Here is a 55,600-nt window from a genome sequence, read left to right on the forward strand (position 1 = left end):
TGCCTTTCCCGGAATCGAAGCCGAGGAACGTGGGCAGGCGGAAGCCATCGCCAGATCCACCGAGCAATGCCTGGCGCTGGGCGTGCCGATTGTTGCTGCTGTTGTCGGCGAAGGTGGATCAGGAGGGGCCATTGCGCTTGCTGCCGCCAATCATGTGCTGATGTATGAGCATGCCGTTTATGCGGTCATCTCTCCTGAAGGTTGCGCTTCCATTTTGTGGCGCACCTCTGACAAGGCGGCCGATGCCGCTGCGGCAATGCGCGTGACGGCACAAGACCTCAAGGCATTGGGGGTGATCGACGAGATTGTGCCCGAGCCGGTAGGGGGTGCCCACCGTGATACCGTGGCCGCGATAGCCACTCTGCGACGATCGATCGAATCGGCGCTGAAGCAATGGGAAGGACGACAGGCTGATGCCATCCGTCAGGCAAGGGAAGAAAAATTCCTAGCCATGGGAAGACTCTAGCCCGTCTCGCCTGTCGTTCAGGGCAAGAGATGCACAGCGGATTGGACGATGTGACCCTGTCCCGGCATAATAGTCGCTCGTTCCAGTGGCAGACACCGGAAGATGGGGAGAGGGACAGTGCCGGTCAAAACGTCGCTTCGTTTATTGGGTGTGACCCTTGCAGGTTCGACGGCGTTGGGGCTCGCGTCCCAGCCTTTGCTGGCTCAATCCGGCACAGTCCGTCCTTTTACGCAGGCTGAGAAGAATCAGGGCGCGCAGGCCCATGCCCAGATCATGCAGGAGTTTGGCGGCGAATATGCCGGGCCTGCCACAGCCTATGTGCGGACGGTGGGGCAGGGGGTGGCCGTCCAGTCGGGCCTGTCCAACAATCCGAATGATTTCACCGTCACGCTGCTGAATTCGCCGGTCAACAACGCGTTCGCGCTTCCCGGTGGCTTTATCTATAGCACGCGCCAGTTGCTGGCTCTGATGAACAATGAAGCCGAACTAGCCGGGGTTCTGGCGCATGAACTCGGCCACACCGCCGCGCGCCATTCCCAGCAGCGCCAGCGGCGTGCCACACGCAACTCGATCCTTGGCGTCCTCGCCACCGTGCTGGGCGGTGCCATTGGCGATAATGGTGGCCTGCTGGGCAGCCTTGGTGGCTTGTTGCAAAATAATGCGATGCAAGCAGCGCAAATGGCGACACTGGGTTTTTCGCGCAGCCAGGAGACGCAGGCCGATGATCTGGGTATCCGCTATATCAGTGCGGCGGGTTATGATCCCGCTGCTCTGGCGACGGTGCTGGCCAGTCTCGATGCCCAAAACTCCCTCGACCTGCGCCTGTCGGGGCAGGATGCTGCCCGCAATATACCGGCATGGGCCAGCACCCACCCCGATCCGGCATCACGGGTCAGGCGGGCGACTGAGCGTGCCCGAGCCATGAATGTGGTGAACGGCCGCACCAATCGGGACCAGTTCCTCAATGCGGTCAACAATCTGCTTTATGCCGATGATCCCCGGCAAGGTGTGGTCGAAGGTCGACAGTTCCTGCACCCGGACCTGCGTTTGGGCTTCAGTGTTCCGGAGGGTTTTCGCATTTCCAACGGGACCACAGCGGTTTCAATCGGCAGTGCCAATGGCCAAGCCCAGTTTACGATGGGCAGCTTTAGCGGCGATCTGGATGCCTATGTCCGGCAGGCGTTCCAGACTGTTGTCGGGCAGAATCAGTCGAATGTTCAGCTGGGGGCGATCAATCGAACGACCGTCAACGGTATTCCAGCCGCTTATGCAACGGCCAGGGCGACCACGCAGCAAGGTCAGGTCGACCTGATCATCTTTGCCTATGCCTTTGATTCGTCGAAGGCCTATCATTTTGCCGCATTGGCGCCAGCAGGTCGATTGTCGGTTTTTGATGCCATGTTCGCTTCGGTCCGACGGCTGACGCCGGCTGAGGCAAGCGCCATTCGTCCGCGCAGAGTGTCTGTTGTAACCGTGCGTCGCGGTGATACCGTCCAAAGCCTGGCTAGTCGCATGGCCTATCAGGATTCGCAGCTCGAGCGGTTCCTTGTGCTGAACGCGCTGTCTTCGTCTGCTGTTTTGACTCCTGGCCAGCGAGTGAAGATTGTCACTTATGCGGGCAATTAGGGCCAGGGCTGCCAATTGGTGATTGCCCGATCGGCCTGCCCACGCCGAGCCTGCTCAGGCTGAACCTTGGAAGAGATCCTGGGCGCGGTGCCTGAAATCCCGAATCAAAAGGGGCGACGATTTGCATCGTCGCCCCTTCGAATTTCCGATCTTGCCGACAAGAAGTCGACAAGGGCGGAAGATTACAGCTTGTTCGAAGCGTTGGTGAACGTGCCCTGCACGCCCGTGCCAACAGCCGAGAAAGCCGCGATGCCGGCGACGGCGATCAGAGCGGCGATCAGGCCGTATTCAATGGCGGTCGCACCCTTCGAGTTGCGGATCATCTTCTTGATCATGTTCATAACTGGTCTCCTGGTTCAAGCTCACATTTACCCGGTTGGGCCGGTCGTTGGACCGTCTCAACAACCTTGGTGCTAAGGGCAAAAGGTTCCCGAAACCTTAATTCCGGCATTTATTTTTCCGGCCGACGGACAGCAGGCTTGCAGGTGAGGGCGGCTTCGGGCGCATTGCTGCCGGATCTGGCGGTCCTCAAATGCGCTTCGGGCGAGATTGCCTGTTGCAATCCCGCCCGAAGGAATGTCGTCACTGTCGCTGCCCGGCCCGCCAGGCCGGTCGCCCTGAAGACGATCAAAGCTTGGTCAGTGCCTCGTTGCGCACAAATTCCCACATCCCGACCGTGCCATCGGCAAACGCCTGGATGGCGACACTTGCCGCGAGTGCAATCATTGCCACAATCATGGCATATTCTATAGCCGTAGCTCCGCGACTTTCGCCGCAAAACCGGTGGATTATTCGCCGCATGTTCCCTCACCCTGGTCAGAGGTGCAGATAATGTTCCTGTAGAGTGGCTTATGGCGTGCGCAGGGTTAATGAATTGCTTAAGAAAAATGGCTGGAGGACAGATTTTGCCGTGTTAGTTGTTGCAGCCGCCCTGATCGACACAAACAATGCCATTTTGATACAGCAATGTCCGAAGCATAAGCCATTGGCAGGATTATGGGAATTTCCCGGCGGTAAGGTGGAGGCGGGTGAATGCTGCCGTGTCGCACTCTGTCGAGAACTGGCGGAAGAATTGGGAATAAGGGTGGAGCCCGGCAGTCTCGAGGAGTTTTCCTTTGTCACTGGCGTAACGAATGACGGGAAGCCGCTGGTCTTGCTACTATACTGCTGCCGGGTCTGGCGAGGAGAGGTTTCTGCCATGGACGCGGATGCCCTGGCGTGGGTGCCTGCCGATCAATTGACCAACTATCCGCTGGCTCCGCTGGACGTTCCTCTCGCGGAACGTCTGGCCTTGCTGTTCCGCTGACTGTCTTTCAGCGGGCCCGGAGCGCCTTGGCAAGTGACATGGTCGCGCTGCCGCGTCGCGCAGCCTTTGGCTGGTCAGGATGGGGGGACCAGCCGGAAAAATGAATCAGGCGAAGCTGTTCCAACGCCCTGCCATTGTCGCTGGCTGCGGCGAAGGCGCTATTGGCCCAATCCAGACCTTGGCGGGTTATGGGCCGTACAGCCCCGCTCAACATGTTGGTCCATGCAGCAGAGCGTAGATCGGCGACAAGATCGGCAAGGCTGGCATAGGAAAGGGTCAGACGGTCGCAATCGACGACCGTCATGGTCAGACCGACTTTGGCCAACACATCGCCCATTGCCCGTGCATCAAGTTGCGGGTGCATGCGCGCAACGGCGACATCTCCGTCGCTATGCCGCATGACCTGACGCAGCAGTGGAAAGCTGCCGTCGCCAGGAAAGCAGCCGAGCAACAGTCCGTCGCCATGCAAGGCCAACCGGCAGCGCAGAAGCGCGCCCGGGACATCATTGACGCTTTCCAGACCGCCAGGCCAAAGGATGCAGTCAAAACTGTCTGGTTCAACCGGGAGCTGATCTTCTTCTCCGATGATGACACCAAACCGCTCCGCGAGTGTTGCGCTTTGCTCGATGAAGCTGATTTGGGCATTGGATGTCGCCGGAATGGCGGCAAGCCCCGCGATCAGCGACGGGCAGCGCCGGCCGATGATCAGGACATTGGCAAAGGTGCGTGTCAGATCGCCAAGCCGGTCAAGCAGTTGCTGGCCCATCTGGTCACCAAACCAGTCACCGCGCGGGCCGGGGTTGCGAGCGCGCCGCTGTGCGCGCCGGTTCCGATCAAACAAGTCCCTGCGGGCGGGCGTTGCGGATTGTGGTATATCGGTTGCGCTAGTCATCGCGCCGGCTTGTGCCCCGAGTGGCTCAGGGTCACAAGTGAGCAATGCAGCAGAACCATCCCGATCAAAACGAATCGCCGGATGAGAGCACCGCCGGAACGGCGCTGCTGGCGCCTGTGTGGCGGGGACTGATGACAGCGGCCAAGGGAGTGGTGGACGCTGTTCTCCCCCCGCGCTGTGCCGCCTGTCGCGTGGTGACAGGCGGCGATGGCGGCTTTTGCGCTGATTGCTGGGCCAAGCTGGATTTTCTGGTGGGTCCGGCCTGCAGCCGGTGCGACGTGCCGTTCGACATCGCGCAAGGAGAGGGCGCCATGTGCGGGCAATGCATCGCGGATCCACCGCCCTATAGCCGAGTGCATGCGCCGCTGGTCTATGGCGAAGTCGCCCGTTCGATCGTCATGCGGTTGAAATATGGCCGACGCACCGGCTTTGCCCGTCTGATGGCACGGATGATTGCGGGTGCTGTTCAACGTGTGGAAAGGGCGGGTGATCCGCCGCTGATTGTGCCAGTGCCGCTGCATCGCTGGCGCCTGTGGAATCGCGGTTTCAACCAGTCTGCCGAAGTGGGCAGGCATTTGGCGCATCTGACCGGCTGGCCAATGGAGGTGGACGCGCTGATGAGACACCGGCGGACACCGCCGCTGCGGGGGCTTGGCCGGACCGCGCGCTTGCGGACTGTTGCAGGGGCCTTTTCTGCCAGACCTGAAAAGCGCAACCTGCTGGCTGGTCGCCGGGTGTTGCTGATCGACGATGTATTCACCACCGGCGCGACTGCCGCTTCATGTGCCAAGGCGCTCATCAGGGCTGGCGCGGCGGCGGTAGAGGTTGCTGCCTTTGCCAGAGTGGTCGATCGCGACCGGGCCGATCCGGATCTGTTGTATGGCCGCATTGACACGGGCTGATACTCACCCATATCGCGCATGAAACGGACAATGTTTCCCGCACCACAGGATGATCAGCGATGGCCAGGATCGAAATCTATACAAAGGCTTTCTGCCCCTATTGCCACCGCGCCAAGGATTTGCTGACCGCCAAGGGTCAGGCGTTCGAGGAATATGACATCAGCATGGGTGGTCCCCAGCGCGCCGAGATGATCGAGCGTGCCAATGGCGGCACCACGGTACCGCAGATATTCATCGACGGGCGGCATATTGGTGGCTGCGACGACATGATGGCGCTTGATCGCGCCGGCAAGCTGGACCCGCTGTTAAACCTGCAATGATATCCTTTGACCTGAAATGTCAGTGCGGCCACGTCTTTGAGGTCTGGTTTCGGTCCAGCACGGACTATGAAGACCAGCAAAGACGCCGGCTGATCGCCTGCCCCCTGTGCAGCGGATCACAGATTGGCAAGGCGGTGATGGCCCCCAATGTTGCTGCCAAGGGCAATAGCCGCAGCGGCTATAGTGCACCGGTTGCGCCGGCTGAATTGTCTGACGGCGGTTCAGGCGCAGTGCCCGCAATGATCAGTGCCCCACCAGTTTTGCCGGCATTGCCACCAGAAGCGGTCGCCATGCTGAACGCCATTGCCAAGTCGCAAGCGGAAATGTTGCCCCAATCGCGCTGGGTTGGGAATCGTTTCGCTGATGAAGCCCGGGCTTTGCATCGTGCAGCGGAAGAGGGAGAGATTGACGCGCCTTCGCCAATCCATGGCCAAGCAACACCCCAGGAAGCGGAAGCACTGGCCGAAGAAGGTATCGCTGTGATGCCCCTGCTCGTCCCGGTGGTCCCCCCCGAGCAGCGCAACTGAGCAAAGCCGTTTGACGCACGGGCGGTTACGGCGTTAGGGACGGCTAGCGGCCGGTCCGCCATGCACCCGTAGCTCAGCAGGATAGAGCATCAGATTCCTAATCTGGGGGCCACAGGTTCGAATCCTGTCGGGTGCACCACTCAAATTTGCGAGGCGTCGCTGTGCGCAAATGCACACCCCAATAGCCGAGATGTCCCTGTTCTCCCGAATAACAGGGCGCACAAGATATCAAAACAGACGAAATAGCGCGATGAACAAGGTTCGGTCCGCGCTGGCGGTGATAGTTGCCTCCTCCAACAAAGCCACCGTTCAGCAAGATCACCAGCGCCCTTGAGAGCTGACGCTTTCATCTGGTTCTATCACTGTCGAGCGTGGCATCGACGCTATCTGCGATCGGCTAGTGACCGATGAGTGTCGCGCATCAGAATGAGTTCTTCGATGCTGGTGCCGTCGGGGCGGCGCAGCAGGGAGAGCAGCTGGCCGGTCTTGGGGACGCGTTTGGCGCTCAGCAGCGTGACGACATTGGTGGCGGTATCTGCCTGGTCGGCGCTCTAGGGTTGCCGGTGCCAGCTTTTGCCATCCTGCTTACCAACAAAATCACCATTTCTTTGCGGTACAAACAATTTAGTCTCTGTAAAATTATGAAATATTTTGAATAAATACAATAAAAGTGACACATATCTTCAATTATATCTGCTACTCGCAGCAGATATATTCTATAATGTCTCATTAATATATTGACAAATGGGGAATTGTATTTAATTTATAATATGCCTTTTGGGGTTAGCATTCGCCCGCATAACTCTTTAGGCCTGGCGGGAGAGTACCCCCTCTTCCGCCAGTTTCGGGCGGTGGCCGTTATCCGATACATTGCGATCCTCTCATTGAACGAGCCCAACGACGAGATTGGGCAGTCTGGAATCATCCCAGTCTTGCTGGGGGCGGCCGATACGGACGATGGTTAGTCCCTCGCTCGGAATGACATAGACGCGCTGACCGCCCGAGCCGTCGATGAAAACTGTGTCGTCACGCTGGAAAGGTTCTGCAGATCGGACGACAGCCGGAACGCCAGGGCCGTAGGTGCGCGTCGGCGCATAGGGGGAACCCCGCCAGATATTGCGGCCAAAGTTGGGATTGGCGATTGATGGTGCCAGCATCGCTTCGACCCATTCAGCAGGTATCAAGCTCTCGCCCCGCCATTTGCCCTGATTGCGGATCAGTTCGCCAATGCGCAACCAATCCCTGGCACTAGCTTGCAAACAGCAGAATCCGCGGGGGCTGCCCCCTTCACGATCCAGCCAAAGCCGGGCATCCTGCGCGCCGATGGGTTGCCACAGGCGCCGCGACAAATAGTCAACATATTGCTGTCCCGTAGACCGTTGGAGTACCCACAAAAGATACTGGGTATTGGCGTTGGCATAATAGAAGGTATCTCTGGTTTCCGGATGCATCGGCCACCGTGCAATGGACCAGTCCAGATTGTTGCCGAAATAGGTCTGCCAGTAGGGACTGGCGGCGCTTTCGCTGACAGGGGGCGTCTGCAATCCGCTCCGCATCTCAAGCAGTTGGCGCAAGGTTATCGACCCGCGGCCATCATCTGGCAAATTCGGGAGATAGCGGGACAGCGGGTCATCAACACTGTTGATTGCCCCATCAGCAATGGCAGCTCCGATGAGCAGGGAGACAATGGCTTTATGCATGGACGCAGTGTCAAATCGGCTGGTCCTTGTGAAGCCTGGCGCGTAATATTCGTGTATGAGCCTGCCTTCTCGGGCGACCAAAAGTGCAAAGCTGTCTGTTTCGGAAGCAAACGCGCGGAGTTCTGGCTCAAGGTTGGCGACTAAAACGCGACGACGCGGAAAGCTGCTTGGGCGTCCCGGCACGTTGACCAATGGTTGATACCAATCAATCGACTCCACCAGTCTGGCGACAGGAAAACTGGCTCGACGCTCTTCGACACGGGCAATTTGTTCGGCCGATGGCCCATCGCCTTCTCCGCCTTCGGCAACAGCGGCATCTGCGAAAAGGATCAACAGACAGCTGAGTGCAAGGTAGGCGGCGCGAATTGGGGGTAACAGGGGGTGCACGAAGAGGGAAACCTTGTTTTTTCAGTGCATTCGACAAACAGCGGGCGAACAGCAGAAACTGTTCGCCCGCTGCCAGACTGCCTCAGAAGTTGAACGACACGGTCGCGCCGAGCGTTCTCCGGTCACCAAGCAAGGTGCCATAGGTGACGCCCGAACCCGCACCGGATCCGGCGAAGGTGGTGAACGCATAAGCAACATATTTTTGGTCAAACGCGTTCTTCGCCCACAGACGCAGCGACCAGGCTTCGCTGCTGATACCAATGCTGGCGTCAACCAGTTCACGCGACGGCGCATAGGCCGTGTTGGTGTTGTCCGTGTACTGACGGCCGGTAACCGACACATCGACGCGGGTCACCAGATCGATGTCGCTACCAAACATGCTGCCAATCGGCTGACGATAGGTCATGCCACCGCTGAGTTGCAGTTCCGGTGCGCGCGGAATCGACCGACCCGAAATGTCGCTCGAATACACACCCGTTGTCGGACAGGTCGCCAAGGAGGTGCACAGCGCGCGCGGAATCGTGTCGTCAACAGTGCCGGCGGCAAAGCGGCTGTTGGCATAGGCCAGACCGGCATTGAAGGTCAGCGAACGGGTCGGGCGGATGATGGCGGTCAGTTCAAAGCCATCGACATTGGCACCGGCGAGATTGCGGATGATCGCCGGCTGGCCCAGGTTGACCGACTGGTTACCCTGCAAATTGTTCCAATCGGTATGGAAAATTGCCGCTTCCAACGTCACCGCGCGATCCAGCAAAGTGCCCTTCACGCCAAGCTCATAGGTCCAGTTCGATTCGGGCAGAAAGACCTGCTGTGCAGCCGTTAGCGGGTTGGTGGCCGTTGGCACGTTAAAGCCGCCGACCTTCGCGCCCTTGGCCGCAGACGCGTAGATCAGCCAATTGTCATTGGGCTGATAATCAACGGTGAAGCGCGGAGTGAATGCGCGAAACTCACGTTCGAACAGCGTACCCGTCCGTGCGCCAGCGGCGGTTACACCCTGTTGGCGCACCCGTTCCCAGCTCTGGCGGGCTTCCGCAGAAACGCGGAGGCCGTCGGTCAGCTCAAGCGAGACAAGGCCGAATACCGCGCGATTGCGTTCATCGCGCTGCGTGGCACCATAGCCGCTGAGCGGGGTGGTGATGTTGGCGAACACGTCTGTCGTCGAATTGGGGGCCAAAAATGCGGTCCCGCCAAAGCTGAAGTCATCCACCGTGCCAGCAAATCCGCCCAACAGAATGCGCAGGCCACTGGTTTCATATTGCGCGCGCAGTTCATGGGTTTTGGATGTGAGGCTGCCGTTGCCGCGGGCATCAAACAGAACCTGCCCCAGGAAGAAGGGAAAAGCCGAACCGTTGAGCGGATCACCCGAAAGCGTGGCGACGTTGGTGGCGTTGGCATCGGTGTAGCCGAACTGATAGGTCAACGACAGGGCATCGGTCACATCGATTGCAACGGTCGCGCCCGCCACGTCGGATTGTCCGTCTTGGCCATAGGACCGGCGGTCGACCAGCAAGCCTGCGCGGCGCGGGTCGCCCGCACCGATCGGCGGATTGACCGGCAGCGCGCCACAGAAGAGAGCATTGGCACCATTTGCCGCCGGACTGGCTGGCGCTGCGAAGGGTGTGCAATTCATCGCATTGCCGCGACTGATGGCGAAGGTACTCGACAATTGATAGGTGGCCGCGCTCTCAATGAAGATGTCGCGGTGACTCCAGAAACCGTCAATACGGATGTTATCGGTTGGCTCGATGGCAATCTGCGCCAGGACTGAACGGTTCTCATAGCCGTTGAGCCGCCCCTCGGTCACCAGCGAGTCACCAGTCAGGGCCGCCGCGCCGGTATTGGCATTGCGCCATGTACCGTCAAAATCAGCCAGCGATCCGGCAACACTGATCGCGGCAAAGCCGCCCAAGGGCACCGACAGCGATCCGCGCAATTCGCGCCGGTCATGGTTGCCAATCGTCGCTTCGAAGCGGCCACGGACATGCTCCATGTCGGGCCGGCGGGTAACAATGCTCACGGCACCCGCAAAGGCGTTGCGACCGAACAGGGCCGACTGCGGTCCCTTGACAACTTCAACGCGTTCAATGTCGAGCAGATCGCTGTCGACCTGATAGGAACGTTGGAGATAGACACCGTTAAAGAAGGTGGCGACATTCTGCACTGGATTGGTCACGCGCGTTTGTGCCTGGCCGCGGATCACAGGCTGCGCGAGCGTGCCGATCGTCCTTTCGAAGGTGAAGCCGGGCGTCAGACGCGACACTTCATCAAGGCTGCGAGCACCGGTCTGCTCAAGCTGTTCGGCGGTCACTGCCGAGATGGCGAGCGGAACTTCGAGAATGCTTTCATCGGTCTTGCGGGCGGTGACGATCAGGTCATCACCGTCGCCTGCATCGGCTGTTTGCGCAAAGGCGCTGGCACTGATGGCCATGGCCCCAATGGACGTGGCAAGCGCCAGTGCCGTTCGCGTGCATAGAGAATAGGATTTCATCTTATTTACCCCCCTGTTTGGTTGTGGTCATTGAATGACGATCGGCCTTGTTCTGTCGCCAGCTGAACGCGCTCGAGTCGGGCCGGGCAGCGGAACGCCGGTTCAACCGACCCGCTCCAATATTTCAAAGGCGGCTCGTTCGCCGCTTTCCAATGCTGCCTCCATGCCGAATTCGAGGCGACGGGTATGCTCGCCGGCGAAATGCAGCATGCGGAAGGGCTCAATCATCGCACGACCAAAGCGGGTGACCTGGCCCGGCGCAAACATGTGCCGACAACCGCCAATCAGGGGCACCGTCTGCCAACCAAAAATGCCACTGAAACGCAGTTTCCCGCGCGCAGCGGGACGTATGCGGCCGATTTCCGCCTCGATCAGCGCCAATGCTTCGGCCGGTGCAAATTGATCCATCCGGCTGGCGGCGGCACCCGTCAACACCACCATGAAGCGGTGGTGCGTGTCACCACCTCGCTTGTGCAAAGCCCAGAACATCTTGACCGGTCCATCGGTAAAGAAGGAAGGGTCAATCCCGTCATCCCAGAACGGCTCAGTGATGGTGCCAAAGGCGCGCGTTGTATGGGCATAGCCCAGTTGCGTGATCGCCTCCGCCTGCGGCCCGGCGGGCATGGGGCTGATCGATATTCGGCGCAAGCTGGTAAAGGGCACTGAGGATACGACGAAGTCGGCAATGAAACGGCTTCCGTCAACACAATCGATCACGGCCCGAGAGCCCGACAGTTCGATTGATCCTACCGTCTTGCCGGTCCTCACCGCGTCGCCAAGCGATGCCGCCATCGCCTTGGGCAAGCGTTCGCAACCGCCTTCAATATTGTTGATCAGCGCGAGACCGCCGTTGGGGTCGCGAACATTGTCGAACCCGTATGGCCGTTCCTCCCGGCCCAATTCGACATTGCCGAACCGTGCATCGAAACGGGCGCGAGTCTGTTCCTGCATCATCGACAGGCATGATGCCGACCAGGCATCATTGCCCGTACCAGACAGGTTGGCGAGGTGGAGCGCTTCGGGCGAATGGCCATGGCGCTGGAGCAAGTCTCCCAGCGATATGTCCAGGTCGGCACGGGCAGGGTCGAGCCAGTCGCTGAGGTCGGACAAATTGTTGTACCGCCCCATCAACTGGCCACCCAGCAAGGCTGGCTGGATGGTGCGCTCGTCACCGACGAGCAAGTTTGCCGCAGAACTTTCCCAATCAGCGGCATTGGTCCACTGGCCACGGATATGGCTGGCCATGGCCATGAGATTGCGGTCTTCCGGGATCAAAGGCAGGCTGAACTGTCTGCACAGGTCAATCACCCGAGCATAGGACCGGCCAATCTGGCTGGCCCCGAATTCAGGCATGTTTTCAAGCCAGTCTGCGGTGTAGACGCGTCCGCCAACCCTGGACGCCCCCTCGAGGACGATGACGTCCAATCCTGCCTGCTGCAACAGCATTGCCGTATAGAGGCCAGCAAGACCTGCCCCGATAACAACCACTGACTTGCGTTCCGGACCGCCGATCTGTTGCGGTTCGGTTGCACGGGCTGTGGCGCCCGAGAGAATGAACGGGGCGCTTGCCAGTCCGGCTAGAATGTCCCTCCGAGTGGTTTGCAACGCGCTGCTCCAAATCAGGCTATAGTTCCGCCGCCTCGTCGTCGGCATGGTGATCAACTAGCTAGGAGCGTCTGATTAGAGGAACGTAATGCCGCAATCATGCCGGCCTGCACGAACGACACGGCTGATTGCACGAACGGCGCAGAGTCCATTTGTCCATCTTGGCGGATATGTCGCTGGAGACCCAGGCTGTTCGCCAGCCGGACAGGTCTGAAAGGGACTGTCCGACAGGTGGCATTTTTCTGGTACAGTGAAGTATTGAAAGGACAGGATCATGGCTACATTTGACATGGCATTCTCAGTCCGGCGTCGAGTCCATATCAAGATCGACGGTGCCGAGCTCGTCCGCATCCTCGCTGTTCCGTTTTGTGTAGGCTTTCTGTTCGGATGGATCAGTGAGCAAAACAGTGAACCCGGCCGTCGGCTGGCATGCGCCCTGATCTGGGGTTTGCTCAGCGCGAGCGGATGGCTGGTCAATGATCTCATCACCCGGCCTTTGTCAGGAAGCCTCAAGCATAATGGCGCCCCTCTCTTGGTTACTTTGGTGGCGGGCTTTCTGGTCGCTGCACCCCTTTCAATCGTCCTGAATCTGTCTTTCGGCGAAGTGTTCCGACTATGGGGCTTTGACCGCCATGGACTCGATATGTTGGGGCAAATGACAGTCGGGCAATATCTCGGCAGCGCAGTGGCCCCACTGGTCCTTTGGCTCTCGATCAATCTCGTGGCCTTTCGACTGCGTGGACACCTTTACGCCTATGGCGGGAGACAATCTGCAGAAAGGGTCAATAAATCCTCCGCACAACCAGCAGCATCTGTCACCGCCGCACCTGAACCCGATTTTCTATGGAAAATGCGACCGGCACTGCGAGGCACCGTTTATGCCATAAAGGCAGAACTGCACTATGTCCGGGTTTTCACTGATCGGGGTGAGGATTTGATCCACTATCGCTTCAGAGATGCTGTGGCAGCAATGGAAAAACTGGGCGGTATGCAAGTCCATCGCTCTTGGTGTGTCGCACCGGAATTTGTTCTGGCCAAATCGAGCCGGTCAATCACCCTGAAAAATGACCTGCAAGTACCAGTTGGTCGCTTGTATCGGGACGAAATTCGACAATCCCTGTCGAATCAATAGCCGCACGACTCTCATCGTCAGAGCAAATGCCCTGACCCGTGCGCGCTCCATTCGCCGTGTCCGAACTTGGCGATGGCTGGAACCAAAAAAGTGTTGAGCAGGTGGTTTCAGGGAAACTCGCCAAAGACTGCTTCGGCCCGGACTGCGTGGTGCACCAACTTTTTCCGAAGGCCCTGCTTTGTCAGCGCGGGATCTGCCAGCGGATGCGCGTCGTGTAGCTGCCGGTTGAGGGATTGCCGTCGCGATCGAGTGCCGGGGTAAAGCGGGCGCGCCGTTGCAGGGCTGCGCAGGCGGCGCCGTCGAGTGCCGCATCTCCGCTGCTTTGTGTTATATCGCAGCGCGTTACGCGCCCTTCCGGCCCGATCGTCAGGTTGATATGGGTGGTGCCTTCGGTTCCGGCCCGCAAGGCCGAGGCTGGGTAATCACTGGTGCTTACCCAGCGCGCCGGATTGCCCCGTGGTGCTGCTTCGCGGGACCGGTCAACGATGGCGGGCTCAAGAATGGCAGCCGGCGGTGGTGCGGCGACCGGTGCAGGGCGGGTGAGATCAGCAATCCGTGCATCAATCCGCTGTTCAACGCACGAGCGGCTACTGCAACTGTTGATCGCCAAGCGCAACGTGGTTTCCGGCGACTCCCCGCCGATAGCGGCTCTGGCAAAGGCGACTTGCAGGCGCCGGTAGCGCCATTGAACCGCGCTGCACAGTTCGAGCTCGCGCGGTTGTTCGCTCCAGCTGCGGCATGCACGCGGAATGTCGCGCGGAGCCGGTTCAGGCGCGGCTTTCGGGTTGACTGCCGGCACTGGCGCCTGATCGACTGGGGCACTCGCGGGAGCCGGCCCTGCTTCATCCGGGGTGGGGGTGCTGGTTGTTGCTGTGACTGGATCGGTTCCGGTTGCAGCCTCCTCGACCGGAGCGTCGTTCCACAACCAGATGACCGCGATGGCCAATATGATGACCAGGAAGATGACAAATCCCGTTGGTACCGGCGGGGTTGGTGACAAGGGATCGGCCGGTTGAGGTCCGTTGGTGCTGCGGGCGTTGGCACCGCCACCTTCGGCGGGAGGGCGCGAAGAAACAGGAGGAGCGGTCTTTTTGGCAGTCTTGGGCAGCGTGGCAGCGGCAGGGGGTGGCGGCACTGGTTCCGCGTCGGTGACCGGCGGCAAGGGCTTGGGTGATGGTGCCTGCACTTGCATGGGCGATGTCGGCGCCTGTTGCACGGGAGGCGGGGGCGCGAAGCCGAGATCAAGTGTCTGGGCTGTTGTCCGGCGACGTTTGCCGCTGGCCAGAAACAGCGTGACAGGTGTTTCAGGCAGCAGCACGCCATTCCTGATGAGCGTTTCAGCCTCTTCCCGGCTGTAAACGTGATGGGACTGGCCATTGAGAGAGAAGGAAAATTCCTGCCAATCCAATGTTTCAGTCCCCCATGACCGACCAATCGCCAAAGCAATATCCAAGCCACCGCCAATCGCTCAATGATGGCCAGTGACCAACCATCTTGTCCTTGCAAGTGATGGTAAATGCAAGACTCACTGGACATATAATCCAGCCGCCCGCCATATTGATCCTGCGAATCGGTTCTTGGAGGATTTTGTGGGCTTGAAACATTCCGTTTCCTCGCTTTTAGGTACAGCCCTCAGTCCCCTTAAGTGTTGCAGCACGACAAAGCGGAGCATGGGGACGACCATTACTGCCAGTTTGGTGGCATCGTTTGTGCTGTCGGGATGTGGCGCTGACCGTCCATCCGGCATTGCCAACCAGCTCGACTGTTTCCCCCAGCCGAGCCGCGCGTGGATAGCGCGCACTGGCACAGCGTCTGACAGCGCAGCCGCTCGCGGGGCAACAGGCGGAGCAACGCTGAAGGCCGCGACCATCTATGTTGACCGGTCGGCGAGCATGATGGGCTATATCGCCGGTGCAACAACCATGGACCGGCCGTTCCAGGATGTGATCGGCACCTTTCCTGCCAGCCTCGCTGAAATGGGGGTGGAAACCCGTTTCCGCGCCTTTGGCCGGACCGTCACGCCGCCCGTTCGCGATGGAGCGGCCCTGCTTAAGCCGGAGCATTATGCCTGTGCCTCACGGGATGATGAAGCCTGTGAGTCGCACATTGATGATGTGCTGAAAATTGTCGAAGGTCAGCGCGACCAAATGGCGATCATTGTGACCGACCTTTGGTTCAGCAACAGTTCCGTGGACACCAGTGCACTGGCAGCGTTGCAGCCCTCCCTGAGGGAGATTCTGAAAGACCGCGCCATTTCTGTCTATGGCATTGCGGCTCCTTTCAATGGCAAGATTTATGATCTGCCCGCCGGGCAGGGCCAGTTGGGTTCGATGCCCTATGCCGGGACACACCCGCTATATGTGTTGGTGATCGGTCCCGATGCTGATGTCCGCGCCTTTGATACCCGTTTGCAACGGTCAGGCTCCCCGGCAATTGCCGCTGGCGTGGCCGAGCGCGGCAGCTGGAAGCGCGCCATCTTTACCGCCGCGCCCACCAATGAAGCCGAACTGGCTGCCAAGCCACTGAGCGATGGCAGTTCGCCATTGTTCCGGGCAGGGTCGTCCGAAGTGTTCAATGGGCTTGCTGTGCAACAGTTCACCTATAATCCTGACCTCGACCGTCCGGGCGCGGCGAAGGGCAATTCTGCGACCTTTCCGACATGGAGCGGCCCTGACCCCAGCCTGTTCATACCTCATTCGGTTTGGCAGGGGCCGACCCAGCTGCGCGTGCGGGTGTGGCGGCGGCGTGACAATCAATGCACCTCGCGGTCCTGGATTGAGCTGAACAATCTGGCAGGTGACTGGCCAAGGGTCGAACCGGGCGGCAAGGTCGATTTTCATCTGGAGCCTGGACTGGTGCGACAGACGTTCCGTCAGGAAGGCACCTATGTGCTGACCGGAGAGATGCGCCGACTGTCAGTGATGCAGGACAATCCGCAGACAGCCTGGATGAAGCAATGGTCGCTGCCGATGGTAGGTGGCAATTATGTCGCGCCATCCGGTCCGATGTTCCCCACCCTCAACATCAACGAATTTGGACGCATCCTTCAGGATGCGCTGGCTGACACGACAGAAGCACAATCGAGACCGGTGACCGGATTTACCGTGATGGTCCATTCCGCAGACTGATAAAGGGCGGCTAAGGGGAAAGAGTTTATGCGCAAGGAAAGCATCAATTTTGGTCGGCTGGTTGTGCAGTCGCTGCTGGCGATCGGCATTCACTTCGTGTTCGCCGCTGTGGTGGTCGGGATCGCTTATGTCATGACCAGTGATCCGGGCTATGTTGCCCAGGAAGCACTGGATGCCGCGAACGGGACCGAAAATGCCCAGCTCGCGATCGACTATGCGCTGGAAGACGGTTTTGCCCTGTTGATGAACTGGACTGTGCAAGTGTTTATCGCCAGTATCGTGCTGGCGATCATTTTCCTGGCCAGCACAGCATCGCTAAGTCCGCAGATTGAAGAAGATGCGCGCAGCCGCAAGCCGCTGTGGGCTTTCCTGCTCATCGCCCTGATTGTGCTGTCCATGATCATGTGGTGGATCAATGTGCTTGATTCTGGAATGGCGGCCCTGCTGGTCGGAACAGCCTACATCGTGACCGGTTTGCTCGGGGGGCTGTTGCTGGTCCTCGCCTTTCACTTCGCCACCGCGACCTGTGTCAAGCCGACAATGCAGCGTTCCGTGCCGTTGTCGGCCTTTTTGCCGAGCTTTGGAAAGTAAGCACCCATGACCAACATATTGATCGGTGTCGGTGGCACCGGAGCAAAGATTGTCGAGGCCATTTTGGTGATGGTCGCGGCGGGCAACGGGCCTGACCATCTGCATGTCGGCCTGGTTGATCAGGACGGGGCCAACGGCAATCTGCAGCGTACCCGTGACCTGCTTGCCCTGATGGGTGAGATGCGTGACCAATGGGGTGTGGCACAGGCCCGCAACGCCTTGAACTGGTCAGCCGACAATGGGCCGGCGATTGGCCGTACCAGGGTCTTGCCGTTGTTCGTGCAGCCGAGGCTCAATGCGCTTTGGATGCCGAACCAGGGTTCAGCCACGCTGAAAAGCATGATCGGCCAGAACCTCTCCGATGAGCATAATGACCTGTTCGACATGCTGTTCATGGACAATGGTGATGAACAGGATCTGGGTCTGGGCAGGGGCTATCGTGGCCGGGCCCATGTTGGTTCGGCAGCCTTTGTGACTGCCCTGACTGACCAGAATAACGACTTTGTCGGCCGCATGCAGGAACTGATGAACGATCCGCAGCAGGGCAAGGTCAACATTTTCATCGTCGGTTCGGCCTTTGGCGGCACCGGGGCTGCCGGTTTTCCGACCTTGGCGCGCAAGCTCAACCGGATGCGCAATGATCCAACGATGACCAATGGCCGCAATGTGAACCTCGGCGGCTTGTTGATGCTGCCCTATTTCACGTTCGACAAGCTGGATGAAAAGGAGGTGTCAGCGGTCAGCCCCGACGAACTCATGCCCAAGGCCAAGATGGCGCTGGAATATTACGACAATCTGTTCACCCATGAACGGACATTTGACCGCTTTTATATCAGCGGCTGGCAACCCTTCTTCGCGCTGGGTTATGGTGAGGACGGGGGCCAGAGCCAGGCAAATCCGCCGCTGCCCGCAGAGATTTTTGCGGCCACCTCTGCACTGGACTTCTTCACCAAGGATTTTTCGCAGGAGGAGCGCGACGCGCTGGGGACCGGCAAGGTACCGACAATGCGCATGTCACGCACCGGCGGACAGTTGCTGTGGCAGGATTTTCCGCAATCGGAAGTCGCGCTGGACCGTCTTGGTCAGTTGCTGCGCTTTGCCGCCTATTGGCTTTATCTTGTGGAGCCGCAATTGCGGGTGCCGGACAAGTTTCTTGACCCCAACTGGGCCTATCGCCTCGCCAACAAGGCCAGCATCGAAGAGTCCGAGCCGGAATTGCGAACCCTGCGGACCCTGTTGTTCCATATTCTCACCTGGGCCGCGACCATGGAGCATATGGGACGGCAGCATGGTCCCGGCGTCGGCTGGGGCGAAGGGCTGTGGTCGCTCAGCCTGTTGTTGTCTCCGCATCATCAGGCGACGCCAACAGCGCCGGTGGCGCTTGCCCCCGGCTTTGGCCGGGGACATTTCATGCAGATTTTCAATCAGATGATCCGTTTTGATGACCGGTCTCCGGTAACCCGTGCCGGCGACGCCATTTACAGCGAGCTGAGCGCCAAGGGGCTGGATGTGCCTGGCGGTCATGCCGGCATTGGCCGCGTTGTCGCCGCAACCTATCAATCTGTCCGAGTGAGGTAAGTCATGCCTATCGCCAACCTCCCTCCGCAGCATCCAGGCTCGGAAGTTCCGCCGCAACAGGTCGCAGGCCGTTGGGAAAATGCCGACGTCGGGCTGTTGACCATTGGCCGCGGTCTTAGTGTCGACAATGAACGCGCCTTCCTCGATCCTGAGGAGCCTGTTCGTGCCATCCCCGATCCCTGGGCGCAGGCGCGTACCTTTGGTGAGGCGCTGCTTGACCGCAAGCATACCATCCATGCGCTGGTCATGCCGCAGTGGCGCGGCCTGCTTGCCATGTTCGCACTGCAGGAAATGGCCGGGACAGCCTATGAGCTGATCAGCCGTTCAGCGGCCCTTTCGCCGCCGGGCAGCAACCGGTTCAGCGATGTGCTGCGCGACCTGCGGCCAGAGGTGGCGATTGGCGGACAGGCGCATCTGTGGGAATCGGTTTCAATCTTCGATTGCAGCGGTCGGCCGGTTGCCATGACCAACCCGATCTGTCTGGTGTCGCCCGGTCGATCGGTCAATGACCTTGCCATCCCACAAATCCCTTGGATGCGTAGTGGTATCGTGGACCCTCTCAAGCTTGAGGGTCCGGACGCGCTTTCGGTCACGCAACTGGTCGTACTCGCCGGTTGGCTGGAAAAGCTGGAAACCCACCTCCAAAATCAGGGCGGTGACCCCATCGCCCTTCAGATCGCCCAGCTTTTGGCTGATTATGGCAAGGAGATTGAGGCCGAAATTGGCGAGATTGCCGATATTGAAGTGTCGGTCACGGCATCGAACGAGCAACTGCACCCCCTCTTCGATCCGTTGATGATGCGCGCAACGGTGGCAGGGGACTTGGACCCCTGGATTTTGTCCCGCACCCGTATCCGGCTGGCGGACAACGTTGCCGGAGAGGGCGGCCATTTCAAGGGCATGATCCTGGTTGATGAGGCGATTGCCAGGGTACAGGGGGTCAAGCCGCGGTCGTTGTTCGTCTGGGGCCACACGACATTGTCCGAACTGCTGGTCAACCCGGCGTTGTTGGAGGATGTGCGGACAAAGGCCATGGAGGAAGGCTGGCTGATCGTCACGGGTGATGACCTGATGACCCGCCGCTTGATCAGGCTGCGGTCGCAAAATGAACGGCACGGTCCGGAAATCCAGGCGCATCCGTCGAACCTGCGCGACATGTTGTTGCCCGTCAGGCCGGTGGCGCTGTTAACGGGTGGTGGGCCGCTGTCCGGTCGTTTGAGTTGTCAACTTGGCGGCAATCGTGCTTCGGTGACCTTGTCCATCGTGCTGGAAACCGACCAGCCCGAAGGCCGGCGGATCGACATGACCCGCCATTATGTCGAGGATGCCGGTCCGGGGGATTATCTGCTGGTCACAAAGGTCGACTGGCGTGCCTATTATGCCAGCCTGTGGCCGAACTTCCGGTCTTCGGTGTGGGACCGTTACTATCTGCGGCTCTATTACAAGCCGGGTGCTGTCGATCAGGCACTGCCCCGCACGGGCCTGTCCTGCGAGCATCTGGTTCGCCAGGTGCAACGACATAACTCACCGCAACTGGCCATCAGCAGCCTGCTTGACCTCAATGCCGGTGGCCTGCCCAAGGGTCGGAGCGGTGAGTTTGAGCAGTCGGTTGTACCGGCGAGCGGCGAATTCCATGACGAGATGCTGTTTTCGAACATGCCGTTCGATGCCATCACCTATTTTGAAGGGAGTGGAGAACGCAGCATCAGCTACGCCGGCCTTATCCTGACCCCGCTTGAGGTGAAGGAGCCGAGCAGCAACCAGACATCAGTTGTCGCTATCGACTTTGGCACGACCAATACGGTCGCCTGCCTCGACCGGGCGGGTTCGCGGCCGATCACGTTCCAGCAACGCCTGTTGTTCCCGATCCGCTCGCGTCATCCCGAAACGCATGAAAATGCGCTGTATGACTTCAGGACGAATCTGCCGGCTTTCAAGCCTTCGGAAATGCGCAAGACGCCGACATCAACAGTGGCGTTTGAGCGTTTGCCCTATCAGAGCCATGAGCCGGTCAGCCTGTTCAAGAATCTGATCTATTTTCATCCTGCCCAGTCGATTGCCGAAGGCGGCGAGGACGAGGAATGGCTCGATTTCCAGCGGATTTACGACAATACGCTGTTTGGGCTGAAATGGAGCCATGACGAGCGCAAGTCAGCGGCTGCATCCGACTTCCTCGAACAGTTTCTGACGATGACGGCTGCCGAGGTGCTGGCGGAATCAAAGCGCAATCCACGTCAGATCATGTGGCGTTATTCCGTGCCCGATGCATTCAGCTCCCGCGAGATGAGCCGTTATCGCGAGCATCTGATCGAACGGGTGGCGGCGATTTCAACTGATCTGGGTGAAAAGGCGCTCGATGAATTTTATTCGGAAGGGCTGGCGTCTGCGGTTTGTCTCCTTGATGGGTCCAATCTCAACGCCAAGGGACTCAACATGGTTCTCGATATTGGCGGCGGCACCACCGACGTCACCATCTGGGAAGCCAAGGAGATACGCTGGCGTGGTTCCTTCCGGATAGCAGGGCAGGACTTTTTCACCCGCCTGCTTAGCCAGAACCCGGAGATTTTGCACAAGATTGGACTGGATTCCTGGGGCCGCATGTTCGCTGCCGCGGCCGAGGCGGCGTCTGGCAAGGGGCGGGAAAAGGAGCATGTCGATCTCGCCGAACTGCTGTTCAGCGGCACGGGTACACAGGACAGCGATCTCGACCTGCAAAAGGCGATGGACAAGCATTGGACGCTGACCCTCGCCAAGGGAACCGGAGCGCCTTTGCGCATTGCCGGTCTAACCTTCATCGCCGGGATCGCCTGGTATCTGGGACGTATCGTCAAGCAATTGATCGCCGATGGTACCATTACCGACCCCGAACTTGCGAAGGTCAGCAGCTTTGCTTTGTGTGGACGCGGTGCCGGCCTCTTCAAGCGCATCCATGGCAGGCTGGCACCAGATGACAGCAGCGATTTTACCGCCGCCGTGTCGGTCTTTTCCATCGCGGCGGGCCTCACGGATGCGTCCGAACCACAATTGTTCAGCTGGCAGGACGAGAAATTGGAGGTGGTCCACGGCATGCTGGTCGAGCGGCCGACAATCGATCCCCACGTCAAGAGCGGGGCCCGCCAGGCGCGAACAGACATTCCGGCCGGACTGACGCTGACATTGGCTGACGGCTCCGTCATCGCGCCCGACGCGATTATCACTGGCAGCAGTTTTGATGCCAAAGTGCGGTCGGTGGGTCTTGACGAGTTCCAGGCATTCATCGACGCGCTTCGCGCCGTTGAGGTGATCAAGCTCGATATGGGCGGTGGCAAGCAGCAGGGCGTTTGGAAGTCGCTTGAAGCTGCTGTCGAGAAAAGCATTATCGAGTCCAAACAGGAAGCCGGCGGGGAAACACCGGCCTATGAACCGCCTTTCATTGTCGCCCTCAAGGCGTTGGTCGGGGAATTGGCAGCACCTGCCGAACGGCGTGAACAACGCATCAAGGCGGAGTTGATGTAATGGACAGGCGTTGGCTTTGGGGCATTTTGGGTGTCGTGGCCCTGCTATTGCTGGCGGCAATATTTGTCGTCAGCGGACGCAATGACCTTGGCGTCCTAGAGCGTGCTGAACCGCAGTCGCGTGCTGTGACTCTGGATATGCCGGTGAAGGCCCCGCGGCCAATCGCTGAGGCTGCGGGCCCTTCGGTAGCGCCCAGAGCCGTGGCATCGAAAAATGACGGCCAAACCCTGGGGATTTCGGTCGCCATTTCCTTTGCCTTTTCGTTGATCGCCGCATTTGCAGGGGGCTGGCTTGGTCGCCGCAAACTGCTCGGCGAGTTGTCCGAATTGCGCAGCGACATGGACAGGTTGAAACTCGCCCAGAGCGCGGAACGGACCAAGGAAGCGGCGGAGCAGGCCAACTGGGCCAATTCTCCACAGCATGGGACAATGTCCCCGCAACAGGCTGTGGGCGGATTTTCCCCGGTTCCCCGGTCCAAGCCGACAGGATGGGGCATGATACCTCCGGCGGACAACCGCTCCGACCACGCGGGCTTGACCGGTCATGCCGCTCCGCCGCCCGCTGATCCACCTGCAGTTCCTGTTGAAATGCGCGCACCCCCTCCGGTTGATCCTCATCAGGCCGCCAATCAGGCAGTTGCCGATTTCCAGAACCAGTTCCAGCAATTCCTCGCTGGCGCCAATGTCAGCCAAAAGGCTTATGACAGCTTTGTCAGCCAGTTCGGGCGAACCCGTCTGGTGCACGCGGTGGAAGGCGGGCAGGTGCAGCTTGCCAGCGAGGCTATGGGCACTGAAAAGCTGCTCGCGCTGCAATTGAACGGACATGACCGGATCATCCTGCTGCCTTCATTTTACTTTATCAGCGATTTCAGCAGTTCCTTTGCGAAGAGCCGCGATGTGCCGCGTGAGATCAAGGCAGCCTATGACATTGTCGCCGGCGGCAGTGGTCAGTTGCGGATCAACCGGCTTGGCCTTGTACAGCAACAGGGGGACATTTTGCTGCTCGCCGAGCCGCGCGGCGAGCTGGCCGGCTTCATTGACTGACAAGCGCTGCCGATGTCCGTTCCGCTTTGCAGGGAAGGCCCTTTGCGCGGATGACTGAATCTGATTGGATAGATTTTTCCTTCCGCTTTCAGGGGGAGGGGCATCTGATATGCTCATCAGACGACGCCTGGGCCCATATTGCTTCGGGTGCGCTCACCCCCTCGACCCGCGTCACCGCCTTTCTGCCAAGCGGACGCAAGGTGATGGATGCCGGTGATCTGCCGCACTTGCGGTTTGCCTCACACAAGGCTGCAACGGAGCCAGTCGACACCGCTCCGACACACGGCCTGGTCAGCGATGGCGAGGTGGAACAGGCGGCAGCGGAGCCCCTGTTGCAATCGACGCAGGCAGCTGGACCCGAGGCCATGGAAACGTCAGAGCCTGCCAAGCCAATAGGTCGCAAGGCTCCACCTGTATCTACCGTGTTCAAAAAGGAACGTGTGACGGCAGCGCGGGCGCCTGCTCCGGCCGGACCGCCTCCGCGCTGGCTGGCGGACCCGGTGTGGATTCAGCCATTGCACCGCTATGCGGAGTTTGACGGTCGTTCGACCCGGCTCGAATATTGGAGCTACAGCCTCGCACTCTTCATTGCGCTGCTGGTGATCCTCCTTTTCGCCGAGGCCGTCGGTGACACCCTGGGAGCGATTGTCGTTACCATCGTGGTCCTCGCAACGATCATCCCGCATGTGGCGCTCACAGTGCGCCGATTGCATGACATGAACGCATCGGGATGGCTGCTGGTGCTGATGATTGTGCCGCTGGTGATTGGTGGGCCGGTGGCGACGTTGGCCAACATCGGATTGCTGGTGATCATGACTTTGCCGGGAACAGCGGGGCCGAACAGCTACGGGCCACCTTCGTTGCGCTAGCCCCTGGTTGGCCTCTGGGGTGTCGCCCGGCGATGGCGCAATCGCCACCGCCACAGGCCGCTGCCAAACAGCAGCAAGGGCAACAGGCCGACCAGCACTGTCGCGAGGCGGGTTGCCATGCCACCAAAGGACCCGTCGTGGAGCGGGTGGAGCCAGTTGTTGACACGGCTGTGCGGTCCCGCGCGTGCGGCGTCCTTGACCATGATCTGCCCTGCATCATACCGGCTGACCAGAACGAAGCTGTGCGGGAAGCGCCGGCTGGGATCAGACCGTTGTTGCAACCGGATACGGTAACAACAGTCACCGGCTCCCGGTATTTCGATCCAGGCCAGCCGCGCATTGGGCAAGGCGCGTTGGGCAGTTGCCGCAGCCTGTGATGGGGGCAGATCCGGGCCGGTGCTGGCTGTGAGCTGTTTGCTGTCCGGTGCAGGATCTGGCGGCCCGAGCAGCGGGGTCAGCATGGTCTCGCTCTCAGCAGGCAGGGCCAGCATCGCCCCAGTCATGCACAGCAAGGCAAGCGGAATCAAAGCGGCCAGTCCGGTCAGCTTATGCATGTCCCGCAAACGGCGCACCGCAGGAGCTTGGCGCCGGTGCCGCAGCGCCTTGCGCAGCGATCCTTTCGGCCACCATGCCGCCAGACCGGATAGCAGCAACAGCGTGGTTGCGATGCCCAGCCACCCAACAATGATCGCGCCGATATGCTCGCCGAGCAGGCGGTAGTGAAAGTCATAGACCAGCGTCATGGCATAATCGCCCCACCAGTCTTGTCGCACTATCTGTTGACCATCGGCAGACAGCCACACCATCATTGGCGCAAAAGCGCGGCCGTCCGTTTCAGGCGGATTATAGTAACGGGCTGGTATCGGGCCAGCGGCGCCGGTGACTTCAAACCGCCAGGGGCCATGCTTGTCGGTATAGGTTTCACGCAGGACGATGATCGCCCGATCATAAGACGCCAGTGAAGCAGTGCGCGGATCGTCCATCTCCGGATGCAACATTGCGTCAATCTCGGGATAAAAGACGAGCGCAGAGCCAGACAGGGCGATCAGGCAAAAGACAGCGCCGACGCTGAGGCCCATCGACAGGTGAAGCCAACGCAGCAATCGGCGCCACGGCAGCTCGGTCACCTGACAGGAACCCCGCAGCGGCAGTCATGATTGCGGCTCAATGTCCGAACCCCTTTCATCATGCCGGTTCCATAGGGGAAACGCGCGCTCAAGTCATCTCGCGCCTGCCAAACTCTCTGCGGCATGCACTGCATCGCCAAGCTGGTGCGGACGGCGGGACTCGAACCCGCACTTCAGAGAAAACAGATTTTAAGTCTGTCGCGTCTACCGGTTTCGCCACGTCCGCACGGGCTCGCCTGTCTGTTGCAGCGATCGTGCGCCATGGCAAGTGGCCGGCCCGGTGGTTGGGCACAGGGACGGCCTTTCAATGTCTGGCCGCAGTGTCGGCGATCAATAGGACCAGCTCGAACGTCTGCGCTTCCTGACTGGTCAGTCGCTGTTCAGGCGAGAACGGATCTCCTTGCCCGCCTTGAAATAGGGCACATTTTTGGCCGGGATGGAGACAATCTCACCAGTCCTGGGGTTGCGGCCTTCGCGCGCATCGCGGCTGCGCGTCGAGAAAGTGCCGAAACCGCGCAGTTCCACCCGGCCGCCCTGTGCTAGATGATCGATGATGGTTTCAAAGAAAGAGTCGGTCACCGCTTCAATCTCGGCAGGACGAAGGCCGGGATTTTCTGCGGCCAGTCGTTGTACCAGTTCAGACCGGATCATTGCATATTTTCCTTATCGTTGGGCGAGCCCGCTGGGCGATGCGACCCGCCCCAACTACAGGAAAACAACGCGCGACAACGCACGTCATGGTCCCTGGGGAGGTAACGGTCGATCCACCCATATTCGACCGTTACCCAATGGTATAGAATAGCATCATCCAAATCAATATGCCCTGATTCGGCATGTTGGTGGGCAACTGGAGGCAGAAAAAAAGGGCGGCACATTGGCCGCCCTTTCCTTTTTCTTTGCTTTGCGAGGCAATTAGCCTTCGCGCTTGGCCTTGAGCGCTTCGCCTAGAATATCGCCAAGCGATGCACCCGAGTCCGACGAGCCATATTGTTCGACAGCCTGCTTTTCTTCGGCAATCTGCATGGCCTTGATCGAGAAGTTCGGCTTCTTCGACCGGTCGAAACCGATGACCATGGCGTCGAACTTCTGGCCCGACTGGAAACGGTCGGGACGCTGTTCGTCACGATCGCGGCCAAGGTCGGTGCGCTTGATGAAGCCGGTCGCGCCATCTTCGCCAACCTGCACTTCAAGGCCGCCGTCACGCACTTCGAGCACGGTGACGGTAACGACTTCATTCTTGCGCAGGCTCGAACCGGCCGAACCGCCACCGGCAGCGGCAGCAGCGCTCGGGGCACCCTTTTCAAGCTGCTTCATGCCCAGGCTGATGCGTTCCTTCTCGACATCGACATCAAGGACGACGGCCTGGACGGCTTCACCCTTGCGATGCAGCGCCAGCGCTTCCTCGCCCGAGATGCCCCATGCGATGTCCGACATGTGGACCATGCCATCGACGTCGCCCGGCAGACCGATGAACAGACCGAATTCCGTTGCGTTCTTGACCTCGCCTTCGACAACGGTGCCAACCGGGTGCGATTCCGCAAAGGCTTCCCACGGGTTCGACTGTGCCTGCTTGAGGCCGAGCGAAATGCGGCGCTTGTCGCTGTCGACTTCGATGATCGACACTTCGACTTCCTGGCTGGTCGAAACGATCTTGCCCGGATGGACGTTCTTCTTGGTCCAGGACATTTCCGAAACGTGGACCAAGCCTTCGATACCAGGCTCCAGTTCGACGAACGCACCATATTCGGTGATGTTGGTGACGCGACCGCTGAACTTGCCACCGATCGGATACTTGGCCATCGCGCCTTCCCACGGATCCGATTCCAGCTGCTTCATGCCCAGGCTGATGCGCTGCGTGTCGCGGTTGATGCGAACGATCTGGACGCGGACGGAATCGCCGATGGCGATTACTTCGCTCGGGTGGTTGACGCGCTTGTAGCTCATGTCGGTGACATGGAGCAGGCCGTCGATGCCGCCCAAGTCAACGAACGCACCATAATCGGTGATGTTCTTGACGACGCCTTCGATCACCTGGCCTTCGGTCAGGTTCTGGATCAGGCCTGACCGCTGTTCAGCGCGGGTTTCTTCAAGGATGGCGCGGCGCGACACGACGATGTTGCCACGGCGGCGATCCATCTTGAGGATCTGGAACGGCTGCGGCAGGTCCATCAGCGGCTGCACATCGCGAACCGGGCGGATATCGACCTGCGAACCCGGAAGGAACGCCACGGCGCCGCCGAGGTCAACGGTGAAACCACCCTTGACGCGGCCAAAGATGACGCCTTCGACGCGGCCTTCCTTGGTGAATTCTTCTTCGAGACGATCCCAGGCGGCTTCGCGACGAGCGCGGTCGCGGCTGAGCATCGCTTCGCCCATGGCGTTTTCGACGCGGTCGACAAACACTTCGACTTCGTCCCCGACCTTCAGGTCAGCCTTCTGGCCCGGCATGGCGAATTCGCGCAGCGGCACGCGGCCTTCGCTCTTCAGGCCGACGTCAATGACGGCGAGGTCGTTTTCAATGGCGGTAATGGTGCCCTTTACGACGCGCCCTTCAAACTGGGTGTCGGCACCGCCGAGCGTCTCGTTGAGCAGGGCCGCGAAATCGTCGCGGGTAGGATGAGCCGAAGAGGCCATGGTTGGAGTTCCTTACATTTCTATTCCGGCCGCCAGGTTGGTTCCCGGGGTCTTGTGGCCGAACATCCCCGTCTGGCCGGATTGCCAAACGGGTATCGCACGTCCTTGCGGTTGGTGACGGTGGACTGGCTGGCGCATGTGAAAAAGCACGAAGGCAGGGCGGCACACCCTCTTGAGCGGACCACCTTGCTTCCGTTGCCGGATCATTGCGCCGGGGCTGCCTCGTGCAGGGCTGCTCATTTCCCGGTCATCGTCACCGGACCACAAGACCGGTTGATGCGCGCGCCCCTAACCCAAAAATACGCGAACAGCAAGCATTTCCGGCCTTGGGGCCTCGTTATCAGCGGCTGTTGCGCTGGCTCCAGCGGGTGAAGCGCCACCAAAGGGGGCCCGGTCCCGCGATAAGGTCGAGCCACGGCGCAGCCCCTGTCTTGAGCCCGGCCAGCCAGTCACCACTGCCGCGAAGGGCTGATGCGGCCTTCATCGCCATCGCTGTCATCGTCAACGTCCCCGTTTTCCGCGGGATTGGCCCGCCGACAGTAGGGCATTAGCCGGTCAAGGCGAAAGCCCTGTGACAGATGTGTGACACTATTGTGACAGGGCGGGCGGGCTCAGCTACCCCTGCGTAGCGCGGCCTCGACGATGAGGATGGCGGCGGCGATGGCCTCTTCCCGGTTGAGATTGCTGGTGTCGAGCAGCACCGCGCCGGGGGCCTGTTCGAGCGGCGCGGCGGCGCGGTTGCGGTCACGCTCGTCGCGCGCTGCGAGATCGGCGGCAATCGATTCGCGGGAAGCCACCCCGCCACTCGCCTGCATCTCCTTCCAGCGCCGGTCGGCCCGCGCATCGACCGAAGCGGTAACGAACAGCTTGGCATCGGCATCGGGCGCGATCACCGTCGCAATGTCCCGCCCGTCGAGCACCGCGCCGCCGGGTTGCGTTGCAAAGGCGCGTTGCCGCTCGAACAGGGACTTGCGCACTGCCGGATGAATGGAGACGCGGCTGGCCAGGCCACCGGTTGCCTCATCGCGCAGAATGGGGTCATCGAGCAGCGCATCGGCAAAGCCGCACGCAGCCAGGGCATCGCCCGCGTCATCCGGATTGCCGCCATTCAGCGCCACCTGGCGGCCGACCGCCCGATAAAGCAAGCCGGTATCTAGGTGCGGCAGGCCATAATGCGCGGCCAATGCCTTGGCGATGGTGCCCTTGCCCGAAGCGGTCGGGCCGTCGACGGCGATGATCATGCTGGCTGGTCCTTTGGTCGCTGTCGTTCCCAAACCGCCTTGCCGAGACCGAGAAGGGCGATCGTTCCCCACGCTGCCTCCAATACAAAGGCGGCTAGGTTGAAATGCACCGACAGCGAAATCAGCAAGAGAATGGCCCCGGCAAGGTTGATCGCGTTGAACCAAAGCTGGTTCAGCGTTTTGGCAATATTGGCATAGGCAAAACCGCCGACGAAAAGCGCACTGCCGATCAGGCCGATAATGTCGGCGGCGAGGGGACTGATCCAATCGGTCATCCTGCCAGATCCCTCAGCATCGCCTGGAAGGTCGGGAAGCTCGTCGCCACCGGGCTCATGTCGTCGATGGTCAGGCCGCCGCGCGTGTTGAGGCCGGCGATGGCAAAGCTCATGGCGATGCGGTGGTCGAGTTCGGCATGGATCATCACCTCGCCATTGCCGCCCGCCAGTGGCTCGCCGCCTGATCCGGTGATGCTGATCGCGTCCTCGCGCTCGTCGAGATGGACGCCGAGCCGGGCAAGGCCGCCTGCCATGATCGCCAGACGGTCCGATTCCTTGACGCGCAGCTCGTCGAGGCCGTGCGCGTGGGTTACCCCCTGCGCCATGGCGGCGGCGACGAAGAAGATCGGATATTCGTCGATCATGCTCGGCGCGACTTCAGGCGGCACGTCTATGCCGGTCAGCACCGAATGGCGCGCGACAATGTCTGCCACCGGCTCGCCGCCGACTTCGCGTTCATTCTCGAAGGTCAGATCGGCACCCATGGCGACGAGCACATTGAAAATGCCGGCGCGGGTCGGGTTCATGCCGACATTGGTGACGCGCACTTCGCTGCCCGGCGTGATCAGCGCGGCGACAACCGGGAAGGCAGCTGAGGAGGGGTCGCCGGGAACGTCGATGGTCTGCGGCTTCAGCTCGGCCTCGCCCATAAGACGGATGATGCGGGTGCCGTCTGCCTCGACCTCGACCGACAGGTCCGCGCCAAAGCCGCGCAACATCCGCTCGCTATGGTCGCGGGTCGGGACCGGCTCTATCACTTCGGTGATGCCCGGCGTGTTGAGACCGGCAAGCAGGATCGCTGACTTTACCTGTGCCGATGCAACCGGCAGGCGGTAGGACAGCGGCACGGCGGGGACGATGCCGCTCATCGTCAGCGGCAGGCGGCCACCGGGTGCGGGGGAAAAAGTCGCCCCCATCAGCGACAGCGGGTCGATCACGCGGCCCATGGGGCGCTTCGACAGGCTGGCGTCGCCGATGAAGGTGGCGGTGATGGCATGGCTGGCGACGAGGCCCATCAGCAGGCGCGTCGAAGTGCCGCTGTTGCCCATGTCGAGCGCGGTCTGCGGTTGCAGGAGCCCGCCGACGCCGACGCCGTGGATGGTCCACAGCCGATCCGGGCCCGCACCGCCCTGTCCGGCATGACCGCCGCCGATGCCTGCATCGGGGGAAAGCCCCCCGCCGTCAGGCGGGATGATGACCGCTCCCATCGCGCGCATGGCGGCGGCGGTGGACATCACATCCTCACCCTCCAGCAGGCCGGTGACGCGGCTTTCGCCAACGGCGAGCGCCGAAAGCATCAGCGATCGGTGGCTGATCGATTTGTCGCCCGGCACACGGACGGTGCCGGTCAGGGGGCCGGAAGGCGCGAAGGTCGCGGGGGCGGGCTGGGACGATGTGTGGCTCATGGATGGCGCGGCTTTTGACAGCGCGGCGGCTTTCTGGCAAGGCGCACGCGGATTCGATCCGGCCACTGTCTTTTCGGGCAGCAAAGGGCCGGAAAGGGATATTTTCAGCGAGTTGACAGACATATGACCAAGCCGGAATGGGGCACCAAGCGCAGCTGTCCCAAATGCGCCACGCGTTTTTATGACCTCATGAAGGATGAGCCCGTCACCTGCATCAACTGCGGTCATGCCTGGCATCCTGAGCCCGTGCTCAAGTCGAAGCAGCCGATGCCGTTCGAGCAGCTCAAGCCCGGCGTGGTGGAAGTCGTCGATGACGAAGCTGGCGTCGATGCCGATCTGGATCTCGACGTCGATGTCGATGACGACAATGTCTCGCCCGACAATGATGTCGACCTCGGCGGCGACGATGATCTTGGCGTGGCCGCGGAAACCGGCGACGACGACGTCTGATGCAAAAAATTTGCCGGCAGGGGCATTTTTGCCCTTGCCAGCATCGGCGCCTCTCCACTAGAGGGCGCCTCTCACCGCCGCGGTCACCCAGGCTCGGCAGACGGACGTGGGGCCTTAGCTCAGCTGGGAGAGCGCTACAATGGCATTGTAGAGGTCAGCGGTTCGATCCCGCTAGGCTCCACCAGTCCCTCCAAAAGCCCCGCTCCGGCGGGGCTTTTTTGTTGGTCCCGGTCCTGTGCTTGCCCTCTACCAGTCCATGTGTATCCTGCTGGCAAAGCAGCACGTTGGCGGAGAGAGATGATGAATGATCAAGTGATGGATCGCGCCAAGTTTCACGCGATGACCGAGGGCACACAGGCCGACTGGGATATCATTCGCGGTGAGGCTCTGGTCCATTCGCCGCAGGGTGGAAAGCGGGTTCTGGACCATCTGCGCTTGCTCGACGGCGATGTCGGCGGCTATCCGGTCGACCGCTTCACCCACAGTCTGCAAACGGCAACGCGCGCCTATCGTGACGGACGCAGCGAATCCTATATCGTCATGGCACTGTTGCACGACATCGGAGATACGCTCGGTGCCTATAACCACCCGGACATCGCCGCCGCGATCATCAAGCCCTTTGTCTCCGAGGAAGAGCATTGGATCTGCGAGCAGCATGGCATCTTCCAGGGCTATTATTTCTTCGAATATCTCGGCCTCGATAGGGACATGCGCGAGCAGTACCGCGGCCACCCGCATTTCGAGGCCTGTGCCGACTTTTGCGCCAAATATGACCAGAACAGCTTTGACCCCAACTATGACACTGCCCCGCTCGAATTTTTCGAGCCGATGGTCATGAAGCTGTTCGAAAAGCCCAAGAGGAGCATTTACAAACGTGCCCTGGCCTGAGCCCGCTTGCACATACGGGAAAAGGGCGGCCGTCGCATTTGCGCAGCCGCCCTTTCACCATGCAAATTGCTCTATGCTTGCCGGCTTGGCCGTGCTCAGTCCTTCTGGCGGTGCTGGCTCTTGACCCAGCGGACCGTCTGGCTGCTGGCGCGCATCACGATGCTTTCCGTGGTCAGGATACCGCCACGCTTGCGCTTGACGCCTTCTAACAGTGAACCGTCGGTGACGCCGGTGGCGGCGAAGATGACATCGCCCTTGGCCAGTTCCTCGAGGCTGTAGACCTTGTCGAGATCGGTGATGCCCCATTTGCGGGCGCGGGCGCGCTCATCCTCGTTGCGGAAAACCAGGCGTCCTTGGAACTGGCCACCGACGCAGCGCAAGGCAGCGGCCGCGAGCACGCCTTCGGGAGCGCCGCCCTGGCCCATATACATATCGACCGTCGTTTCCGGGTCGGTGGTGGCAATGACGCCTGCCACATCGCCGTCCGGGATCAGCACGATGCCGCAGCCAAGGCTGCGCAGCTCGCTGATGATCGGCTCGTGACGCGGGCGGTCGAGGACGCAGACGATGATGTCTGACGGCGCCACACCCTTCGCATTTGCGACGGCGGTGACATTCTCGGTGACGCTCTTGTTGAGGTCGATGATGCCCTCGGGATAGCCGGGGCCGACGGCCAGCTTGTCCATATAGGTGTCCGGCGCATTGAGCAGACCGCCCTCTTCGGCAATCGCCAGCACGGCGAGGGCGTTGGGGCCAGCCTTGGCGGTGATCGTCGTGCCTTCCAGCGGATCGAGCGCGATGTCGATCTTGGGACCGGTGCCGGGGGCGCTGCCGACCTTTTCGCCGATATAGAGCATCGGCGCTTCGTCACGCTCGCCTTCGCCGATGACGACGGTCCCGTCCATGGCCAGTTCGTTGAGCGCGGCGCGCATCGCTTCGACGGCAGCGGCGTCGGCGGCCTTCTCATCGCCTCGCCCGATCAGCTTGGAGGCATTGATGGCGGCGGCTTCGGTCACGCGGACCATTTCAAGCACCAGTACGCGGTCGAGGATTTGACTTGCCTTGGTCGTCATGGTCGCAGATACCTTCCAGTGGCAGGGTGATCTTTTGGGGGCTCGCTTAGGCGAGGGGATGGCTTATGTCGAGGCGGTCAATGATCGCAACAGGTTACGGCTTTGTAACCATCGCAACCATTTCTGCCGGTTTGCCCAATCAGGCCGTCGCACAGCAGGCGGTGACATTGACTGCACCATCCAGCGAGACGCCAGTCGACTATATCGCCAACGCCAGGCGCTTTGCGCGCATCCGTACCCATGAGGATTGCCGGGCAGAGGCCGCGGCAACCAGCGACATCGTCGTTTGCGGCCGGCAACAGGATGAAGGGCTGCCCTTGCCAGAGATTTACGGCCCGGTTGCGGGGTCTACCGATGGCGCCGCAGTGGATCCGCGCGGCGAGCCATGCGGCGCTTCGATTTCCGGGCAATGCTACTCCGGGGTGGATTTGCCGCAATTGCTGGGTGCGGCGGTGAATGTTGTCGGCCTGATCATCGATCCCGACAGGAATCTGGGCGAGGGGACGCGCGTGCCTGAACGGTTTCGCGGTGCCAATCGCTAAGGTCTATTCAAAGGCGGTGACGTCAGTATCATTGGCCAGTTCGCGGTAGAGACCACCCGAAACGATCAGGTAAAGCGCCATCAGTGCCAGCTCGACGAGCATCCAGCCCAATGTGATCACCCGGTCCTGCCAGCCGAAATCATAGGTGCCGACGATCAGGCCGACGCCCGCTGTGATAAACAGTGCCATCACACCCAGACCGATCAGCTGGAACAGCAGCAGATAGAAAAATATCCGCCATTGCGCCTGTCCGGTCAGCCGCCAGGACCGCGCGAGGGCAGGGAAGGGGTTGAGGCCGCCGGTCGCCGCCATTGCCGGACCAGCCATGCACAGCCGTGCGTTGAACCAAAGCAATGCCATCGCATTGAGCAGGCCGATGACCAGCATTGGCAGGGGGCTGATCGAGCCTGATTCTATCGCGGTGGCCACCATCGCCATCATCAGGGCAAACGGCAGGTTGATCGTCACATACATGGCAAAGGCGATGATGACCGAAATCAACGCCGCGACAAGGCCATACATGACCTCTCCGATCACGCCATCGCGGGAGGCGGGCAGCACGGCATTCCACCAGGCAAAGGCCACACCGACATAGGCAATGGAAGAGAAAAGGAAGAGCGAGAGAATGGTCCAGGGCGTTTCCGACGAAGCGGCAAACACGCCCTGATCGGCGATCAACGCGAAGAAGGTGCGGAAATTTGATCCGTCGTGGATCGAAAACAGCAGAAAAGGAATGACCAGCGCCAAGCCAAGATAGATGGCGGCAGTCCTCCGGTCGCCGAACAAGAGAGCCACACCCTGATTCCAGGCGCTGCGCATCGAAATGCCATGCATCATTTACCCTCGTATCAGATGGATGGCACCGCTCTGCGAGCAGTTGGCCACCTTCATCGTCACAACAGGCTATGGCCCACTGGCGACCCGGTCAATCCGGACGAGAGTTGCCTCTCACAGATCAAGGATCGGCATCACCACCGGATCGCCCAGCAGGTTGGGCGATGCCGTCAACCGGCTGACCGCATCGGCAACAGCGCGCGCCTCCCCTTCATGCGTCACCATGGCGATGAGTGCCGCGCCATCCTGAGCACCGCGCTGGATGAAGCTTTCAACCGACACGCCGGCATCGCGCATGGCGGTGGCGATTTCTGCCAGCACGCCGGTACGATCGGCAACGATCAGCCGGACATAGCTTTTGCCGCTGCGCCCACCCGAGTCCGCCACCGGCAGGGCCTCCAGCGTCTCAACTGCCATCGCAAAGGCCGGTCCATATTCATTGCGCGCCACGTCGATGAGGTCGGCCACCACCGCCGAAGCGGTCGGCCCGTCGCCGGCGCCTGCGCCTTCAAAGAACAGGCGCCCGACGAAATTGCCTTCGGCCACCACCGCGTTGAGCGATCCGGGCACATAACCCAGTGGGTGCTCGGCCGGGACGAGGCAGGGCTGGACGCACTGGTAAAGGCCATCCTCGCCTTGCTCGGCCATGCCAATCAGCCGGACGCGATAGCCCAGCGTCTCGGCTTCGCGGATGTCGGCTGCAGTGATGGCGCGGATGCCGCGGGTCGTCACATTGCCGAAATCGAGCCGCGAGCCAAAGCACATGGCCGCAAGGATCGACAGCTTGTGGCCGGCATCGACGCCATCGACATCAAAACTCGGGTCTGCCTCGGCATAGCCCTTGGCCTGTGCTTCGGTGAGCACATCGGCAAAGTCCCGTCCTTCGGCCTCCATCTTGGTCAGGATGAAATTGCAGGTGCCGTTGAGAATGCCATATACGCGGGTGATACGATTGGCCGATGCGCCCTCGCGCAGCGCCTTGATGACTGGAATTCCGCCAGCCACCGCCGCCTCGAATTTCAGGGGTATGTCGCTGGAATCGGCGATAGTGGCCAGTTCCATGCCATGATGGGCGATCATCGCCTTGTTGGCGGTAACGAACGGCTTGCCGCGCTTCAGCGTGTTGCGAGCCAGGGTCAGGGCCGGGCCATCGGACCCGCCGATCACTTCGACCACCGCATCCACATCGGCCAGCGCCGCAAGATCGTCCATGTCATCTTCCCAGCGATAGGGGCTGAGGTCGATGCCGCGATCCTTGTTCCTGTCGCGTGCCGAAACCGCCACCACCTCTATCGGGCGCCCGGCCCGGCGGGTGATGAGGTCGCGATTTTCTTCCAGCAGGCGAATGACTCCCGCCCCCACCGTCCCCAATCCTGCCACGGCGATTCGCAGCGGCGGCCGTTCACTTGCCGCCTGGTCGTGGATGGTCGCGCTGTTTGGCATTGGTCTGATTCCCCGGCGGGCACAGGGCCGGTCAGCCTGGTGCCTTCAATGTGTCGCCGCGCCCCTAGCGGTTCATGCTCGCCAAGTCATCCCGTCTGGCAACAGTGCGCGGTTCAGCGGCGTGGCGTCATGGCCGGTGGCGGTGCGGGCGGTGTCCGGTCACACGCCCCGACAGAGCGGACGACCAGTGCGTAGTCCGCCACTGTTGTGGCAATGTCCGCGCTGGCCAGGCCGTCAATCGCGTTGCGCGGAAGGCTGGCCGGCAAGCCACAGGCCAGCCGGTACCAGCCCAATGTCCGCCGAGCCGGCTGCCCCGCCGATTCGTCGACGATCTCGCCAAAGGCGACGCCCCAGCGCGGCGACTGCCCGGGTCGGCGAAGAATGCTGAGGGACACCGGATTGCCGCTGTCTGTTCCCAGGAAAATCTGCGTTTCACTCTCTCCGGCGATCGTCCCCGGAACATGGAATGCCTGCGCAACACCGGTGATCCGCGGCGGCACCTCGCCGCGCGCCAGTTCGTTGGCAATCGTTCGAGCGGTCGCGTCACGCCCCGCGTCCCAGGCCAGCTGCGCATTGGGCGCGACCAGCCGTATCTGGGTCGGCAGGTCGACAGGACGCGCAAATAGCAGCACCCGCTGGCGGTTGAGCCTTGGCGGACGACCATCCGCCTGCCGGGGTACGTCCACCAGATAGGCAAAGCGACGGGCCACCGGATTGCGCCCATAGATAACGGTGCCGACCTCCGCTTCAACATAGAGGCGCACCAGCTGGGGCGGAACATTGGGCGCCCGCGCCGCCTCCACTTCGCGCGTGCGGCGGATGGTCGCGTCGATGATGGTCGCCGATTCGACTGCATGATCTGCGACATCGGCATAGCTGCTTGGCGGGGGAATCACGGGCGCTGACGTGACTGTCCGGCCGCTGGCCACGCTTTGGGCCGTGGCTGGCGCTGTCAGGGCGAGTAACCCGAAAACACTCATTCGAATCAGGGTGACGCAGGGGAAACCAGCCAACATCAATATCCTCCGGACCAGACACGCCGCCGTCATATGGGGGGTGGTCATATGCCACGCCACATTTACCGTGGATAAATGGTTTGCGCCACGCGTAGCGTCGCGATAGTTAGCCGAGTCGAAGCGAAGGCAAGAGAGTTTCGGCCCATTGGGGCCACGGCGCAACCCAATGCTGGAGGGCGGGTTGCACGGCAGAAATGGAAACCGGGCCGGGTCACAGCAACTGCTAGGTTAGTGAGGAGCGTTGTTTTTGAATGGCATATGGAGATTCAGTCGATCCGAAAAGTAGGGTGATATCGATCGTACTGGTCGGTACTATCACCTTCTTGCTCGGATGGTTGCTCGTCAGCGGCTTGGCGATTAATGTCGTCAAGAAAGTGGCGGAAAAGCTGGACGTTATCGATGTGGCCGAGGAAGTCCCGGTCGAAGAGCCGCCGCCTCCCCCGCCGCCGCCGGACCAGCCCCTGCCACCGCCTCCCGTGGTGGTTCCGCCCAGCCCGCTGCCCAGCGTCAGCACGAACGTGGTGCGCGACACGGTTCCTACGCCGCCGCCGCCACAGCCGCCGACGCCTGTGTACACGCCGCCTCCGGTTGCCGCTCCGCCGGCCACGCCGGATCGTTCGCGCGCTGCACGCCCTCGTGGTCGTGAAGCCGAATGGGTGACGACCGATGATTATCCGTCGTCAGCGATTCGCGAAGAAGCCGAAGGTGTCACTGGCACGCGGCTCACCGTCGGGGCTGATGGCCGCGTCACGGGGTGTGAAGTGGTTTCGTCGAGCGGCAACGCCGCCCTCGATCAGGCTGCCTGCCGCAACCTTCAGCGTCGCGGCCGGTTCGAGCCCGCGCTTGATCGTGATGGCAACCCGACCGCCACCACCTACAACAAGCGTGTGCGTTGGCAGCTGCCAGACAATTGATATTCAAGCATCAACCTGCCTCGCGTCGGTGCAAGGACCACGCCAGGGCATTTCAAAGTTCGAGAGGGAAGTAGCAACATGATTAACATGACTTTCGCGCAGGCCGCCGGTGGAGCTGGCCAGTATGGTTTCGTCGAAGCGATGAAGCAGGGTGGCCCCGTTGCTTGGGCAACGCTCGCCATCATGATCCTGATGTTCGTCGGCTCGCTGTACATCCTGTTCACCAAGCTGTTCGAGCAGAACAAGATCATGAAGCAGGGCCGTGACATGGCTGCCACCTTCTGGCGTGCGCCGAGCCTCGCTGAAGGCGCTGCCAAGCTCGAAAAGAACAGTGCCTATCGCCAGATCGTCGAAGACGGCCTGCGCGCCCAGGCTGACCACGGCAAGCTGAGCGATCCCGTCGAGGCCCATGACTGGATGCACGGCACAATGGAGCGTTCGCAGAACCAGATCAATTCGGTTCTCTCGGGCGGCCTGTCGTTCCTTGCTACCGTCGGCGCCACTGCTCCGTTCGTTGGTCTGTTCGGCACCGTTTGGGGCATTCTGAACGCCCTGCTCAAGATCGCCCAGTCGGGTGACCCGTCGATCACCGTCGTTGCCGGCCCGGTCGGTGAAGCCCTTATCATGACCGCCATCGGTCTCGTCGTCGCCGTTCCGGCCGTTATGGCCTACAACTGGTTGCAGGCCCGCAACAAGCAGATCGCCCGTGACCTTGGCACCTTCGCCAACGACGTTCTCGGCAACATCATGTCGGGTGGTGCGGTTCGTCCGGCCGTGACCACTGCGGCTCCCGCTGCTGCTCCGGCAAAGAAGGCCTGAGTCAGGCGGACCATTCCGCCACTGAGCTGAGCGGCGCCGAGATTGCCAAGGCATTTCGGCGCCGGTTCATCCGGCCAGCAGGCGGTGCTGCCGTTGTAACGATCTCGCCAGACAGGGCCTTCGGGCCGGTCTGGCCGGAAACGGGAATAAAGATATGGCAATGAGTGTAGGGGGTGACCCCACCGAAGTGGAGGCAATGTCGGAAATCAACACCACGCCGCTCGTCGACGTGATGCTGGTTCTTCTGATCATCTTCCTCATCACAATTCCGGTGGCGCTGAAAACGGTTCCGATCACCCTGCCGGACGTCGCCTTTGAGCCGACGACGACCAAGAAAGAAAATGTCCTGCTGACGATCCGCGGGAACCCGGCCAATCCCACCCAGTGCGAAGTCTATTGGGGCAATGTCCCGGTGACGTCCGAACAATTGCTGGACCGTGGCCGTTCGGCTCTCGAAAAGCTGATCGAGGATATTGGCGGACAGGAAAACATCACCGAGGAAAACTTCCCCGAGGTGCACATCCGTGGTGACGTGAACACGCCGTACAAGTGCATCGGTGGCGCAATTTACACCATGCAGTTCGCCGGCTTCCAGAAGGTCGGGTTCATCTCTGAACCGGCTCCTGGTTCCGCCATTGTCGACCGTCTGTGATCGGCAGCGACGCATAAAGAAAGGATTGTCTCATGGCTATCAGCATGGGAGGCGGTGGGGCTGACGCCCCGATGGGAGACATGAACACGACGCCGCTGATCGACGTCATGCTCGTTCTGCTCATCATGTTCATTATCACCCTGCCGATCCAGACACACGCGGTGAAGATCGACCTTCCGGTTCCGCCGGAAAACCCGATTGACGACCCCATCAAGCCGGACGTCAACAAGGTGTTCATCGCCGATTCGGGCGTCATCATGTGGAATGGTGCGCCGGTCAACACGACGCAGCTGGCCGATTATCTGGAGCGGACCAAGGACATTGAGCCGACTCCGGAACTGCAACTCGAACCGCACCCCAACGCACGTTATGTCATTGTTGACAATGTGCTGGCGGTGATCAAGCGCAGCGGGGTCTCGGGCCTCGGCTTTGTCGGTAACGAACGCTACGCCCGCGAGTTTTGATACGGGAGTCAACTGGCGATTAACCTGTTGGGTGCCATGGGGCGCTTGATCGGAACTGCCAATGAATTTAGGCGGGGCTGCGAGATGATCGCGGCCCCGCTTGCTTATGGGGTCAGGTCAAGGGACCGCTCAGCAAAAGGGATTACGCGCGATGAAGATTGCCATGATTGGCACAGGCTATGTCGGCCTCGTCTCCGGGACCTGCTTTGCTGATTTTGGCCATCAGGTCATCTGCGTTGACAAGGATCAGGGCAAGATTGATGCGCTGCTGTCAGGGCGGATGCCAATCTATGAGCCGGGCCTGGAATCGCTTGTCGCCAGCAATGTGGCTGCCGGTCGCCTCAGCTTCACCACCAGCCTTGCCGAAGGCATTGCAGGGGTCGATGCCATCTTCATCGCGGTTGGTACGCCCTCACGCCGAGGCGATGGTCATGCCGATCTCAGCTACGTCTATGCTGCCGCCAGGGAAATAGGCGAGCATCTTACCCATGACTGTGTCGTTGTGACAAAATCGACAGTGCCGGTCGGCACGGGGGACGAGGTGGAGCGCATCATCGCCGAAGTCAGCGGTGGCAAGCATGTGCCGGTCGTCTCCAACCCCGAATTCCTGCGCGAAGGCGCCGCCATCGGCGATTTCAAACGCCCGGACCGCATCGTCATCGGCACCGAGGATGAGCATGCCCGCGCAGTCATGCGTGAGGTTTACCGACCGCTGTTCCTCAACGAGGCGCCGATCCTGTTCACTGCTCGTCGAACCGCCGAACTGACCAAATATGCTGCGAACGCCTTCCTGGCGACCAAGATCACCTTCATTAACGAAATCGCCGACCTGTGCGAAGTCGTCGGCGCCGACGTGCGCGATGTCGCGCGCGGAATCGGCCTCGACAATCGCATCGGCAGCAAGTTTCTCCACGCCGGTCCCGGCTATGGGGGGTCCTGCTTCCCCAAGGATACGGTGGCCCTCCTCAAGACGGCGCAGGACAATGCCGTACCCCAGCGGATTGTCGAGGCGGTCGTTTCGGTCAATGACAATCGCAAGCGCGCCATGGGCCGCAAGGTGATCAACGCCATGGGCGGTTCGGTCCGCGGCAAGCGTGTCGCCATACTCGGCCTTACCTTCAAGCCCAATACCGATGACATGCGCGACGCCCCGTCGATCGCCATAGTCCAGGCCCTGCTCGATGCCGGTGCCACCGTCGTCGCCACCGATCCCGAGGGGATGGAGGCTGCCGCGCCGATGATGCCCGACGTGACCATGGTGGACAGCGCCTATGCTGCTGCCGAAGGGGCTGACGCGGTGGTCATCGTTACCGAATGGGATGCCTTTCGGGCATTGGACCTCGGCCGCTTGGCCAGTCTGGTCAACGATCGCGTCCTTGTCGATTTGCGCAACATCTATCGCCGGGACGAAGTGGAACGCGCCGGCTTTGTCCATCACAGCGTCGGCCTTCCCGATCGCGCCTGATCGGACAGCGCAATCCCTTGATCGAAATTTTCCGGAACCACTGCCTGGTTTATCTCGCTAGGGTGAGGGCATTCAGCCATCCAGCCGGGAGATTCTCATGCGTTATGCCGCTCCAACCCTGATCCTCGCCGCCTTGACCCTCGCCGGTTGTGCGACCACCGGGCCTGTCGTGCCCGCGCCGTTGGCGACTGGCACGCTTGCCCGCGCAGATGGCAGCGCTGTTGGCATGATCAGCGTCACACCCATGGCCGGGCACATGCATGTGCACATGCGCGTTTCCGGTTTTGCGCCCGGCACCTATGGCACGCATCTCCACACCACGGGTCTGTGCGAAGGGCCTGCGTTCACCTCGGCTGGCGGTCATCTCAATCCGGGCGGCGCGCAGCATGGCCGCCTCAATCCCGCCGGCGCGCATATGGGTGACTTGCCCAATCTGGTGATTGGTGCCGATGGGACCGGAACGCTTGATTATATGGCGAATGTCACTGCGGAGGCGCTGTTCGATGCAGACGGTACGGCTGCGATCATTCATGCCGTCGCCGACGACGAGCGGACCGACCCCACCGGCAACAGCGGTGCCCGCATCATATGCGCTGTTCTCAATCGCGCAGGCTGAATTGACGTCTGATCAACGGTACCATGGGGCGGGCAAAATCCCGCCCCATTCCTTTGGCCATTATTCGCCAGCGCGCTCGTTGATCGTCGCTTCAGCCTTTGGCACCGCCCGCCATGCATAGATCAGCAGCGCGAGCGACACCGGGACCACCGCGATCAGCGACAGCGCACCGATCCTGAGACTGCCCGAGACGTCCGAAATAAGGCCCACCATATAGGGACCGAACGACAGGCCTACGAGCGTCGTGCCCAGGAAGAAGGCTGCCGTGGCCGTTCCGCGCATCCGTGGCAGGACCAGATCCTGTGTGGTGGCCGCCGAAGCGCCGAGTGCGGTTGCGCCAAACATGCCGGCAATGAAGTTCATCACGTAAAACACCGTGCCGCTATCGGTGTTGAACGCGATCCAGATTGGCACCACTGGTGCCACAATGCCGAACATCGCCACCAGCAATCGTCCGGCGGGATGCCGTGCGCGCAGGGCGTCGGCAACACGCCCGCCGATAATCACGCCAAGGAAGCCCGACAAGGCCCCTGTCGAGCCCAACCAGAAGGCCAGTTCCTGCTTGGGCAGGCCCAGCACCGTTTCGGCATAGGGCGCACCCCAGAAGCTGAGCGCATAGGCGGTGAGCGAGATCAGGCCATAGCCCAGCGTGGTGCAAATGAATGCGGGCGTGCCCCAGATCAGGCGGAATGTCGCAGGATCCTTGGCACGCAGTGTCGATGCCCAGCTGAACACGGCATAATAGCCCAAACCGACGGCCGACCATTGCGGCACATTGCCGGTCACGCCAATCATGAACCAGGCAAATCCGGCAAAGGCCGCTGCCGCGCCGATGTTGATCACCAGCGCGGCCGTTCCACGTTGTGCCGCGCCGATCAGGGTGAAGGGCGGAACAATGGTCGACAGGTCATAGAGGAAGTTGCGGAACGGTGTGGCAGATACAGTCGTCGCCACGCCGTCCATCGCGCCGCGCTTTGGTTCACGCAGGGTTGCTACCCACAGGGCGACGGCAATACCTGGCAAACCGACCGCCAGAAATGCCGCCTGCCAGCCGACCAGACCCATCGGGCCGCCATCCGGATAGGCCGCATTCCACGCTTCGACAATCGAGGCACCGATAAGCAGCGACACCCCGCCACCCAGATAGAGGCCGGAGGAATAAATGGCGAGCGCCGTCGCACGCTGCTTCTTGGGGAAATAGTCGGAAATCAGCGAATAGGCCGTCGGGCTGGCGGTTGCCTCTCCAATCCCAACGCCCATGCGGGCGAGGGTGAGGGTCAGCTGATTATAGGCAAAACCCGATAGCGCGGTCATGCCAGACCACAGAGCCAGACCGATCGAGAGAAGCCGTACCCGGCTCCAGTTGTCGGCCAACCGGCCGAGCGGAATACCGAACAGAGCATAGAAAACCGCAAAGGCCGCCCCGCCGAGGAACCCCATGTCCTGATCGGTCAGGCCCAGGTCGCGTTTGATGTCGACGGCAAGGATGCTGACAATCTGTCGGTCGATGAAGTTGAGGATATAAACAACGACCAGAACGGTCAGCACATACCAGCTGTAGCTGCTCGCCTTTTGCGGTGCGGACGATGTCTCGCCCGGCGCCTTGCTCTCCTCCATGCACTGCTCCTCTTTCATCTTGGCTCCCCGTGGCAACAGGGTTAGCAAGGACTGGGGATGACGCAACCTGAACCGCTTTTCAACTTCACAAATCGGCTACAGCCAAAACAGTTGGGAAAATGGGATTCGCACAGATGACTGACGCTGCGGAAAGCAGGACGCACGGCTCTGCGGCGCGGCCCGCGCTGCTGTTTGTCTGTCTCGGCAACATCTGCCGTTCTCCGTTGGCCGAACTGGCGATGCGGGTCGAAACGGCGCGGCTGGGACTCGATTGGCACATTGATTCGGCTGGCACGGGTGATTGGCACATAGGCAATCCCCCTGATCCGCGCGCGCGCGCCGAGGCCCGGCGTCAAGGCCATGGCATTGATCATTACCGGGCGCGCCAGATCAGCACGGACGATTTTTACCGGTTCACCCACATCATCGCCCTTGATGCTCAAAATCTGGCGGATGTCCGGGCGATGGCACCGCCGGCGGCTCCGGCGCAGGTGTCGCTCTTTCTCAATCATGTGCCCGGACGCGAAGGGGAGGGGGTATTCGACCCCTATCATGGTGATGCCACCGCCTTTGCCGAAACCTGGGCCGATGTCAGCACGGGTGCCGCTCATATCCTTGCTGCTCTGCTTCGGGGCTGACAACCGCGACCGTCAGCCCTGCAGCGGATACTCGGCCAACAGATCATAAGCGGAGCCACTCCGGCCCATCCGGCTCTCATAAAGGCCGAATCGATCGACGTTGTGTGGCTCGCTGGTCAGGTCGGCCCACTGGCCCAGAAAGCCATCAACCGGTCCGCTTGCCGCATTGAGCCGCGCCACGGTGATATGTGGCACAAAGGCTCTCTCCTCGACAGGCAGCCCGGCCTCTCGCCCCGCGCGACTGACCTTCTTCGCCAGTTGTTCCAACGCCTCCCTGGGATCGGCTCCGATCCACAGGCTGTGCACCCGGCCGCGACTGGCAAAGCTGCCGGCTCCCTTCAGCCTCAATGCCACCGGCGGCGCGCTGATCATTGCCAGCATGGCGTCCAGCGCTTCAGCGGCTGGTTCATCGACATCCCCCATGAAGGCCAGCGTCAGGTGCAACTGAGCATCATTCTGCCAGCGCGCGCCGCTGACCATACCCATCGTATTGATCAGCGCGCGCCGTAACGGCAGCGGTGGTTCAAGGGCGACAAACAGACGCTTCATGGCCAAGCTGACGCTGCTGCGGGGGGAAAGTGCATCATTGATGCGATAGTGGGATGATCCCCCCTTGCCATCAAGCCGGTTTCACTTGAAAATAACCCTTGGTCGCACAATATTGCGGCGTAAGGCAGCGCCTATGGTGGCGTGCCCAGAATGGAGAAGAAATATCATGGCGAATTGGTCCGACCCCCGGGGCCAGGCCACGGCCTACGGCACGACCGGTACGATCGACACTGCAACCGATGCGGGTCTGCGGTCCTATATGCTCAGGGTTTACAACACCATGGCATCGGGCGTGCTGCTCAGCGGCATTGTCGCCATGGCATTCTCGCAGACGGACTTTGCCCAGGCAATGGCGGCCGGACAGGGCGGCGCGCTGTCGTGGATCATCATCCTCGCACCTCTGGCATTTGTCATGGTGCTGAGCTTTGGAATCAACCGCTTGTCGACTGCTGCCGCCCAGGCCCTGTTCTGGACCTTCGCGACGGTTATGGGTCTGTCGATGTCGACCCTGCTGATCCGCTTTACGGGCGAATCAGTGGCGACCGCCTTTTTCGCGACCACGGCGGCCTTCATCGGCCTCAGCCTGTTCGGTTACACCACCAAGCGTAACCTGTCGGGCTTCGGCACTTTCCTGGTGATGGGCGTTGTCGGCATCCTCGTGGCGATGCTGCTCAACATGTTCATCTTCCAGTCGAGCGCCATGGCGCTGGTCATCAGCATTCTTGGCGTACTGATCTTCGCCGGCCTGACCGCCTATGACACCCAGATGATCAAGGAAACCTATTATCAGGTCCGCGGAACCGACTTTGTCGGCAAGGCTGTGATCATGGGTGCGCTCAACCTGTATCTGGACTTCGTCAACATGTTCCAGTTTCTGTTGAGCATTATCGGCAATCGCGAATAACCGGTCACGGCGAGGCAGCCGTCCGGAAACAAGGCCCCGGCGGAGCGATCCGCCGGGGCTTTTGTCTTGATGGATCAGGGAAGCAACGAGCCGCCAGAAGGAGCGGACATCTCAGTTGCGCGAAGACCAGGTGACCAGCAGCGACAGAACCGCTTTGCCAATGCCCAGCGTCGCCTCGATGCGATGCGGTGACGGGTCGGTCATATCGTGGGTCTGCACGGCAATGCGACCGCTCGGGCCGGCCACGCATGCAACAGCAACCAATGCGGCAACAGCGATCATGATGCGGCGGCGGACCATGTGGTCAGGATAGCGCGCTGCACCGGGCAGGGCGAGAGGGAAAATTAGCCGAGATTGACCCGCTCGATATCCGCGCCGACCGCCGCCAGCTTCTCCTCGAGCCGCTCATAGCCGCGGTCGAGGTGATAGATGCGGCTGACAGTCGTCTCGCCTTGGGCGGCGAGGCCGGCGATGATCAGGCTCATGGAGGCGCGCAGATCGGTCGCCATGACGGGCGCACCCACCAGCCTGTCGACACCGCGGACCACAGCGCTGCGGCCCGAGACCTGGATGTCGGCCCCCATGCGCGCCAGTTCGGGGACGTGCATGTAGCGGTTCTCGAAAATTGTCTCGGTCAGCACGCTGACGCCGTCGGCCAGTGCCAGCATCGCCATGAATTGCGCCTGCATGTCGGTGGCAAAGCCGGGGTAGGGCGCGGTGGACAGGGTGATGCCCTTGGGCCGCCCCTCATGCGCCACCTTGATACCGCCGGCATAGGGGGTGACGGTCGCACCTGCCTCGACCAGCGCGTCAATCGTCGCCTGCATCTCCTCGGCATTTGCGCCAACCAAATCCACCTCGCCGCCGGTCGCCATTACCGCGCAGGCATAGCTGCCGGCTTCAATGCGGTCCGACATGACTCGATAGGTCGCGCCATGCAGCCGGTCGACGCCCTCGATGGTCAACGTCTCGGTGCCGATGCCGTCAATCTTGACGCCCATCGCCACGAGGCAGTTGCACAGGTCGATGATCTCGGGTTCGCGGGCGGCATTGCCGATGATGCAGGTGCCCTTGGCACGGCTGGCCGCCATCAGCGCATTTTCAGTCGCGCCGACCGACACCACAGGGAAATTGATCCGCCCGCCGGGCAGGCGCCCGCCCGGCGCCTTGGCCTTCACATAGCCCGACGACATTTCCATTTCCGCACCGAATGCTTCGAGCGCCTTCAGGTGGAGGTCAATCGGGCGGTTGCCGATGGCACAGCCGCCGGGGAGCGACACCGATGCCTCGCCCGTGCGGGCCAGCAGCGGGCCGAGCACGAGGATCGAGGCGCGCATCTTGCGGACGATGTCATAGGGCGCGATGGTCGCCGTGATCGTCGTCGCCCGCGCCGTCATCACCCGGCCGAAATCCTCAGGGCGGCTACCCTCGATGGTCGTCGAACAGCCGAGCTGGTTGAGCAGATGCCCGAACCCGTCAATGTCGGCAAGGCGCGGCAGGTTCCTGAGCGTCAGCGGCTCATCAGTCAGCAGCGCACAGGGAAGCAGCGTCAGCGCGCTGTTCTTGGCACCGGAAATGGGAATGCGACCGTTGAGGCGATTGCCGCCGCGAATGACAATTTGATCCATGGACAGCGGTGATAGCGGCGTAATGACCGCGAGGGAAGATGCGCATGGCTATGCCGCGCGTTTGCTCACCCCGCCAGCGCTTCCTCCACCTGACCCAGCCGTTCCTTGCCAAAGAACAGCTCGTCGCCGACGAAGAAGCTCGGGATGCCGAATACGCCGCGGGCCACCGCGTTTTCCGTGTTGGCGACCAGCTTGGCCTTGATGCCATCCTCCTGCGTCCGGGCGAGCAGGGCAGGGCCGTCAAAGCCGTTGGCCGAGAGGAAGGTCGCGATTACCTCGGGATCGTCCATCTTGAGCCCATCCTCCCACATCGCCCGAAGCACCGTTTCGACATAGGGCAGGAGTTGCCCTTCATCCTCGGCGACCATCGCGCCGCGCATGATCGTCAGCGTATTGATCGGGAAGTGCGGGTTCATCTTGAACGCGGACAGACAGTGCTTGCTGATAAACCGCATCATTTCCAGCCGCTCATAGGCCATTTTCGCAGGTGCTTCGGCATATTGGACGAACGGCGGCTTGTTGCCCGTCGCCTTGAAGATGCCGCCGAGCAAGGCAGGGGTGATTTTGAGCTGCGCGCCAGTGCGTTCTAGGATCGGTGACAAAACCTTGAGCGCCAGATAGGCATTCGGGCTGCCGAAATCGAAGATGAATTCAAGTGTCTTGCTCACCATGTCTCTCCCCACGGCCGCAAATCCAGCTCGTGCGTCCAGGCGGAGCGCGGCTGGTTGTGCAGCATCACATAATTGGCAGCGATGGCCTCGGGCGACAGGATCAGGTCCTTCGCCTTGGCCGCGTCAAAATCCGGGTGCCGCTGCCGGATGAAATCTGTGTCGATCGCCCCGTCGATCACGACATGGGCGACGTGCACGCCCTCGGGGCCCAGTTCGCGCGCCATCGATTGCGCCAGCATGCGCAAGGCCGCCTTGGCGCCTGAAAAGGCGGCAAAGCCCTTGCCGCCGCGCAGGCTCGCGGTCGCGCCAGTGAAGAGGATCGTGCCGCTTCCGCGCGGGACCATGCGCCGCGCCGCCTCGCGCCCCATCAGAAAGCCGGACAGGCAGGCCATCTCCCACACCTTTGAATAGACGCGGGTCGTCATATCGCGGATCGGAAAATTGACGTTGGCGCCAATGTTGAACACCGCGACTTCGACCGGCCCGACCTCGGCTTCGACCGTGTCGAACAGGGCGATCATCTCTTCCTCGATCCGGGCATCGGCCGGAAAGGCCCGCGCCTGATGCCCGGCATCGCGGATTGATTGCGCCAGCGTCTCCAGCGCATCGGCATTGCGCGCTCGCCGGTTGACACAGGCGCTCAGTCCTTGCGCCGCAAAGGCCCGCGCAATCGCTCCGCCGGTGGCATCGCCCGCGCCAATAATCACTGCTGCGCCCATGCCCGCGCTCCGTTTGGCGTCGAGTCGCCTGTTGCTGTCATTAAGTGACTATGATAATCATAGTTATGTTCCGCAACCCCTTTTTGGCTTGAGACTCTGGCCATGCCGCGCACCGTTCCGCTACCCAGCCTGTGTCCCATCGCCCGGTCGGCGACGCTGCTGGGCGACCGGGCTGTGCTCCTGATCCTGCGTGAGCTGTTTTTCGGCGTGCGCCGTTTTGATGCGATCCAGCGCAATACCGGCCTGACCCCGCAAATGGTCAGCGCGCGGCTGCGCCAACTGGAAAAGCAGGGGGTGATTGAACGCCATCCCTATCAGGTGCACCCGGTTCGCCATGACCATTGGCTGACACCGGCGGGACAGGATCTGTTCTCTGTCCTTTATGCCATGCGCAACTGGTCCGAGCGCTGGGGCTTTCCCGCCTTGGACCAGGGCCCACAGCGCGATCTCGCCATCCGCTACACCCATCGCACTTGCGGCCATGATGTCGGCCTCGAAACCATCTGCCCCGGCTGCGGTGAGGAACTGCGCTACGGCAGTCTCGTCGGTCAGCCGAGTGAGGCGCTTGCGCGCGAACGGGCATCGCTCGGCGGCATGCCCTTGCGCAGCATGGACAGCGCAGCCACCACCGATTAGCACGGCCTGCATGACCATGCTTATTGCCGCGCTACTCGCCGCTGCCACGCTGCAACCAACCGAACCGCCACCTGTCATGGTGTCGACCACAAACGCGCCGCACTCCTGCCCGCCAGCGGTTCTGGGCCGGACTGAAGATGGCGCTGAACTGCAAATCTCGATGGAACAGTATAGCAGCTATTCGGGACCCTTTATCGTCCTGCACCTCAACCGCACCCCCGCGGAGTTTCGCACCACCCTGATTCGAATCGGCAGCCGCAATTTTGCCGATGGCGTACCGCTGACGTCGCCAGCTATCGGGGCCATCAACGCGCAGGCTGGCCAGACCATGCGTCTGCGGAGACCAGGGCTTGAGGCTTTGGGTTCAGCGACCATGGTGCATCTCGTCGATCGGGATACCGCGAGGCTGACATTCCCTGTCGATCGCGATGCAGTTTCGTCATTGCGCACCTGTGTCGATGCGTTCCCGCCGAGCAGCAGTGAAATGCCCGACGACGCACTGTCCAACGGCTTTTACTATGTTCAGTTGCCGCCCAACCGCCCGGTCGGAACCGGCAGGATCCCGCGGCTGACCTATCCGATCACGGCGCTGCGGGAGGATCGGGAGGGGGATACGCTGGTGCACGTCATCGTCCTGCCCAACGGTACCGCTGTCGATTGCAGCATTGTCAGCAGCAGCGGCTGGCCCGATCTCGATCAGGCTGCGTGTGACGCGACCCGCCGGATCCGCTTCCGCGTCGCCACTGACGCTAACGCTGAGCCTGTCCAGGCAACGGCGCACATTCCCTTTGCCTGGCGTATTAACAGTTGAGCGCCATCAGGGCGCAACTCAACGTCACGCCTTTTCCAGCGCGCATTGCAGGGGGTGCTGGTGGCTGCGGGCGCAATCCATCACTTGTTGTACCTTGGTCTCCGCCACTTCGAGTGTGAAGACACCGCACACGCCGACGCCGCGCTGGTGGACGTGCAGCATCACCCGCGTCGCCTGTTCGATGTCCATGCGGAAAAAACGCTGGAGCACCATCACGACAAATTCCATCGGGGTATAATCGTCGTTGAGCATCAACACCTTGTACAACGACGGCTTCTTGGTCGCGGTGCGAGTTCGGGTAACAACGCCGACCGATGGGCCGCCATTGCCGCCATCATCATCGTTGCCGTCAGCTGGGCCGGCAGCACGAATGAGCAAGGCGCTCAAAACTGGGTTCAATGCATCGGATTCCAACATGAGGCCTAGATAGGGGATGCCCCCCTGCCATGGCAAGGCATTGGCTGGTATGGCCAGGGTCAATTGTGGATCATGGGGTAAAGCAAAACCCGTCCCCGCACTTAGGCGGAGACGGGTCAGTGCCTTGCTGGACTGCCGGAATGACCAGGTTGCCGGCGTGGTCTTGCAAGGAGAAGCGGGTATTTGCGACCTTTATCAGGCGGGCCCTTTCATCCGGGCTCTTGAATGGTCCGGACGCAACCGGAAGGGCGGATCAGAGGCTGGTTGAAGCGTTGTCAAAAGAACCAGCGACGCCGCTGCCCAGCGCATCCATAGCCGTGATGCAGGCCACGGCGATGAGGGCGGCGATCAGGCCATATTCAATGGCGGTTGCACCCTTTGCGTTACGAAACAGGGATTTGAGGATCGACATGGCAGTCACCTTGTAATTCATTGCACCATCTTCCCCATGGGCTTTGAACTAGGGCCGGATGCTTACCAGATGGTAAATTGGCTGGATTTTATGACGCTAATTCAATGACTAAAGTTGCCAATATGGCATGGAAAGCTGTCATTTTGGTGAATCTTGCGGGGCGCGCCGACCGCACATGGAAAACCCGCCCCTGCTCGGGGCAGGGGCGGGTCCATCATGCGACAGGGGCAGTGCTGGAGGAGGGAGAGAGGAGCCCGCCCCCGGTCGCAGAGCTCGATCCGCTACGGCTTGCCGTAGGGGAAGGAAACCAAACCGCTACGGCTTTCCGTAGGGGGAAGGCGTGATTACGCGGCCGACTTCAGCTTCGACACCGCGAGAGCGATGCGGTTCGAGATCGGCTGGAACGCATCGTTGGCCATCTTGACGCTGAGTTCGGTGGTCTTCGAACCCTGCTTGACGAAGGTGTCAAACGCGGTCTTGGTCAGTTCGGTCTGCAACTGGAAGAAGTCAGCCGGAGTCTTGATCTCGGCATAGCGCTTGGCGGCAGCGGTCGTGTCAGCGAACGACTGCTTGGCATAAGCGGCCAGGTCCTTGGCGATTTCTTCGCCACCCTTGGCAGCGATCTTGCCGGCTTCAACCATCGCTTCGAGATTGCCCTTCGAAAATTCGACGGCTTCCTTGGCCATTTCCTGACCCTTGGTGGCGGCATCCTTGGCGCGCTCCTGGGCTTCGGCAAACAGCTTTTCGCCGCGAACCTTGGCTTCTTCGGTCAGCTTGGTAGCTTCGGCGGTGAACTTTTCAGTGGCTTCGGTCAGCATGGTCTGTCCTTTGCGGGCATAGGTGGCGGCAGCTTCAGCAGCAGCGGCGACCGAGGGGATGGTCTTGGCGGCGGCCTTGGGGGCTGCGGCCTTCTTCTTTGAAACGGTGGCGGTCTTCGCGACCTTGGCAGCCTTCGGGGCAATAGCCTTCTTGGCCGGCGATGTCTTCTTGGCGACCTTGGCCACGACCGGCTTCACAGCCTTGGCAGCAGCCTTCTTGGCTACCGGGGCAGCGGCAGGTGCTTCGACCGCAGCCGGAGCAGCGGCGGTGGTTTCGACAGCGGTGTCTTCGATACGGGTGGCCATGGGGCAACTCCAAAAATCTCTTGTTGCAGTGCACAATAATGAGTGCGCCTGCGAATTGCAAGAGATTTTTGTGCACTGCACAAAACTGTGCGAGTGGCGCGGTTCAGCGCGCCTTCACATAACGGCCCGGCGCGTCCTCGATGGCCTTCAGCTTGCCCTTGCCGGGAAGTCGCGCGCCCTTGGTCGGCACTTTTGCGCCGTCCTGTGCCGCGATCCACTGGATCCAGTCGGGCCACCAGCTGCCCTTGACCTCGCGCGCACCGGCGATGAATTCGTCGAGCGATGCGCACTCCTCCTCATTGATCCAATGCTGATATTTGCCCGCTGATGGCGGGTTGACCACGCCGGCAATATGGCCCGACCCGGCGAGCAGGAAGCGTTTTGGCCCACTGAACTGGTCCATGATTTTCCACACGCTCGGCGCGGGAGCGATATGGTCCTCGCGGCCCGCTTGCACATAGGTCGGGGTCTTGACCTTGGTCAGGTCGATCGGCGTGCCCTCGACATGGATTGATCCCGGCACCACCAGCCGGTTGTCGCGATAGAGGTCGGTGAGATAGCTCTTGTGCCACTTGGCCGGCAGGTTGGTCGTGTCGCCATTCCAGTAGAGCAGGTCGAACGGGGGATAATCCTCGCCCATCAGATAATTGTTGACGACATAGTTCCAGATCAGGTCGCGGCCGCGCAAGGCATTGAACGTCGCCGCCATATAGCGTCCGTCAAGATAGCCGGGGGCGGAAAGCTGTTCAAGCAAGGCCAGTTGCTGGTCATCGACCATCAGATTGAGGTCGCCCGCCTCGCTGAAATCGACCTGCGCGGTAAAGAAGGTCGCGCTCTTCACCTTGTCGGCTTCACCATGGGCGGTCAGCAGCGCCAGCGTCGCCGCCAGCGTCGTGCCCGCGACGCAATAGCCGATGGTATGGGTCGATTTGACCCCCAGCAACTGCGTCACCGTTGCGATCGCATCAATCTGCGCGGCGATATAATCGTCCCAGATGACATCCTTCATGCTCTCGTCGGCCGACTTCCAGGAGACGATGAACACGCTCAGCCCCTGTTCGACAGCCCAGCGGATGAAGCTTTTTTCCGGATTGAGGTCGAGGATGTAAAAGCGGTTGATCCACGGCGGGAAGATCAGCAGCGGCGTTTCGAAAACCTCTTCGGTGGTCGGCGCATAGTGGATCAGCTGATACATCGGTGTCTCGTGGATCACCTTGCCCGGCGTCGTGGCGATGTTGACGCCCAGCTCGAACTTGCTTTCGTCAACGTGGGTCAGCTGGCCCTTTTTCAGGTCAGCCAGCATATGTTCCAGCCCCTTGACCAGATTTTCGCCGCGCGTCTCCATTGTCCGCTTGAGCACGGCGGGATTGGTCAGGGCAAAGTTGGACGGGCTCATGGCGTCGACCAGATTGGCGGTGGCAAAGCGCATCTGCGCCTTGGTCTTCGGGTCCACGCCATCGACCCCGTCCGCTGCGGCGAGCAGCTTTTCGGAAATCAGCGCATAGCTTTGCCGGATGAAGGCGAACAGCGGATGCTCAGTCCATTCGGGCGCGGCAAAGCGGCGGTCCTTCGCCGCGCCAGCCTTGGGCTCGGGCATTTGTCCGGTCGCCAGACTCTGCCACATGTCGACGCTTTCCTGCCAGAAACTGGTGGTCGCGGCGAGGAAGGGGTTGTTGAGCGGATCGGCCAGCTTGGGGTCCATCGCCGGCACGGATGCCAGCGTCTGTGGCATTCTCCCGAACATGTCGGCTGACGCGCCGGCCCATTGTGACGGGTCCATCCATTTGGCCAGCATCGTCTGATTCATCTGCTGCCCGGCCTCGGACAGGGCAAATTCCATCAGCAATTGCTGCGCGCGACCCATGATCTGGGTCCAGTGCTGGAAATCTTCGAGGGTCGGTGTTGGCCCGACGCCAAATGGAGCGCCAAAGGGATTGCTGCTGTCGCTGTCGCTCATTGTCCGCCCGTCAAAGTTGCATCCGCTGCGGACCATCCTAGCTGCCTTGTCCCGCATGGCAACTTGCATCCTGCTTGCGGCGGGGATAGCCCGGCTGTCATGACCAGCGACACACCCTTCTCGCTCCCCGGCTTTGACCTCGACGCCTTTGTCAGCAGCACATTGGCAGAGGATATGGGGGAGGGCGGAGACATCACCTCCAACGCCGTCATCCCGGCCGACGCGCGCTTTGCCAGCGTGATGGACAGCCGCGATGCCATCACCGTCGCCGGCTTGCCCATCGCTGTCGCCTTTTTCCGCCGCCTTGACCCTGCCTGTGAGATCGACGTGCTGGTGGAAGAAGGGCAGAGCGTGCCCAAGGGCACCGACCTGATGCGTATCCGCGGCAACGCCCGCGCCATCCTCACCGCCGAACGCTCGGCGCTCAACACGGTGCAGCATCTCTCCGGCATCGCCACCATGACCCGTGCCTATGTCGATGCCATGGCCGGGACCGGAGCGATCCTGCTCGACACGCGCAAGACCATTCCCGGCCTGCGCGTGCTGGAGAAATATGCCACCCGCATGGGCGGCGCGACCAATCACCGGATGCGGCTCGACGATGCTGCAATGATCAAGGACAATCATGTCGCCGTCGCTGGCGGCGTCGAGGAAGCGGTGCGCCGGGCAAAGGCGGCGGGCATCGCCCGCATCATCCTCGAGGTTGACCGCCTGTCGCAGATCGAATCCGGCCTTGCCGCCGGGGCGACGCACCTGTTGCTCGACAATATGGACGTGCCGACATTGCGCGAAGCCGTCGCCATCGTGGCAGGCCGCGTGCCGACCGAGGCGTCGGGCGGGGTCAATCTCGACACCATCCGTGACAAGGCTGCGACCGGCGTTACCTATGTCTCGGTCGGTCGGCTGACGCAGAGCGCGCCTGCCGCCGACATCGGCCTTGATCATGTCGAGGCCGGCGGCTGATGCGTGCTGCGGTCGCCACGCTGGCGCTGCTCGCTGCCTCGTTGCCGGCCGTTGCCGAGGCTCAGGCCATCGCCTGCGCCATGCCCGCCGACTTTGCCATGCCGCGCGTCGCCCGGCTTGATCCCGCGGAGGTGCGTCGCACGCCCGTGACCCGCTATACACTCAGCTACAGCTGGTCGCCGCAGCATTGCTTTGAACAGCAGCGGCGCGGGCAGGACGGGGATGACGCGCTGCAATGCGGCGGGCGGGCCGGGCGCTTCGGCTTTGTCCTGCATGGCCTGTGGCCCGAAACCAATGGCCGCGACTGGCCGCAATATTGCCGCCGACCGACTGCGGCCAGCCGAGCCACCTTGCGCCGCCACCTGTGCATGACGCCGTCGCCCGATCTGCTCCAGCATGAATGGGAACGCCACGGCACCTGCATGGCGACAACGCCTGAGGCCTATTTCGACCAGGCCGCCGCGCTGCATCGTAACGTCCGCTTTCCTGACATGGCGGCGCTCGCCAATCGCCGCGATCTGACCGTGGGGGATCTGCGCCGCGCCTTTTCCGCCGCCAACATCCGCATCCCGGTCGATGCCATTGCCGTCACCCGGACTCGAGGCGGCTGGCTTGATGAAGTGCGGCTCTGCCTCAACAT

57 protein-coding genes and 3 tRNA genes (2 of these 60 cut by a window edge) are annotated in these 55,600 nt (G+C 61.2%); 31 read left to right on the top strand and 29 right to left on the bottom strand.

Going from position 1 to position 55,600, the window contains the following annotated elements:
* On the top strand, positions 1 to 466 hold the end of the coding sequence (locus GV829_RS08190) for an acetyl-CoA carboxylase carboxyltransferase subunit alpha (protein WP_169945686.1). It extends 482 nt beyond the left edge of the window; only the last 466 of its 948 coding nucleotides appear in the window; the start codon falls outside the window, past its left edge; the stop codon is at positions 464 to 466.
* A 102-nt stretch (positions 467 to 568) separates the two neighbouring features.
* Positions 569 to 2,092, top strand: coding sequence for a M48 family metalloprotease (locus GV829_RS08195; protein ID WP_169945688.1), 1,524 nt, complete (start codon positions 569 to 571; stop codon positions 2,090 to 2,092).
* Between the two features lie 182 nt (positions 2,093 to 2,274).
* On the opposite strand, the gene GV829_RS08200 is transcribed toward GV829_RS08195, so the two are convergent.
* Both GV829_RS08200 and GV829_RS14470 read right to left on the bottom strand, forming a co-directional pair.
* Positions 2,275 to 2,433: a Flp family type IVb pilin gene (locus GV829_RS08200; protein WP_169945690.1), complete on the bottom strand. Its 159-nt coding sequence runs from the start codon at positions 2,431 to 2,433 to the stop codon at positions 2,275 to 2,277.
* A gap of 286 nt (positions 2,434 to 2,719) precedes the next feature.
* Positions 2,720 to 2,893 (bottom strand): Flp family type IVb pilin, encoded by a 174-nt coding sequence (locus GV829_RS14470; RefSeq protein ID WP_169945692.1) that lies wholly within the window; start codon positions 2,891 to 2,893, stop codon positions 2,720 to 2,722.
* Between the two features lie 43 nt (positions 2,894 to 2,936).
* Here GV829_RS14470 and GV829_RS08210 point away from each other — a divergent pair, with 43 nt between their 5' ends.
* Positions 2,937 to 3,398, top strand: coding sequence for a (deoxy)nucleoside triphosphate pyrophosphohydrolase (locus GV829_RS08210; RefSeq protein WP_281356109.1), 462 nt, complete (start codon positions 2,937 to 2,939; stop codon positions 3,396 to 3,398).
* 7 nt (positions 3,399 to 3,405) lie between these two features.
* On the opposite strand, the gene GV829_RS08215 is transcribed toward GV829_RS08210, so the two are convergent.
* The gene (locus tag GV829_RS08215; RefSeq protein WP_246202785.1) at positions 3,406 to 4,290 is read right to left on the bottom strand and encodes a methyltransferase type 12; all 885 of its coding nucleotides are present in this window, start codon (positions 4,288 to 4,290) and stop codon (positions 3,406 to 3,408) included.
* A 44-nt stretch (positions 4,291 to 4,334) separates the two neighbouring features.
* Between GV829_RS08215 and GV829_RS08220 the strand changes: the two genes are divergently transcribed.
* From GV829_RS08220 to GV829_RS08240, 5 genes are all read left to right on the top strand, one after another.
* On the top strand, positions 4,335 to 5,192 hold the full coding sequence (locus GV829_RS08220; protein WP_246202786.1) for a ComF family protein: 858 nt from the start codon (positions 4,335 to 4,337) through the stop codon (positions 5,190 to 5,192).
* Positions 5,193 to 5,251: 59 nt separating this feature from the next.
* Positions 5,252 to 5,512: a glutaredoxin 3 gene (gene grxC / locus GV829_RS08225; protein WP_169945694.1), complete on the top strand. Its 261-nt coding sequence runs from the start codon at positions 5,252 to 5,254 to the stop codon at positions 5,510 to 5,512.
* Complete coding sequence (locus GV829_RS08230) at positions 5,509 to 6,039, top strand: DUF1178 family protein (RefSeq protein ID WP_169945696.1); 531 nt, start codon at positions 5,509 to 5,511, stop codon at positions 6,037 to 6,039. The genes grxC and GV829_RS08230 overlap by 4 nt, the downstream gene beginning before the upstream one ends.
* A 62-nt stretch (positions 6,040 to 6,101) precedes the next feature.
* Positions 6,102 to 6,178 (top strand) — tRNA-Arg (locus tag GV829_RS08235).
* 268 nt (positions 6,179 to 6,446) lie between these two features.
* Positions 6,447 to 6,698 (top strand): hypothetical protein, encoded by a 252-nt coding sequence (locus GV829_RS08240; RefSeq protein WP_169945698.1) that lies wholly within the window; start codon positions 6,447 to 6,449, stop codon positions 6,696 to 6,698.
* A 222-nt stretch (positions 6,699 to 6,920) separates the two neighbouring features.
* Here GV829_RS08240 and GV829_RS08245 read toward each other — a convergent pair whose 3' ends face one another.
* From GV829_RS08245 to GV829_RS08255, 3 genes are all read right to left on the bottom strand, one after another.
* Positions 6,921 to 8,072 (bottom strand): serine hydrolase domain-containing protein, encoded by a 1,152-nt coding sequence (locus tag GV829_RS08245; protein ID WP_169945700.1) that lies wholly within the window; start codon positions 8,070 to 8,072, stop codon positions 6,921 to 6,923.
* A gap of 136 nt (positions 8,073 to 8,208) precedes the next feature.
* Complete coding sequence (locus GV829_RS08250; RefSeq protein ID WP_169945702.1) at positions 8,209 to 10,554, bottom strand: TonB-dependent receptor; 2,346 nt, start codon at positions 10,552 to 10,554, stop codon at positions 8,209 to 8,211.
* A 162-nt stretch (positions 10,555 to 10,716) separates the two neighbouring features.
* Complete coding sequence (locus GV829_RS08255) at positions 10,717 to 12,219, bottom strand: flavin monoamine oxidase family protein (RefSeq protein WP_169945704.1); 1,503 nt, start codon at positions 12,217 to 12,219, stop codon at positions 10,717 to 10,719.
* A gap of 274 nt (positions 12,220 to 12,493) precedes the next feature.
* On the opposite strand from GV829_RS08255, the gene GV829_RS08260 reads away from it, so the two are divergent.
* Positions 12,494 to 13,351, top strand: coding sequence for a LytTR family DNA-binding domain-containing protein (locus GV829_RS08260; RefSeq protein ID WP_169945706.1), 858 nt, complete (start codon positions 12,494 to 12,496; stop codon positions 13,349 to 13,351).
* Between the two features lie 181 nt (positions 13,352 to 13,532).
* Here GV829_RS08260 and GV829_RS08265 read toward each other — a convergent pair whose 3' ends face one another.
* A complete protein-coding gene (locus tag GV829_RS08265) occupies positions 13,533 to 14,804 on the bottom strand; it encodes a TonB family protein (RefSeq protein WP_169945708.1) in 1,272 nt (423 codons plus the stop codon).
* Between the two features lie 244 nt (positions 14,805 to 15,048).
* Between GV829_RS08265 and GV829_RS08270 the strand changes: the two genes are divergently transcribed.
* From GV829_RS08270 to GV829_RS14325, 6 genes are read left to right on the top strand one after another with little or no spacing between them, the layout of a single operon-like run.
* Entirely contained in the window at positions 15,049 to 16,479 is a 1,431-nt protein-coding gene (locus GV829_RS08270) for a hypothetical protein (RefSeq protein ID WP_169945710.1), read from the top strand.
* Positions 16,480 to 16,506: 27 nt separating this feature from the next.
* Positions 16,507 to 17,070, top strand: coding sequence for a hypothetical protein (locus GV829_RS08275; RefSeq protein WP_169945712.1), 564 nt, complete (start codon positions 16,507 to 16,509; stop codon positions 17,068 to 17,070).
* A 6-nt stretch (positions 17,071 to 17,076) separates the two neighbouring features.
* Positions 17,077 to 18,648: an FtsZ/tubulin family protein gene (locus GV829_RS08280; protein WP_169945714.1), complete on the top strand. Its 1,572-nt coding sequence runs from the start codon at positions 17,077 to 17,079 to the stop codon at positions 18,646 to 18,648.
* 3 nt (positions 18,649 to 18,651) lie between these two features.
* A complete protein-coding gene (locus tag GV829_RS08285) occupies positions 18,652 to 22,143 on the top strand; it encodes a rod shape-determining protein (protein ID WP_169945716.1) in 3,492 nt (1,163 codons plus the stop codon).
* On the top strand, positions 22,143 to 23,186 hold the full coding sequence (locus GV829_RS08290; protein WP_169945718.1) for a hypothetical protein: 1,044 nt from the start codon (positions 22,143 to 22,145) through the stop codon (positions 23,184 to 23,186). Before GV829_RS08285 ends, GV829_RS08290 begins: the two co-directional genes overlap by 1 nt.
* Before the next feature lie 50 nt (positions 23,187 to 23,236).
* The gene (locus tag GV829_RS14325) at positions 23,237 to 24,055 is read left to right on the top strand and encodes a DUF805 domain-containing protein (RefSeq protein WP_246202787.1); all 819 of its coding nucleotides are present in this window, start codon (positions 23,237 to 23,239) and stop codon (positions 24,053 to 24,055) included.
* Here the strand turns inward: GV829_RS14325 and GV829_RS08300 are convergent.
* From GV829_RS08300 to aroA, 8 genes are all read right to left on the bottom strand, one after another.
* A complete protein-coding gene (locus tag GV829_RS08300; protein ID WP_212612115.1) occupies positions 24,052 to 25,182 on the bottom strand; it encodes a PepSY-associated TM helix domain-containing protein in 1,131 nt (376 codons plus the stop codon). The genes GV829_RS14325 and GV829_RS08300 overlap by 4 nt on opposite strands.
* A gap of 142 nt (positions 25,183 to 25,324) precedes the next feature.
* Positions 25,325 to 25,408 (bottom strand) — tRNA-Leu (locus tag GV829_RS08305).
* 143 nt (positions 25,409 to 25,551) lie between these two features.
* Positions 25,552 to 25,833, bottom strand: a complete 282-nt coding sequence (locus GV829_RS08310; protein WP_169945720.1) for an integration host factor subunit beta — start codon at positions 25,831 to 25,833, stop codon at positions 25,552 to 25,554.
* Positions 25,834 to 26,094: 261 nt separating this feature from the next.
* Positions 26,095 to 27,816, bottom strand: coding sequence for a 30S ribosomal protein S1 (rpsA, locus tag GV829_RS08315; protein WP_169945722.1), 1,722 nt, complete (start codon positions 27,814 to 27,816; stop codon positions 26,095 to 26,097).
* A gap of 340 nt (positions 27,817 to 28,156) precedes the next feature.
* Entirely contained in the window at positions 28,157 to 28,315 is a 159-nt protein-coding gene (locus tag GV829_RS08320; protein WP_169945724.1) for a hypothetical protein, read from the bottom strand.
* Positions 28,316 to 28,427: 112 nt separating this feature from the next.
* Positions 28,428 to 29,057 (bottom strand): (d)CMP kinase, encoded by a 630-nt coding sequence (locus GV829_RS08325; RefSeq protein ID WP_169945726.1) that lies wholly within the window; start codon positions 29,055 to 29,057, stop codon positions 28,428 to 28,430.
* Entirely contained in the window at positions 29,054 to 29,332 is a 279-nt protein-coding gene (locus GV829_RS08330) for a CBU_0592 family membrane protein (protein WP_169945728.1), read from the bottom strand. The genes GV829_RS08325 and GV829_RS08330 overlap by 4 nt, the downstream gene beginning before the upstream one ends.
* Positions 29,329 to 30,738: a 3-phosphoshikimate 1-carboxyvinyltransferase gene (gene aroA / locus GV829_RS08335; protein WP_169945730.1), complete on the bottom strand. Its 1,410-nt coding sequence runs from the start codon at positions 30,736 to 30,738 to the stop codon at positions 29,329 to 29,331. The genes GV829_RS08330 and aroA overlap by 4 nt, the downstream gene beginning before the upstream one ends.
* A gap of 123 nt (positions 30,739 to 30,861) precedes the next feature.
* Between aroA and GV829_RS08340 the strand changes: the two genes are divergently transcribed.
* The 3 genes from GV829_RS08340 (at position 30,862) to GV829_RS08350 (ending at position 32,076) form a co-directional block, all read left to right on the top strand.
* A complete protein-coding gene (locus GV829_RS08340) occupies positions 30,862 to 31,188 on the top strand; it encodes a TIGR02300 family protein (protein WP_169945732.1) in 327 nt (108 codons plus the stop codon).
* Positions 31,189 to 31,296: 108 nt separating this feature from the next.
* Positions 31,297 to 31,372, top strand: a tRNA-Ala gene (locus GV829_RS08345).
* A gap of 116 nt (positions 31,373 to 31,488) precedes the next feature.
* Positions 31,489 to 32,076, top strand: a complete 588-nt coding sequence (locus GV829_RS08350) for an HD domain-containing protein (protein WP_169948131.1) — start codon at positions 31,489 to 31,491, stop codon at positions 32,074 to 32,076.
* A gap of 95 nt (positions 32,077 to 32,171) precedes the next feature.
* On the opposite strand, the gene glpX is transcribed toward GV829_RS08350, so the two are convergent.
* Positions 32,172 to 33,149, bottom strand: a complete 978-nt coding sequence (gene glpX / locus GV829_RS08355) for a class II fructose-bisphosphatase (RefSeq protein WP_169945735.1) — start codon at positions 33,147 to 33,149, stop codon at positions 32,172 to 32,174.
* An 80-nt stretch (positions 33,150 to 33,229) separates the two neighbouring features.
* On the opposite strand from glpX, the gene GV829_RS08360 reads away from it, so the two are divergent.
* Positions 33,230 to 33,691 (top strand): hypothetical protein, encoded by a 462-nt coding sequence (locus tag GV829_RS08360; RefSeq protein WP_169945737.1) that lies wholly within the window; start codon positions 33,230 to 33,232, stop codon positions 33,689 to 33,691.
* 3 nt (positions 33,692 to 33,694) lie between these two features.
* Here GV829_RS08360 and GV829_RS08365 read toward each other — a convergent pair whose 3' ends face one another.
* From GV829_RS08365 to GV829_RS08375, 3 genes are all read right to left on the bottom strand, one after another.
* The gene (locus GV829_RS08365) at positions 33,695 to 34,528 is read right to left on the bottom strand and encodes a hypothetical protein (RefSeq protein ID WP_169945739.1); all 834 of its coding nucleotides are present in this window, start codon (positions 34,526 to 34,528) and stop codon (positions 33,695 to 33,697) included.
* Positions 34,529 to 34,639: 111 nt separating this feature from the next.
* Complete coding sequence (locus GV829_RS08370) at positions 34,640 to 35,968, bottom strand: homoserine dehydrogenase (protein WP_169945741.1); 1,329 nt, start codon at positions 35,966 to 35,968, stop codon at positions 34,640 to 34,642.
* Between the two features lie 113 nt (positions 35,969 to 36,081).
* Entirely contained in the window at positions 36,082 to 36,948 is an 867-nt protein-coding gene (locus tag GV829_RS08375) for a hypothetical protein (RefSeq protein WP_169945743.1), read from the bottom strand.
* A 323-nt stretch (positions 36,949 to 37,271) separates the two neighbouring features.
* On the opposite strand from GV829_RS08375, the gene GV829_RS08380 reads away from it, so the two are divergent.
* From GV829_RS08380 to GV829_RS08405, 6 genes are all read left to right on the top strand, one after another.
* Positions 37,272 to 37,898, top strand: coding sequence for an energy transducer TonB (locus tag GV829_RS08380; RefSeq protein WP_343042806.1), 627 nt, complete (start codon positions 37,272 to 37,274; stop codon positions 37,896 to 37,898).
* 78 nt (positions 37,899 to 37,976) lie between these two features.
* Positions 37,977 to 38,717: a MotA/TolQ/ExbB proton channel family protein gene (locus GV829_RS08385; RefSeq protein WP_169945748.1), complete on the top strand. Its 741-nt coding sequence runs from the start codon at positions 37,977 to 37,979 to the stop codon at positions 38,715 to 38,717.
* Positions 38,718 to 38,871: 154 nt separating this feature from the next.
* Positions 38,872 to 39,369 (top strand): ExbD/TolR family protein, encoded by a 498-nt coding sequence (locus GV829_RS08390; RefSeq protein WP_169945750.1) that lies wholly within the window; start codon positions 38,872 to 38,874, stop codon positions 39,367 to 39,369.
* Between the two features lie 32 nt (positions 39,370 to 39,401).
* A complete protein-coding gene (locus GV829_RS08395; protein WP_169945752.1) occupies positions 39,402 to 39,833 on the top strand; it encodes an ExbD/TolR family protein in 432 nt (143 codons plus the stop codon).
* Between the two features lie 151 nt (positions 39,834 to 39,984).
* A complete protein-coding gene (locus tag GV829_RS08400; RefSeq protein WP_169945754.1) occupies positions 39,985 to 41,298 on the top strand; it encodes a UDP-glucose dehydrogenase family protein in 1,314 nt (437 codons plus the stop codon).
* A gap of 97 nt (positions 41,299 to 41,395) precedes the next feature.
* Positions 41,396 to 41,914 carry a superoxide dismutase family protein gene (locus tag GV829_RS08405; protein WP_169945756.1) on the top strand — a complete coding sequence of 173 codons (519 nt, stop codon included), beginning with the start codon at positions 41,396 to 41,398 and terminating at the stop codon, positions 41,912 to 41,914.
* A gap of 60 nt (positions 41,915 to 41,974) precedes the next feature.
* Here the strand turns inward: GV829_RS08405 and GV829_RS08410 are convergent, their stop codons facing one another.
* Positions 41,975 to 43,531: a spinster family MFS transporter gene (locus GV829_RS08410; RefSeq protein WP_169945758.1), complete on the bottom strand. Its 1,557-nt coding sequence runs from the start codon at positions 43,529 to 43,531 to the stop codon at positions 41,975 to 41,977.
* A gap of 134 nt (positions 43,532 to 43,665) precedes the next feature.
* Here GV829_RS08410 and GV829_RS08415 point away from each other — a divergent pair, with 134 nt between their 5' ends.
* The gene (locus GV829_RS08415; RefSeq protein WP_169945760.1) at positions 43,666 to 44,169 is read left to right on the top strand and encodes a low molecular weight protein-tyrosine-phosphatase; all 504 of its coding nucleotides are present in this window, start codon (positions 43,666 to 43,668) and stop codon (positions 44,167 to 44,169) included.
* Positions 44,170 to 44,181: 12 nt separating this feature from the next.
* On the opposite strand, the gene thpR is transcribed toward GV829_RS08415, so the two are convergent.
* A complete protein-coding gene (gene thpR, locus GV829_RS08420; protein WP_169945763.1) occupies positions 44,182 to 44,718 on the bottom strand; it encodes an RNA 2',3'-cyclic phosphodiesterase in 537 nt (178 codons plus the stop codon).
* Between the two features lie 166 nt (positions 44,719 to 44,884).
* Here thpR and GV829_RS08425 point away from each other — a divergent pair, with 166 nt between their 5' ends.
* On the top strand, positions 44,885 to 45,622 hold the full coding sequence (locus GV829_RS08425) for a Bax inhibitor-1/YccA family protein (RefSeq protein WP_169945765.1): 738 nt from the start codon (positions 44,885 to 44,887) through the stop codon (positions 45,620 to 45,622).
* A 111-nt stretch (positions 45,623 to 45,733) separates the two neighbouring features.
* Here the strand turns inward: GV829_RS08425 and GV829_RS08430 are convergent, their stop codons facing one another.
* From GV829_RS08430 to GV829_RS08445, 4 genes are all read right to left on the bottom strand, one after another.
* The gene (locus GV829_RS08430; protein ID WP_169945767.1) at positions 45,734 to 45,922 is read right to left on the bottom strand and encodes a hypothetical protein; all 189 of its coding nucleotides are present in this window, start codon (positions 45,920 to 45,922) and stop codon (positions 45,734 to 45,736) included.
* Positions 45,923 to 45,966: 44 nt separating this feature from the next.
* Positions 45,967 to 47,250, bottom strand: coding sequence for a UDP-N-acetylglucosamine 1-carboxyvinyltransferase (murA, locus tag GV829_RS08435; protein WP_169945769.1), 1,284 nt, complete (start codon positions 47,248 to 47,250; stop codon positions 45,967 to 45,969).
* A 65-nt stretch (positions 47,251 to 47,315) separates the two neighbouring features.
* A complete protein-coding gene (locus tag GV829_RS08440) occupies positions 47,316 to 47,921 on the bottom strand; it encodes a 2-hydroxychromene-2-carboxylate isomerase (RefSeq protein ID WP_169945771.1) in 606 nt (201 codons plus the stop codon).
* Positions 47,915 to 48,640, bottom strand: coding sequence for an SDR family oxidoreductase (locus tag GV829_RS08445; protein ID WP_169945773.1), 726 nt, complete (start codon positions 48,638 to 48,640; stop codon positions 47,915 to 47,917). Before GV829_RS08445 ends, GV829_RS08440 begins: the two co-directional genes overlap by 7 nt.
* Positions 48,641 to 48,742: 102 nt before the next feature.
* Between GV829_RS08445 and GV829_RS08450 the strand changes: the two genes are divergently transcribed.
* Both GV829_RS08450 and GV829_RS08455 read left to right on the top strand, forming a co-directional pair.
* A complete protein-coding gene (locus GV829_RS08450) occupies positions 48,743 to 49,276 on the top strand; it encodes a winged helix-turn-helix transcriptional regulator (RefSeq protein WP_169945775.1) in 534 nt (177 codons plus the stop codon).
* Between the two features lie 10 nt (positions 49,277 to 49,286).
* Positions 49,287 to 50,087 carry an energy transducer TonB gene (locus GV829_RS08455; protein WP_169945777.1) on the top strand — a complete coding sequence of 267 codons (801 nt, stop codon included), beginning with the start codon at positions 49,287 to 49,289 and terminating at the stop codon, positions 50,085 to 50,087.
* Positions 50,088 to 50,111: 24 nt separating this feature from the next.
* On the opposite strand, the gene clpS is transcribed toward GV829_RS08455, so the two are convergent.
* From clpS to GV829_RS08475, 4 genes are all read right to left on the bottom strand, one after another.
* Positions 50,112 to 50,504, bottom strand: coding sequence for an ATP-dependent Clp protease adapter ClpS (clpS, locus tag GV829_RS08460; RefSeq protein ID WP_169945779.1), 393 nt, complete (start codon positions 50,502 to 50,504; stop codon positions 50,112 to 50,114).
* A gap of 253 nt (positions 50,505 to 50,757) precedes the next feature.
* Positions 50,758 to 50,916, bottom strand: a complete 159-nt coding sequence (locus tag GV829_RS08465) for a Flp family type IVb pilin (RefSeq protein ID WP_169948133.1) — start codon at positions 50,914 to 50,916, stop codon at positions 50,758 to 50,760.
* Positions 50,917 to 51,260: 344 nt separating this feature from the next.
* Positions 51,261 to 52,040, bottom strand: coding sequence for a phasin family protein (locus tag GV829_RS08470; protein WP_169945781.1), 780 nt, complete (start codon positions 52,038 to 52,040; stop codon positions 51,261 to 51,263).
* A gap of 103 nt (positions 52,041 to 52,143) precedes the next feature.
* Entirely contained in the window at positions 52,144 to 53,997 is a 1,854-nt protein-coding gene (locus GV829_RS08475; protein ID WP_169945783.1) for a PHA/PHB synthase family protein, read from the bottom strand.
* A gap of 99 nt (positions 53,998 to 54,096) precedes the next feature.
* Here GV829_RS08475 and nadC point away from each other — a divergent pair, with 99 nt between their 5' ends.
* Positions 54,097 to 54,960 carry a carboxylating nicotinate-nucleotide diphosphorylase gene (nadC, locus tag GV829_RS08480; protein WP_169945785.1) on the top strand — a complete coding sequence of 288 codons (864 nt, stop codon included), beginning with the start codon at positions 54,097 to 54,099 and terminating at the stop codon, positions 54,958 to 54,960.
* On the top strand, positions 54,960 to 55,600 hold the 5' portion of the coding sequence (locus GV829_RS08485; protein WP_169945787.1) for a ribonuclease T2 family protein. 82 nt of this gene lie beyond the right edge of the window; 641 of the gene's 723 nt are visible here — the first part of the coding sequence; the start codon lies at positions 54,960 to 54,962; its stop codon lies beyond the right edge, outside the window. Before nadC ends, GV829_RS08485 begins: the two co-directional genes overlap by 1 nt.

Origin of the sequence: Sphingomonas lacunae, assembly GCF_012979535.1 — a bacterium.
Lineage (GTDB): Bacteria > Pseudomonadota > Alphaproteobacteria > Sphingomonadales > Sphingomonadaceae > Sphingopyxis > Sphingopyxis lacunae.

Excerpts from the sequence above, each read along its gene's own strand:
- GV829_RS08350 (WP_169948131.1), top strand. The coding sequence starts at position 31,489 with ATGAATGATCAAGTGATGGATCGCGCCAAGTTTCACGCGATGACCGAG.
- GV829_RS08410 (WP_169945758.1), bottom strand. The coding sequence starts at position 43,531 with ATGGAGGAGAGCAAGGCGCCGGGCGAGACATCGTCCGCACCGCAAAAG.
- GV829_RS08365 (WP_169945739.1), bottom strand. The coding sequence starts at position 34,528 with ATGATGCATGGCATTTCGATGCGCAGCGCCTGGAATCAGGGTGTGGCT.
- GV829_RS08425 (WP_169945765.1), top strand. The coding sequence starts at position 44,885 with ATGGCGAATTGGTCCGACCCCCGGGGCCAGGCCACGGCCTACGGCACG.
- GV829_RS08405 (WP_169945756.1), top strand. The coding sequence starts at position 41,396 with ATGCGTTATGCCGCTCCAACCCTGATCCTCGCCGCCTTGACCCTCGCC.
- nadC (WP_169945785.1), top strand. The coding sequence starts at position 54,097 with ATGACCAGCGACACACCCTTCTCGCTCCCCGGCTTTGACCTCGACGCC.
- GV829_RS08320 (WP_169945724.1), bottom strand. The coding sequence starts at position 28,315 with ATGACAGCGATGGCGATGAAGGCCGCATCAGCCCTTCGCGGCAGTGGT.
- GV829_RS14470 (WP_169945692.1), bottom strand. The coding sequence starts at position 2,893 with ATGCGGCGAATAATCCACCGGTTTTGCGGCGAAAGTCGCGGAGCTACG.
- GV829_RS08370 (WP_169945741.1), bottom strand. The coding sequence starts at position 35,968 with ATGCCAAACAGCGCGACCATCCACGACCAGGCGGCAAGTGAACGGCCG.
- GV829_RS08395 (WP_169945752.1), top strand. The coding sequence starts at position 39,402 with ATGGCTATCAGCATGGGAGGCGGTGGGGCTGACGCCCCGATGGGAGAC.
- GV829_RS08455 (WP_169945777.1), top strand. The coding sequence starts at position 49,287 with ATGACCATGCTTATTGCCGCGCTACTCGCCGCTGCCACGCTGCAACCA.
- GV829_RS08340 (WP_169945732.1), top strand. The coding sequence starts at position 30,862 with ATGACCAAGCCGGAATGGGGCACCAAGCGCAGCTGTCCCAAATGCGCC.
- GV829_RS08450 (WP_169945775.1), top strand. The coding sequence starts at position 48,743 with ATGCCGCGCACCGTTCCGCTACCCAGCCTGTGTCCCATCGCCCGGTCG.
- GV829_RS08200 (WP_169945690.1), bottom strand. The coding sequence starts at position 2,433 with ATGAACATGATCAAGAAGATGATCCGCAACTCGAAGGGTGCGACCGCC.
- aroA (WP_169945730.1), bottom strand. The coding sequence starts at position 30,738 with ATGAGCCACACATCGTCCCAGCCCGCCCCCGCGACCTTCGCGCCTTCC.
- GV829_RS08195 (WP_169945688.1), top strand. The coding sequence starts at position 569 with ATGGGGAGAGGGACAGTGCCGGTCAAAACGTCGCTTCGTTTATTGGGT.
- GV829_RS08440 (WP_169945771.1), bottom strand. The coding sequence starts at position 47,921 with ATGGTGAGCAAGACACTTGAATTCATCTTCGATTTCGGCAGCCCGAAT.
- GV829_RS08250 (WP_169945702.1), bottom strand. The coding sequence starts at position 10,554 with ATGGCCATCAGTGCCAGCGCCTTTGCGCAAACAGCCGATGCAGGCGAC.
- GV829_RS08470 (WP_169945781.1), bottom strand. The coding sequence starts at position 52,040 with ATGGCCACCCGTATCGAAGACACCGCTGTCGAAACCACCGCCGCTGCT.
- GV829_RS08465 (WP_169948133.1), bottom strand. The coding sequence starts at position 50,916 with ATGTCGATCCTCAAATCCCTGTTTCGTAACGCAAAGGGTGCAACCGCC.
- GV829_RS08445 (WP_169945773.1), bottom strand. The coding sequence starts at position 48,640 with ATGGGCGCAGCAGTGATTATTGGCGCGGGCGATGCCACCGGCGGAGCG.
- GV829_RS14325 (WP_246202787.1), top strand. The coding sequence starts at position 23,237 with ATGACTGAATCTGATTGGATAGATTTTTCCTTCCGCTTTCAGGGGGAG.
- GV829_RS08290 (WP_169945718.1), top strand. The coding sequence starts at position 22,143 with ATGGACAGGCGTTGGCTTTGGGGCATTTTGGGTGTCGTGGCCCTGCTA.
- GV829_RS08475 (WP_169945783.1), bottom strand. The coding sequence starts at position 53,997 with ATGAGCGACAGCGACAGCAGCAATCCCTTTGGCGCTCCATTTGGCGTC.
- GV829_RS08275 (WP_169945712.1), top strand. The coding sequence starts at position 16,507 with ATGCGCAAGGAAAGCATCAATTTTGGTCGGCTGGTTGTGCAGTCGCTG.
- grxC (WP_169945694.1), top strand. The coding sequence starts at position 5,252 with ATGGCCAGGATCGAAATCTATACAAAGGCTTTCTGCCCCTATTGCCAC.
- GV829_RS08260 (WP_169945706.1), top strand. The coding sequence starts at position 12,494 with ATGGCTACATTTGACATGGCATTCTCAGTCCGGCGTCGAGTCCATATC.
- thpR (WP_169945763.1), bottom strand. The coding sequence starts at position 44,718 with ATGAAGCGTCTGTTTGTCGCCCTTGAACCACCGCTGCCGTTACGGCGC.
- GV829_RS08330 (WP_169945728.1), bottom strand. The coding sequence starts at position 29,332 with ATGACCGATTGGATCAGTCCCCTCGCCGCCGACATTATCGGCCTGATC.
- GV829_RS08415 (WP_169945760.1), top strand. The coding sequence starts at position 43,666 with ATGACTGACGCTGCGGAAAGCAGGACGCACGGCTCTGCGGCGCGGCCC.
- GV829_RS08310 (WP_169945720.1), bottom strand. The coding sequence starts at position 25,833 with ATGATCCGGTCTGAACTGGTACAACGACTGGCCGCAGAAAATCCCGGC.
- clpS (WP_169945779.1), bottom strand. The coding sequence starts at position 50,504 with ATGTTGGAATCCGATGCATTGAACCCAGTTTTGAGCGCCTTGCTCATT.
- GV829_RS08220 (WP_246202786.1), top strand. The coding sequence starts at position 4,335 with ATGCAGCAGAACCATCCCGATCAAAACGAATCGCCGGATGAGAGCACC.
- GV829_RS08385 (WP_169945748.1), top strand. The coding sequence starts at position 37,977 with ATGATTAACATGACTTTCGCGCAGGCCGCCGGTGGAGCTGGCCAGTAT.
- GV829_RS08430 (WP_169945767.1), bottom strand. The coding sequence starts at position 45,922 with ATGGTCCGCCGCCGCATCATGATCGCTGTTGCCGCATTGGTTGCTGTT.
- GV829_RS08360 (WP_169945737.1), top strand. The coding sequence starts at position 33,230 with ATGATCGCAACAGGTTACGGCTTTGTAACCATCGCAACCATTTCTGCC.
- GV829_RS08285 (WP_169945716.1), top strand. The coding sequence starts at position 18,652 with ATGCCTATCGCCAACCTCCCTCCGCAGCATCCAGGCTCGGAAGTTCCG.
- GV829_RS08390 (WP_169945750.1), top strand. The coding sequence starts at position 38,872 with ATGGCAATGAGTGTAGGGGGTGACCCCACCGAAGTGGAGGCAATGTCG.
- GV829_RS08280 (WP_169945714.1), top strand. The coding sequence starts at position 17,077 with ATGACCAACATATTGATCGGTGTCGGTGGCACCGGAGCAAAGATTGTC.
- rpsA (WP_169945722.1), bottom strand. The coding sequence starts at position 27,816 with ATGGCCTCTTCGGCTCATCCTACCCGCGACGATTTCGCGGCCCTGCTC.
- GV829_RS08325 (WP_169945726.1), bottom strand. The coding sequence starts at position 29,057 with ATGATCATCGCCGTCGACGGCCCGACCGCTTCGGGCAAGGGCACCATC.
- GV829_RS08230 (WP_169945696.1), top strand. The coding sequence starts at position 5,509 with ATGATATCCTTTGACCTGAAATGTCAGTGCGGCCACGTCTTTGAGGTC.
- glpX (WP_169945735.1), bottom strand. The coding sequence starts at position 33,149 with ATGACGACCAAGGCAAGTCAAATCCTCGACCGCGTACTGGTGCTTGAA.
- murA (WP_169945769.1), bottom strand. The coding sequence starts at position 47,250 with ATGGATCAAATTGTCATTCGCGGCGGCAATCGCCTCAACGGTCGCATT.
- GV829_RS08375 (WP_169945743.1), bottom strand. The coding sequence starts at position 36,948 with ATGAGTGTTTTCGGGTTACTCGCCCTGACAGCGCCAGCCACGGCCCAA.
- GV829_RS08400 (WP_169945754.1), top strand. The coding sequence starts at position 39,985 with ATGAAGATTGCCATGATTGGCACAGGCTATGTCGGCCTCGTCTCCGGG.
- GV829_RS08240 (WP_169945698.1), top strand. The coding sequence starts at position 6,447 with ATGAGTGTCGCGCATCAGAATGAGTTCTTCGATGCTGGTGCCGTCGGG.
- GV829_RS08215 (WP_246202785.1), bottom strand. The coding sequence starts at position 4,290 with ATGACTAGCGCAACCGATATACCACAATCCGCAACGCCCGCCCGCAGG.